Raw genomic sequence first — 47775 nt, 5'->3', positions numbered from 1 at the left:
TCAAATTTTTGCTTTGCCATAAACGTTCTCCTTGATGACTATGAAACAATGATCCAAAGTTATGCCAATATTGTCTTTGCCACATTCTCAGATACCTGAGAGTAGTGGTCAAATTCCATTGTAAACACGCCTCTTCCCTGGGTGGCTGATCGCAGATCGGTGGCGTAACCGAACATCTCTGCCAGTGGCACCATCGCAGTGACCATCTGCGTATTCCCAGGGCGTACTTCGGTGCCAATGATATTTCCACGGCGGGCGTTCAGCTGGCCCATGATCTCACCTAAAAATTCATCCGGGGCGATCACTTCGACTTTCATGATCGGCTCTTGCAGGATGGGCCCAGCTTTGTGGATGGCTTCTTTGAAGGCCATCGAGGCAGCCATCTTGAAGGCCATGTCGCTCGAATCGACTTCGTGGAAAGAGCCATCCGTCAGCATGATCTTGACATCCACCACCGGGTATCCAGCCAGCACACCAGCTTCGGCGGCTTCACGCACGCCTTTTTCGACAGCGGGCAGGTATTCCTTGGGGATAACGCCGCCCACGATCTTATTTTCGTAAGCGATGCCGGTCCCGGGTTCCCCCGGTTCAATGGCCAGCACCACGTGACCATATTGGCCACGCCCGCCAGTCTGCTTGATATAGCGGTACTCTGCCTTATCCACGGGCTTCGTGATGGTTTCACGATAAGCCACCTGGGGTTTACCGACCCTGGCTTGCACCCTGAACTCACGCAGCATACGGTCGATCAGGATTTCCAGATGAAGCTCACCCATGCCAGAGATGATCGTCTGGCCTGTCTCTTCGTCCACCCGCACCCTGAAGGTCGGGTCTTCGTCAGACAGCTTATGCAAGGCTTCCGACATCTTGTCCTGGTCTGCCGTAGTGCGAGGTTCGATCGCCACCGAGATGACTGGTTCTGGGAAGGTGATATTTTCCAGCACAATCTGGTTGGAGGCATCGCACAGGGTGTCACCGGTGAAGGAATCCTTCAAACCAAGCACCGCGCCAATGTCACCCGCCAGGATCTCAGTAATGTCTTCCCGCCGGTCAGCATACATGCGTAGCAAGCGCCCCACCCGTTCACGGCGGTCTTTGGTGGGATTGAACACCATGCTGCCCTGGGTAATCTTCCCCGAATAAACCCGGATATAAGCCAGACGCCCAACATAGGGATCTGAGACGATTTTAAAGACCAATGCGCTCATTGGGGCATCATCAACCGCCGGTCTTTCAACAGTATGACCGGTATGGGGATGGATGCCTTCAACTGGAGGGATATCGGCCGGGGAAGGCAGATAATCGATCACTCCATCCAACAAGAGCTGAACGCCTTTATTTCTTAAAGAGCTCCCGCAGAACACGGGGGTAATTTTTCCAGTGATCGTCGCCTTACGTAGAGCGGCTTTGAGCTCATCGACGGCGATCTCATCACCTTCCAGGTAGCGCATCGTCAGGATGTCGTCTGTCTCTGCGATCTGCTCGAGCAAGCGGGAGTGCATTTCCTTGACGGTGACCTTGAGATCCGCCGGGATCTCGTCTTCGATCGCCTCTGTGCCCAGGGTATCATCCCAGACGATGGCCTTAAAGGTGAGCAAGTCAACCACACCCTTGAAGGCCGCTTCACTGCCGATCGGCACCTGCATGGCAGCTACATTGGCTCCCAGGCGATGCTTCATACTTTCAATGGACCGCTCAAAGGAAGCACCCACACGATCCATCTTGTTGACGAAGCAGATGCGGGGTACATGGTAGCGATCTGCCTGGCGCCAAACCGTCTCACTCTGCGGTTCAACGCCTTGAACCGCATCAAAAACGACGATCCCGCCGTCTAAGACACGTAGTGAGCGCTGGACTTCAGCAGTGAAGTCAATATGCCCTGGCGTATCAATGATATTGATTTGGTAACCTTTCCACTCAGCAGAAACTGCCGCAGAAACTATGGTGATACCTCGTTCACGTTCCTGCTCCATCCAATCAGTGACTGTGGTACCATCGTCAACTGATCCGAGGCGGTGGGTTTTGCCTGTGTAGAAAAGGATGCGTTCGGTAGTGGTGGTCTTGCCAGCGTCAATATGGGCAATAATGCCAATATTGCGATACAGATCGAGAGGATACTGGCGAGGCATACAGGTTACCTTTGACCACTACAAAATAACTCGCGTAATTTGAAAGCCTATGCCCGGTAATGCGAAAAGGCACGGTTTGCTTCAGCCATTTTATGAGTTTCTTCGCGCTTGCGGATGGCTGAACCAGTATTATTGGAGGCGTCCAGGAGCTCGCCTGCCAGCTTCTCTGCAAAGGATTTCCCCGAGCGCGCATTGGCGCCCTGCAGGATCCAGCGTGAAGCGAGTGCGAAACGCCTGTAGGGAGGCACTTCCATCGGGATCTGATACGTGGCTCCACCCACACGACGGGGTTTTACCTCGAGGATGGGCGATACATTCTTGATGGCCAGCTCAAAGATTTCGAGAGAGCTGCGTTTCGTTCTATCTTCAATCATGTCAAACGCATCATATACAATGGTAGTTGCTACACTACGCTTGCCGCTCTTGATCACGCGGTTGATGAAGTTCTGGACGTGCTCGCTATTAAAGCGCACATCGCCCGGGATTTCGTGTTTTTCTGGTTTACTACGTCGAGACATGTGATTACTCCGAGGGGGCGAGGTTTATTCTTTAGGACGCTTCGAGCCGTATTTGGAACGACCTTGCTTACGATTGTTGACGCCGCCAGTATCCAGCGAGCCCCTGACGATATGATAGCGCACACCTGGCAGGTCTTTTACACGACCACCGCGCACTAACACCACGGAGTGCTCCTGCAGTGCATGCCCTTCACCGGGGATATAAGCAGTCACTTCAATACCGTTCGTCAGGCGTACACGCGCAATCTTGCGCAGGGCCGAGTTAGGCTTCTTGGGGGTCATGGTCTTGACCACAGTGCAAACGCCTCGCTTTTGGGGTGAGCCTTTGCTCTGGCGGATCCGGTTTTGGTTGTTCAGATTGAGAGTGTACAGCAGGGCCGGAGCCTTGCTCTTTTCTCTCTTAGTTTTGCGTCCACGACGGACTAGTTGATTGATTGTTGGCACCTTCGCCTCCGAGCATTTTTTCCTAAATTTGATAATTCCATTAAGGGAGGCCATCAATCCTTCGATGGCCTCGCCTTGCTTGCTTTGGTATACGATTCGGGTAGGGTTACTACCTTCGTATGTTAAAGACGACGAGAAGCGATTTTACCATGCGCTCAAATGAGCGTCAAGGATTTTATAGATGAGGATCAAGGTCTAAAAGACCTGTTTGCAACCTGGGTGGACGTGAGCGTTCTTCGTCCTTACCAAACTTGATCACTTCTCCGGCATCAGTGAGGGCTTCGACCGCCAGGCCAAGGCTTTGTAGCTCTTTCACCAAAACCCTGAATGATGCGGGGATGCTGGGCTCTTCAATTGTTTCACCCTTGACGATAGCCTCGTAAGTCTTCACACGGCCCTGGACATCGTCTGACTTCACCGTCAGCATTTCCTGGAGGGTGTAGGCGGCACCGTACGCTTCCAGTGCCCACACTTCCATCTCACCGAAACGTTGCCCACCGAACTGGGCTTTACCACCCAGAGGCTGCTGCGAAACCAGGCTGTACGGTCCGGTTGAACGGGCATGGACTTTATCTTCTACCAGGTGGTGAAGCTTAAGCATGGTCATGACACCCACGGTCACCGGGCGATCGTATGGGTCGCCGGTCTTCCCATCGCGGACAACCTGCTTACCGATGGTTGGTACAGGCACACTAGTGTTTAATGAAAACTTCTGGGCTTCGTTGGCGATGTCTTCGTCGTCGAGCTTCGCAACATCCTGCCCCTGCTGTTCCAGCCATTGGCGCAAGCAGGTGGTGACGGCATATCTGTCCATTCTGGCTTGTTGTTCACCATCTACTGCAATACCTTCAGGCGCAATGACCATATCCGGATCGTAACCATATACCCGCAACCACTCGCGTAAAACGGAGCGGCGGGCATAGTAAAAGTCCGACTTAAACAGGGATACGTCATATCCTAGATCAGCCAGCCAGTCTTCCATGTAGAGGTTGCGTACTTCGTTATCGTCCTCATACTGCATCGGGTCATGCTCGGTTTCATTGAGCATTTCCCAGGCTTTGAGCCCGACTTCCTTCCAGGCCTGGTCGATCAACCAGGCACGGGCTAGCTCTGCGTCAATTTCAACTTCGGTGGCGCCATCAAACACGGGAGTGATCGCGCGGAAGCCCAACCGGCTGGCTGCCCATCCCAGGTGCGTTTCCAGCACCTGGCCGAGATTCATACGGCCAGGCACGCCGGTGGGATTCAGGATGATGTCGACCGGAGTTCCGTCGTCCAGGAAGGGCATATCTTCTTCAGCCACCACGCGAGACACGACACCTTTATTCCCGTGCCGTCCAGCCATTTTATCGCCTGCGGTAATCTTGCGGCGCTGAGCTACTGAGACTCGCACCATCATGTCAACACCAGCTGCCAGATCGGTATTATCTTCACGGGTGAATACTTTCACGTCAACGACTTTGCCGCGCTCACCGTGTGGCATACGCAGGGAAGTGTCTTTCACATCGCGTGACTTCTCACCAAAAATAGCTCTCAGCAGGCGCTCTTCCGGGGTGAGTTCTTTCTCACCCTTAGGAGAGATCTTGCCTACCAGGATATCGTTCGGACCTACTTCAGCACCGATGCGGATGATCCCTGTCTCGTCAAGATCCTTAATGGCATCTTCACCGACGTTGGGGATATCGCGGGTGATTTCTTCCGGGCCAAGGCGAGTATCACGTGATTCGACTTCATATTTTTCTATGTGGACCGAGGTAAAGCGATCTTCCTGGACCAGGCGCTCCGAGATGACGATGGCATCTTCAAAGTTAGCCCCTTCCCATGAGAGGAAAGCCACCACCACATTCTGACCCAAGGCCAGCTCGCCATTTTCGGTGGATGACGAGTCAGCAATCACCTCGCCTTTGTGCACGCGCTGCCCTTTGACGACTGCCGGGCGCTGATCGATGCAGGTGGACTGGTTCGAGCGCTGGTATTTGCGCAGCTGATAGGTATGGTCAACCTTGGGGGTGTGGATGATGATTTTATTGCCGGTTACGGAAGTGATCTCACCATCCTCCTCGGCGATCACCACCTGGCCTGAGTCCATGGCAGCATGGTATTCCATGCCAGTGGAGACGGCAGGTATATCGGGGTTGAGCAGTGGGACTGCCTGAGCCTGCATGTTGGAGCCCATCAGGGCGCGGTTAGCATCATCATGCTCGAGGAAGGGGATGAGCGCTGCGCTGATGCCCACGATTTGGTGCGGGGCGACATCCATGTAATCGATATTGTCACTGCCTGCAAAAATGAAATCTGAGAAGTGGCGGGAGGAGATGCTGGTGCGGATAAACTCGTTGTATTCGTTTATCGGTGTATTCGCCTGGGCAATCACGAAACGATCTTCAACATCCGCCGACAGGTATTCGGTGTCTTCGGTGACGAACGGTACAACCAGGATTTCTTTCAGGTTAAGCTTGCGGATTTTGTCCGCCAGGTCGAGGGTGACGCGCTCACCGCTCTTGGCAACCAGCTTGCCATTATCAGGATCTTTGATGTCTTCCCGTAGTGAACGACCAACCAGCCGTTCATCGCTCGGAACCAAGGTTTTACGCACGCGCCGGTAAGGGGTTTCAATGAAACCATATTCATTGACTCGGGCAAAGGAGGCCAGGCGGCCGATCAGGCCAATATTCGGGCCTTCAGGGGTTTCAATGGGGCAGATTCGGCCATAGTGCGAGTGGTGCACGTCGCGGACGTCAAAACCAGCCCGCTCACGGCGTAAACCACCCGGACCTAGAGCAGAAAGCGTACGCTTGTGGCGCAGCTCTGCCAGCGGGTTGGTCTGATCCATGAACTGGGATAGCTGGCTTGAGCCGAAGAACTCGCGCAAGGCGGCCACCACCGGGCGGATGTTGATCAAGGTGATGGGGGTCAGCTGGTCTTGATCGCGGATCGACATACGCTCCTTGATCACCCGCTCCATACGCCGTAAACCGATGCGCAGCTTGTTCTGGATCAGCTCGCCAACGGTCTTGGCGCGGCGGTTACCCAGATGGTCAATATCATCAGGAGCCTGGGTGCCATTGTTGATCATGATCATGCGACGGACGAGGCGCACGATATCCCACTTGGTGATCATGCGGTGGGTGATCGGTACACGGTCGTGCAGGTCAAGCTTCTGGTTTAGCTTATACCGCCCAACACGCTCTAGGTCGTAGTGACGCTGGTCAAACAGCTGTTCCTGCAGAAAACCCCGGGCATTATCGAGTGTGGCAGGGTCACCCGGGCGCATGCGCTTAAAGAACTCCAACAGGGCAGCTTCAGCAATGGTCTGGTTGTTCGACAGATCCCATTGCGGCTCCTGGGCAAACGAAGCTGGGATGAACATGCGGTCGGGATTGTTATCCACATCCTGGAAAAGGGTTAACAGCTCTTCATCCGTACCTGTATTGAGGGGTGAATCAGGTAAACCATCGTTCACCGCTGACAGGGCACGTAGGAAGATGGTGATGGGCACGGTGCGTTTGCGGTTGAACCGCAGAGTAAGGTAGTCGCTTTTGCGGGTTTCAAACTCCATCCAGGCGCCTCGATCGGGGATCAGCTTGGCGATGGCCAGGTTGCGTCCTGTAGATCGGTCGACGGGTGCCTCAAAGTAGACGCCCGGTGAGCGGATCAGCTGGGAGACGACTACACGCTCGGTGCCGTTAACAATAAAGGTACCCTTCTCGGTCATTTCAGGGAAATCACCCAGGAAGATATCCTGCTTGATGGGTTGCGGGACTTCCGGTCCAGCCAATAGCACAGAGACATATAACGGGCTGGCGTAAGTCAGGTCACGTTCGACGCATTCTTCAAGCGAGTGCTTGGGCTCTCCGAACTTGTAAGTCAGCTCCCACTGGTCTGATTCAGGGGTTCGGGAGGGGAAATACAGCTTCATTCCCTTGTTATATGATTCGATGGGGGAAACTTCATGGAAGAGATCAGCCAAACCTTCGGTTTTTAAACGTTGGAAGGATTCAATCTGAACTTCAATCAAGTCCGGCAGCTTGAGGTCAATATTAATCCGAGCGTAGGACTTGCTTGGCAAGTTAGGTGCCATAATTCTCTCCTAGTGTAACAATTTTCAGCGGACTGTTACTATGTGATTAACAAATAAGGCGTGATGAATTTTTACCATCACGCAACGAATTTTAAGATCCCTAGTTCAAAGTCCATTCTAATTATTCAATATACGAAGCCAAACACGCAAACGAATATTATAACATTTGTTTCAATTTGGTCAAGATGGTTTGATTAGTAAATGATGAAACTTTCCGCCCATGGAATATGGTGATTTTATGTACAAGGTCATCTTCTACTGATAGAATTCAATCATGGATATGGATAAGGAATACCTGGCTGGGTTTGTAGCCGTAATGGGCCGACCCAATGTGGGAAAGTCGACACTCATCAATGCATTGATTGGGCAGAAGGTGGCCGCTGTTTCGCCACGCCCGCAGACAACTCGCCGGCGGCAGGAGGGCATCCTGACCACCGGGGAATACCAGGCGATCTTTATCGACACGCCCGGTATTCACAAGCCGCACAGCAAGCTGGGCGAAAGCATGAATCTGGAGGCACGTTCTGCCCTGGAACACTGTGATGTGGTGCTATTTATGGTTGATGCCAGCCAGATGCCGACCGATGAGGACCAGATGCTGGCTGGGATGTTAAATTCTATGGTCAGACCGGATAAAATCCTGTTGGTTCTCAACAAAATCGACTTGCTGCAGTCCAACCAGTCTCCCGAGATCCAGGCTGCTTATCAAGAGCTGATCCCGAAGAGCAACCTTGTAAAGGTGTCGGCCACACGCGGTGATAACAAGGAGCTGCTCCTTGAGAAGATCGTCAGCTACTTACCTGCAGGTGAGCCTTTTTACCCTGAAGAGCAAGTGACTGACCTGTTTGAGCGGGATATCACCGCTGACCTGATCCGTGAGGCGTGCCTGAACCATCTGAAGTATGAAGTCCCGCATGGCATTGTGGTCAGGATCGACGAATACACTGAGCGGAGCGCCCAGGCAGTGTATATCGAAGCGACCATTTTTGTTGAACGCGAGAGCCACAAAGGAATCGTGATTGGGCAAAGCGGCCACATGCTCAAGAAGATTGGCACATCTGCACGCAAGGAAATCGAAGCGATGAGCGGAAAAGAGACTTACCTGCAGTTGCGGGTTAAGCTCCGCAAAAACTGGCGTGATGATGAAAAAATGGTCAAACAGATGTTTAATTCCTAACAAGGGAGGAAAATCATGTCAATTTACCCACTCATTATCGCATTGGTCCTGGCAGTACTGAACTGGGTTGCGGTCGAGAAGCACTGGAAAACCCTTGAGTATTTCGCCAAACCGGGGACGATGTTGGCGCTCCTATGGTGGATCGGGCAGAGTGCAGGTTGGGGAGGCAGCATGCTATGGTTCACCCTGGGTGCTGTCTTCTGCTTAGGTGGGGATGTTTTCCTCATGCTCCCGGAAAAGTATTTCATTCTAGGACTGATTTCCTTCTTGATTGGTCATATATGCTACGTGGTTGGGTTTAATAACTCTGCACCCTATATCAACTTGCTCGGCATCGTGCTCATTGTAGCGTTGGCCATCTATCTTGGCTGGCTGTATCCCAAATTAGCAGCTGGGTTGGCCGAGAAGGAGAAGGCAGCTTTGAAAATACCCGTGCTGGTTTACTCACTGGTGATCAGCCTGATGGTTTATTCGGCTGTCCTCACCTGGACACGCCCGGGTTGGCCGATGTTTGCTGCACTGTCTGCATCGATCGGCGCAGTGCTATTTTTCGCCTCCGATTCGATCCTGGCCTGGGACAGGTTCATAAAACGCTTTGCACACGCTCGGCTGCTGACCATGATCACTTATCACCTTGGTCAGATCGGGATCATCTTGAGTGCCATCCTATACGCTGGCACAAAATAAATGCTCTATCGGTAAAGCTGGAGAACCCTTTCCTTTTAGTGCACTGGCGCAAAGTTCATGAATGTGGGCTATGCTTAGCCACGATCTCCAGAATTAATCCACGGATTTATAAAAAATTAGTAGAGACGCAGCACTGCTGCGTCTCTACATTTAACCATCGATGAATAAATGAGTATAGTGTTTGGTTATTGGTTTGCAGGAGGATTGAGATCGGAGCCACCGGCGGGTGGAAGGATTTCACTGCTGCTGACTGCTGGCCGCCTCGTCCCACTCACATAGGGTTTCCTGCCGAATTGGGTCAACAGCACCGCACCCAAGCCAACGATACCAGCCACGAACATGGGTATCCATCCTATGCATGGCAAGAAAGTCTGCAGGCCAGTTAAGATAGCCATCAAGACCAGGGTGCCTACGCCGGCAGAAATGGCAGGGTGCCATTCATGCTTGAACATCAGGCTAATACGCCGGCCGACTTCAAGGCCCATGGCGATCAATCCATAAGCCCATGCAGCCGCCAGGACGAACGCCCCAAGCAGTGCCACCGGAGAGAGGCAGATCGTGATCGCCAGCAGAACCAGGACGATTGGCACGATGATGATTGTCAGGCAGCCTAGTCCTCCGGAGATGAGCGGTTCAGAGATCTCGGTCTGGTAGGTGCGTGTGAGGGGGTTAGGCAGGAACATGGCTAGCAGCATCGCTACCAGTGACCAGAGGATCAGTCCAACGAAGTATCCGGCTACTTTAACGGCTGGATTGTAGGTGGCATTGATCACCGGGAAGCGTACCCCGCCAGGAAGGATGACGGAAGGCCCTGAAATGTTCGTATTTACTTGCCCATTGATCTGGGCACCTGGGGCGCGATTAACCGAACCACCCGCCGAGGTTAGGTTGCCTTGCAAGACGAATGTCGAAGCCAGGTTGATCGTACCCCCCAGTACGACCAGGTCACCGTTGATCGTGCCTGCTGCAGTGCAATTTCCACCGAAGATGATCACGCTGCCAGTCACGATGGAGTCCTTCTGCAAGTCGACATTACCACCCAGCACGAGCAGATCATTGTTAAGGATTTTCCCACTTTCCAGCGTGTAATTATTGCCGACTACCAAATCCTTCGGTGTGGCTGCGAATGCTGTAACAGGGAATACTCCCAACAGGAGCACGGCTAACAAGGTTGCGGATACTAACTTGAGATTGATGTGTTTCATTCTACCCTCCAGACAAGACTTAGTTTTCTATATGTGGATAACCACAAGACACTCATGAAGCTGATCATACCTACCAGGAAGATCATACCCAAAAAGACCATTCCTGGATTAAACCAGTGTATAGACTTAATTAGATTCTGTAAGACGAAGTAATTGGCAAATATTGAAACCACACGATCGAGCCATACGATGACGAACGGACCTGGATCCTGGATCAATGTCCAGACTTCAAAAATTAATAAAGCTACCAATATGCCGGCGATGAGAGCGGTCAATCCGATCGAGACCCAACCCCGGCGGGCCAGTTGTTGGGCCTGATATTCTTCAAGATGCGCTTGCCACCGGCGGGTGAAGCCAGGCATTGGCTCCACCTGTGGGGCATCCTTGATGATGAATTCCAATTCCATCCAGGATGCCTGTATCTGATTGCATGCCTCGCAAGTTGCGAGATGTTCTCGTAAGGATTGATCCTGTTCAGCTGAAAGAGTCTCCTCAGACAGCAGCCATTCCCTAAAAGGCTGATGATTCATGTGGATTCCTTTCTGGCACATAACTCGTGCCGTTTGGTTTCGACCAGGTCTGGGCCATGCTTAACCTGGCACGGTGCAGTCGGCTCTTTACGGCGCTGGTGGTCAGCGAGAGGCTGCTGGCGATCTCTTCGTAAGAAAAGTCATACCAGTAATACATGACCACTGCTGCCCGGTCATGCGGGTTGAGTGTGGTTAATAGAGCCTGCACCCTGCGTTGATCCTCCTTGAGGAAAAACATCCCTTCCGGGCCAGCTGAGCCATCGGCAGGGTCGAGATAAGGTGTTGAGTCCAGTGAGAGGATCAGCATGCGTCTTTTCCGCAGCAGGTCGATGCACGAGTGGGCTGCGATCGAAAGCAGCCAGGTTGAAAACGGGCGATTGGTATCATAATTTTTGATATTCCGATATACCCGCAAGAAAGTCTCCTGGGCCACATCCTCAGCCTCATCTGCATCAGCCAACATCCGATAACACAGGTTGAACACTGGTTTCTGGTAGGTCTCAACCAGGTGGGTGAATGCCTCTTGATTACCTTGGATCACCTGATCGAGTAACTCAGGTTCTAGCATATTCACTTCGTGCTCCTGTCTGGTTATCTAAACCTGTATACGCAGGATTAGATTTTCCGTTGCATATCTCTATTGATTTGTAAAACGATGATCTATAACCATATGCATGAGAAAGGGCACTGATAAAATCTGAGGAGACAGGCTATGGCTTGAGTGGGTGAAATCCTTCTCCAAATACCTCACAAGCCTGGTCTATCACGATAAACGTCTCCGGATCGGCTTCACTACCGGCATGCCAGGGAATGCGATTTAGCAGATTCTTTAACTGCGTTTTCATTCGAGCAACCTTACATTGGAAAGCAGCTCAATTACCCCGATCACAGCTGAGTTATCGAGATTGGCCATATCCAGCTGCAGCATGGCATTATAGAGCTGGGTAGCTACCGCAGTAGAAGGCAATGGGATTCCATACGCTTGGGCAGTCTCCATAATAATATTGAGGTCTTTTGCTTGCATATGTGCTTTAAACCCTGGGCTGCGGTTGCCGTTGAAGAGGCGAGGTGGCTTAACATCCAATGTCCAACATTGAGCGGCACCTCCCTTAATCGCCTCCACCACTTTTTGCGGGTCTGCACCTGCTTTTTTGGAGAAAATCAACAGCTCTGCCATGGCCACCATCTGGGCTGCCACCATAATCTGGTTGGCTGCCTTGGCAATCTGCCCCGCACCCGCTTCCCCTACGTGGGTGACAGTTTTTCCCATTGCGGCGAAAACAGGCCGCACGGTTTCAAGGGCTTCGGCAGGACCGCCGACCATGATGGCCAGCGTCCCCTGACGGGCACCGATATCGCCACCACTGACGGGTGCATCCAGGCATTGCACACCTTTTTGGGCCATGACTGCAGCAATTTGCCGGGCAGATGCAGGTTTAATAGTCGAATTATCTACGTAAATCAGGCCCGGATGAGCCCCATGGATGATCCCGTTTTCCCCCAGGGCAACTAGCTCTACATCGGGGGTATCGGGCAGGTTGGTAAAGACGATATCCACCTGAGAAGCAACTTCTCTGGGTGAGTTGGCTGCCTGTGCGCCTTCGTTGACCAGCTCTGCCACTGCAGCCTGGCTGCGGTTGTGTACTGTCAATGGGAAATTTGCATTCAGGATATTCCGGGCAATGGATTTTCCCATCAGCCCGAGGCCGATATAGCCAATCTTCAACGAATTCGACATTGGCACACCTCTAGTTGTAATTATGGTTTAGGTCACGATACCTTTTCGATTTGCGGGCCATCCCTGGTATCAACGATCTTCCAGCCCAGTTTTTCCACCTGCAGGCGGATGCTATCCGCCTGAGCCCATTCCCCTCTCTGGCGTGCCACCTGCCGTGCTTCGACCATGGATAGGACTTCAAGTGGAGGGATCGGAATTGAGGCCCCCCGCTTGTCATTTGCCGACTGAAGAGCTTTTTGCCAGATCTCACTGGGAAGGTTGGTTTCCGGATGGAACGCATGGAACTGCCCAATTTCATCCATGGGGAAAGTATCCTCATCTTCATATTGGTGAAAATGCCCATGGCGTTGGTTGGCGATGATCACCAGGTCTTCATCTGTCCCTCTTAACATCGAAGCGGGATTCTGGGAAGCGCTCATGCTATCGGGAGCATGTTTATGACCCGTATGGATCAGTGTGACCTTACCCAAACCTCTAACGTGGCACTCGCAGTTCGCAGGATCCATAATGAGGGCGGTTTTCTCATCCAGGCCGATGATGGTCATATCGTCTGGGAGCATCTCCATCAGCTGCATGAAGCGCATTTGCCCCATGAAACACCGGCTGGTATCCAGCTCTGCACCCCCCTCCTGATTATTCCAATGGGGAACAAAAACAAGCCGCAGACCATACAGGCTGAAAAGATCCAATCCATCGATCCAGTGGAGTTCTTCACCCACCTTGTAAATTTCATATACAGGTAGAGCACAGGCACTGATCGCCACTGTTGCTGCACTGGCTAAAGCCAGCACAGCACCCAGGCGGTGACGTGCAATCAGATATTGCCATGCCAGGCTGTCACGTAGCTGCCGGATCGCATATGAAGGACTACCCGGCCCCATGAAAATCAGGTCAGCGTCTAAGAGGGGTGAAACGACCTGGGGGTTGTCGGGACTGTAAGCCGTACCGCGTTTACGGGCAGGGATGATTTCAACACATGGAGCGTGGTTTTGCAGGCGATGGCTGAAAAATTCTCCCACCCGGCCGATTACCCGGGAAGAATTGAGTTCGAAACCGGCGGGCGTTTCAAGCAGCACTAATCGTGGAGATCGGGGCAGCTTCTGCATGATGCCTTCAAAGATCTTGCGCCCGGTAGGGGAGGTCTCACCTGAGCCGAATAGCACGATCAAACCAGGATGGGGAAGAGAAGGCTCACTGATCATCTTTACACAGGTTGTCCACAAAATCCTGTATATTTTAAACTAGCCACAAAGCCTATTTTGCCTGGTATCTCTGGCGGATGTTGGGCACCAGGTATTCATCGAAGGAGCGGACGGCATCATAATCCGGTTGCCAGGCCCAATTGCGGCGAGCAGCACTGTCGTCCAGGTCAGCTGGCCACGAATCGACAATCGCCTGGCGTTTTACATCAGGTTGAAAGGTAATCTGAGCGTTGGGAAAATATTTCAACACCCAGTCGCGGAATTCAGCAGCGGATAAGCTGAAGCTGGTCACATTGTACACTGAATGCTTGAGGGCCGATTTTGGAGCATTGGTCAGCATTAATATCGATTTGACTGCATCGGGCATGACCATGAAGGGGATGCGGACATCCTCACGTACGAAGCAAGCGTATGGTTTATCTTGTGCAGCATGGTGCAGCATTTCAGGACCGTAATCACTGGTTCCTCCGCTGGGTGCAGTGAAGGCACTAATTAAGCCAGGGAAACGTAAGCAGCGGAAATCCAACATGACTGGCAGGTCAGCTGCCAGCTGGCGGTAGTACTTACTGTAGTAAATTCCCAGCTGCTCGCAGTACAACTTATTACAGCCATACATAGTGCGCGGGTTGTTCCATTCCCATTCTCGCACACGGGTATAGGTCGTCTTGGTGTCAAGGTCGGGAAGGCCATATGCGGCGATCGAGCTGGGAAAGATGAATTTTACCGGCTCGTCTCTCCAATCGGATTGTTCAGCCGCCAGATTCAAGAGGCCCAGGGTGCCTTCAACATTCACTTTATGGGCTGCCTCGGGGGTAAATTCACTCCGGGTGGATAGCAGGGCAGCCAGGTGATAGATTGTGTCGACTTCATATTCACTGACCAGGCGTGATAACAGGGATTTATCCATGATATCGCCTTGCATGGGGATCACCAAGGAATGAAGTGCTTCAGGGATTGGAGCAATATCCAGGGCGATGATGGGCAAATCGGTTTGTTTGACCAGGCTATTTACCAGCGCTTGCCCGATTTCGCCTGAAACGCCAGTGATGAGGATGACCTTCTTGCGCATAACTTCTCCTTTGTTTCAAGGGATGGGATTCGGTTGCGGTAACAGGTTAGGTTGTGCTAGAATGAACCCTCCTATTGTATATTCCTGTCAGTTATTTATAATTGGAAGGTGAACACACCAATTGTACAACAGCTTTGAAATTGTGCTTTTATTTTTTTTTATCATGCATATGCTGAACAGGTTACACCGGATTTTTCAATATTCTCGTAGGCGAGGCCTGATGGGCACATGCCTGGCTGTAGTGTTATGTTTTGCCTGTAGCGCGGCACCTGCTACGCAGGTACTCCCAACAGATACACCGATCCCGCTCCCATCGGCCACATTCACCCCGACGATCATCTGGTTTCCACCGACTACCACCTATACGCCATTTCCGACGCCAGTCATCACTCCAACTGCGGACTTACGACCTAAGACTGGGCAGGTATTGCTCGAAGACGATTTTTCTGACCCCGCTGCCTGGAGCCTTTCACGAACGGATGCTGGCAGTGTGGCATTGGGTAAAAATGAGCTGACGATCGCCATCGCTGAGACGAATGCTTATCTCTACACCCTCCGGGACGAGCCGAAGTTCACGGATTTCTATCTGGAGATCACTGCGGAAACCAGCCTGTGCCAAAAGCTAGATGAATATGGGGTGCTGTTCAGGTTGCAATCCAGCGGAGATTACTACCGCTTTGCATTATCCTGTAATGGGCAGGTCCGCCTCGATCGCCTCATCAACGGGCAAGCTTCCTCACCCCAACCCTGGATGCTAAGCGGTGCAGTGCCCCCGGGTGCACCTGCTACCTCCCGTTTAGGAATCTCAGCAAAGGGTAGCGCGATGTCCTTTTTTGTCAACGGGGAATATCAGTTTTCTGTCCAAGATCCACTGCTAAGCTCCGGAAGCCTGGGCCTTTTTGCCAGGTCGACCAATAACATGGCAGTAACTGTAAATTTCTCTGACCTCCTGGTTTATGAGGTCTTTGAACCGTAATTTCCCGACTCCAGAGCCATATCTCTCATGCCGAAACATCCTTTCATCAATAAGCTTAATGATTTATCGCCCAAAGAGTGGCTGAAATTCCAGAAATCCTGGTTCATTCACAACCCACCTCCGCGCCAGAAGAATGTGTTACGCCACCCGGCAAAATTCCCCGAGACACTGGCTGCTGAATTCATCAACTTCTTCACCAAACAGGGTGAGGTGGTGTTCGACCCGATGGCTGGCACCGGTAGCACTCTAGTGGCAGCGTTACGCACCGGGCGGAGTGCATATGGCATCGAGCTCAACCCCGCCTACGCAGAGATTTCCCGGCAGGTTATCGCTGACGAGAGAGAGAACCTCGGCGAAGTAACAGAGCACTTAACCTGCAAAGTCATCACCGGCGATGCCAGGCAGGTGGTCTCGATTGCTGCGCAATCGAACATCCCATTGGTGGATTATGTGCTCACTTCACCTCCATATTGGGATATGCTGCACTCCCGTGGGTCCAGTACCCAAAAAATCCGGCGCTCAACGCCTGACCTCGACGTGATTTACTCGGATGACCCACAAGACCTTGGGAACATCAACGACTACGACGAATTTATAGCTAACCTCAGCATGATCTACCAGGGGATGAAACCACTCATCCGCCAGGGAGCCTATCTGACCATCATAGTTAAAAATGTCAAGAAAGGCGGGCGGATCTATCCTCTGGCTTGGGACCTGGCACACAGCCTGAGAGAGGATTACCTGCTGAAAGATGAAAAAATATGGTGCCAGGATAACCAGCGCCTGGCACCGTATGGGTTGGGAAATGCGTGGGTGAGCAATACTTTCCATCATTACTGCCTGCAATTCCGGAAGGAATGATCACCTGAGGGCGAATCCCTGTTATTTTCTTTGAAACAGTGTACAATTGTTCTGTAAAGCCCAGTGAGTGATCTCTAGGCTTTGGCCCGGATGGCGTTCATCCGGAACTTCTATCAAACCGCTCACTGTAACGAAAGGAGTCCCACATGTCATATCACACGATCATATTGGTAGGAAATCTTGGCAGAGACCCGGAGATGCGCTATACACCTTCGGGCCAGGCAGTCACTAACTTCTCGGTGGCTGTTAATGATAATTTCACCAGCAGCAATGGTGAAAAGGTGGAGCGAACCATCTGGGTGCGCGTATCCACGTGGGGTAAGCAAGCAGAAATCTGCAATCAATACCTCAAGAAAGGCCGCAAGGTACTGGTTGAAGGCCGGTTAGTGACCGACCCGAACACCGGCGGTCCACGAATCTGGGAACGCCAGGACGGCACGAAGACAGCCTCCTTCGAGGTGAGTGCGTCGACCGTACGATTCCTATCACAACGCGGCGATGATGAAGGTAGCCTGCCGCCAGGTGAGGGGAATGCACCTACGGAGGATGCTGATATCCCGTTCTAATTACAAGTATCTAAGGTGCGGAATGCCATTCCGCACCTTAATTCTTTTAATTGAATATGCATAGGATAAAACCAAATGACTAATCCACCACAGAACCGCCCTGCACCTCCGCCTCCGCCTGCACTGGAGGTACCTGCAGATCTAAAGACTGATTATGCTAACGTTGTGCGTATCGCACATTCACCTTCTGAGCTGGTATTCGATTTTGCCCATTTGCTACCGGGAGTCACACCTGCACGCGTATGCACCCGGGTGGTAATGTCTCCCCTGGGAGCCAAGCTGTTGCAAAGGGCATTAGCTGAAAATCTCTCGCGCTATGAGGCAGCCTTCGGTGAGATCAAGGTACCGGGCGAAGGCTCGCTGGCAGATTTTCTTTTCCGACCGCCTGTACCCCCGAAAGAGTGATGAACATGCCACAGAAATTGGAAGAAATTGCCGAGAAAATCCACCATTCATTTGAGGTATGTACGAGTGAACGCGACCGGGCATTAACCCAGGCGCGCACGCTTACTCGGCACTGTGCTAATGCCATTCGGGCCGTGCATAGGGATGAAAATGAGCTCGCCTGCCAGCATCTCGATGAAGCCCGCCAGCTGGTACTAGCCCTGCAGCAAAACCTTGCCGAACTTCCAGATCTCTTTTATGCCGGGTACACGCAGGATGCACTCAAGGAATACGCCGAAGCCAGCATGGTGTACGCCTTGATCAACAACAATGACTTTCCTGCACCTGAAGACCTACTCCTGGAACCGGCAACCTACTTGCAAGGACTGGCTGAAGCGGTGGGGGAGCTACGCCGGCGTGCCCTGGATATGCTGCTAAAGGATAACCCGGCTGAAGCAGAGCGATTGCTCGGTGAGATGGATGACATCTACGCAGTTCTGGTTACCATGGATTACCCCGATGCCATTACGGGAGGATTACGGCGCTTGACTGATGTGGCACGCAGCATCATCGAACGTACCCGGGGCGATCTCACACTCAGTCTGCGCCAGGAGCACCTGGAAGACAGCATCCGAAAACTAGAATCCCGCCTGGATGGTTACCAACCGGACGAATGAAGATTATCCGTGCCTCGGAAATTGGCACCTATGTATTTTGCAATCGCGCCTGGTGGTACCAGTCAAGCGGTTACGAGCCAGAAAATAAAACCGAGCTGGCCGGGGGTCTGCAAATCCATGCGAAACACTCGCGGGCGTTCATGTTCAGCAGCTGCCTGCAGGCATCTGCCTACCTGGTGTTATTAGTTGCGCTGATTTCAGTCGTCATCTGGCTTATCCAGGCAATACTATAATCTTCATGGGTGGGGAATGATCAAGCTATATCTGTCACTTGTGCTGGTAATGATTGCAATCGTGCTCTTCATCCTGGCCGCTCGGCAAAGGCGACAGACTGGGCTGCCTTCTGGTAAGGTGATCTACATAGATACCAGCAAATGGGGAAAAGTTGAAAAACCGCTCTACGATCCGAAATTGCGATTGACGGGCAAGCCGGATTACCTGGTGAGGCAGGGGGAGCATATTGTACCGGTCGAGGTGAAATCTAGAAGGGCACCCGCCAGCCCGCATGATTCCCACATCTACCAGATTGCGGCATACTGCCTGCTGGTTAACCATGCCTATGGCGTGCGACCAACACATGGGATCATCCATTATTCTGATAAGACCTTCGCCATTGATTTTTCTGGGGAATTGGAGCAAGCCGTCAAAAAAATGATCGTTGAGATGCAGGAACGCAGCAGCCACACAGAGGTGAAGCGTTCGCACCAGGATGCAAAACGCTGCAAGCATTGTGGTTATCGTTCCGTATGCGACCAAGCTCTCAGGATATAATTAGGGGATGATGACCGAAGATAACCAACCCATACGCCGGATTGCCATTGTCGGGGCTCCCAACCTCTCGGATACAGAGAAGGAATCCATCGCCATTGCCGGGTTCCTGAACGAACGGGGAGTGGAAACGCAACACGGGTTTCTCTACGATGAGGCAATTTATCGCAAGGTTAAGCAAGGCGAATTTGATGTACTGATTGCCCTGGGTGGAGATGGCACCATGTTGCGTGCCGGCCACCTAGGAGGTCCGTCGAACGTCCCTATCCTCGGCATCAATTTGGGTCGCTTCGGTTTTTTGACGGAGATCGCTAAAATCCAGTGGCCTGAATACCTGGAACGCTTGATCGCTGGTGATTACTGGTTGGAAAAACGTATGATGCTAAATGCCGAACAGTGGCGGGCAGATTCACTGTTGGGTAGATGGGATGTTTTGAATGAAGTCGTGGTTAGCCGGGGGCAAATCATCCGCCCAGTGCATGTCACCGCCCAGGTCGATGGCCGCTTTTTAACCACATACGTCGCCGATGCGTTGATCGCAGCCACACCCACCGGTTCCACTGCCTACGCTCTGGCGGCTGGTGGTCCAATCCTCCCGCCTGAGCTGCGGAATATCCTGCTGGTACCAGTCGCACCGCACCTATCACTCGATCGGGCGATTGTCCTAGCGGAAGGCTCCTCGGTGTCCATCACCGTGAACGTGGATCACCAGGCAGTGTTCAGCATCGACGGGCAGGTGCCGATCGGCTTGACCAGTGATGACCGCGTAGCGGTATACGCTTCACCCCATGTAGTAAAATTTGTGCGTTTTCAAGACCCGGGCTATTTTTACCGAAACCTGACTCCTCACATGAGCCAGAATCCTTCCACTGCCAACCATCGATAGAGGTTAATTATGACCGACGTATCACCAAAGATTTACTGTGCCAATCATCCCACCTTGGAGACCAGTTTACGTTGCAATCGCTGTGAAAAACCCATCTGCGCCAAGTGTGCCGTCCTGACGCCCACAGGCTATCGCTGTAGGGAATGCATCAAGGAGCAGCAGAAGATTTTCGACACGTCTGTTTGGTATGATTACCCGGTGGTGTTCGTGATCGTAGCTGTCCTATCCTATCTGGGCAGCCTGATTGGCGGATGGATTGCAGCAAGATTTGGTTTCTATATTATTATATTGACTCTTTTCCTTGCTCCCATAATTGGCGGTTTCATTGCTGAAGTCGTCCGAAGGGTCACTGCCAAAAGGCGCTCAAAAAAACTGTTCATTTTAGCTACCATCGCAGCTGTAGTCGGGTGTATCCCGGTTGGTCTGAAGTTGATATCATTTTTTTCGCTTTTTGATGTCATCTATCTGGGAATGTATATCGTGCTGATGACTACTACATTGTATTATCGATTATCGGGGATAAAAATCGGCTAGGTATGCTCAGCGAACTTCACATAGAGAACTTCGCCATCATCAACCGGCTGGACCTGGATTTTAATCCGGGATTGAACATCTTCACCGGTGAGACAGGCGCGGGCAAGTCAATCATCATCGATGCTGTCGAGGCCATCCTGGGAAGCCGGGCTGATGTGACCATGGTGAGGGCTGGTGCGGAAAAAGCTCTCGTAGAAGCGAGCTTCGAGATTTCAGCAAATGCCGGCCATGCCATTCATCAGATCCTGGAACGCGAAGGGCTGCTTGAGGGTGACGCTACCCTGACGCTTGGACGCGAAATCAGGAATAACGGGCGCAGTGTAGCCAGGGTGAATGGACGCAGTGTGAGCGTCCATCTGCTTGGGGAGCTGGGGGAATATCTGGTGGATGTTCATGGTCAATCGGAACACTTGTCGCTTCTGCACGTCCGCCAGCACCTGGGGCTGCTGGATAGTTACGCGCGTGTGGAGAAGGAGCTTGAAGATTACCAGGAAACGTACCATCATCTGGTTCAGCTGCGTAAACAGCTCACTGAGCTACGCCAATCTGAGGCAGATGCAGCCCGCCAGATCGATATCCTGAAATATCAGATCGATGAAATTGAGACTGCACATCTCAAAATAAGCGAAGAAGAAGAGCTACGGACTGAACGCACCCGCCTGGCGAATGCGGAAGGCATCGCTTCGACTGCTCGGGAAGCTTTGCAGATCCTCGATGAAGGCAGCCCTGAATCACCAGGAGTGTCAGACCTTATCGGGCAGGTTACCAGCTTGCTTGGTAATCTCAGCCGGCTTGACTCGAGCCAGGAGAAGATGGCTACACGTGCTCAGAATACACTTGAGGAGCTGTCTGACTTATCTGCTGAACTGCATGATTACCTCGAGACGGTCGAGTTTAATCCCCAACGCCTGGATCAAGTGGAGGAACGTTTAAACCTGATCCAGAATATGAAGCGCAAGTACGGTCCGGATATCGCTTCGGTGATTAATTTCGCGGTGAATGCTAAAAAGCAGCTTAATTCGATTGAGCATGTATCCGAGGCGATCATTGAGAAAGAAAAGGAAGAAAGCATATTGCTTGGCAAGCTGGGCCAGCTTGGTGAAAGCTTGAGCATCAAGCGGCATACTGCAGCGAGCGAGCTGGAGCATGCCGTAGAGGCTGAGCTGATGGACCTGAGCATGGCAGGTGCCAGGTTCAAGGTGGATTTTTCCGAACGCCAGGCCTCCGATGGAGTGCAGCTCAGCGATGGGAGGCGCGTTGCATTTGATTCTACCGGTTTGGAACACGTTGAATTTCTGGTGGCACCGAACCCGGGTGAAGGTCTGAAACCCCTGGTGAAGATCGCTTCTGGCGGTGAAACATCGCGCCTGATGCTGGCTATCAAGAATGTCCTCGCTCACGCTGACAAGGTGCCCTCCTTGATATTCGACGAGATCGACCAGGGCATCGGCGGGAGGGTAGGTTCAGTGGTCGGGAAAAAACTCTGGGAGCTTGCCCGCCAACACCAGGTCTTGTGTGTGACCCACCTGGCACAGCTGGCCGCGTTTGGCGATCAGCATCTGCGGGTGCTGAAACAGATCAAGGAAGGCCGGACGGAGACCCAGGTGGAGGTAGTGCTTGGCGAAGATCGCCTGGTTGAACTGGCGCAGATGATGGGTGAGGTCAGCCAGGGTACCCGCCAGTCGGCGATAGAGCTGCTGCAACTGGTGAGCCAGGCGACGAGCCAGACCACAGAATGAAGCGCGTAACCCAGCAGCAAGCTACCAACAGGCATACCAATTAGCTGGCAAGTTTTCCATGGTAAATACTGCTCAAACGGTAAAATCCCGGCATCAGCGGCGCGTGAAGAACCAACAAAGCCTGGGTGTCAAGCTCGGCGTGATTGGAGCATTGATCTTCAGCCTGCTGATTGTGTCGGTAATAGTGGCAAGCGCGATGATCGTTACCAACCTGAAGCGTGACTTACCGTCCGTGAATGTAGTCTCAAGCCTGCTGAAACCGCCCAATGGCAGGTTACTTCAACCTACTCGCATATTCGACCGAAGCCACCAGCAAGTTATTGCTAAATTAGAAGCTCCAGCTGCTGCTTTGAAACAATACATCTTTGTCGGCCCGAACGGCCAGCCGGGAGTTGATCAGGTGCCAGCCTATCTGGTCAATGGGCTTATCCTTGAATTCCAGCCGGGCTTTCAGTACAGCCCGGGTTTCAGTCTTACTGGGATCCTGGAAGGTACCCACGCTACGCTAGCACAGCTGCTGGCTTACAACCTGTTGCTGGAAGATGAAGAGCCTTCTGTGCGGCGAAACCTGAGGGAACGCATCCTGGCGGCTCAATTGACTGCTGATTATGGAAGGAATCAAGTTTTGGAGTGGTATCTGAACACAGTCCAGTTCAGCGAGCAAGTCTATGGAGCCGATGCTGCGGCGAGGGTGTACTTTGGAAAGCCTGCAGCCCAGCTGACCCTGGCTGAAGCGGCCATGCTAATTGCCATGGCTGAAAGACCGTTTCTGGATCCTTCTGCAGGCGCTCAATTCCTCAAGCAGCAGCAAGAACTGATTATCCAGAAGATGCTGGTCAAAGGCTGGATCACCGGCATTGAAGCGCAGCAGGCATTAGTAGAAAAGCTATATATATCCCAGCCAGGTGAAGTGCAATCCATCTCACCGGCATTCAGCAGCCTGATATTGGCCCAGCTTGGTGAAGTGATGCCCCTCGAACGCCTTTACCGGGGTGGATATGAGATCACCTCCAGCCTGGATGCAGACCTGCAAGTGCAAGTTGAATGCGCCAGCAGGATCCAAATTGAGCGTTTAGTGGGTAAATCGGATGTGATTTCTGCACCAGACGGCTCCCCCTGCCAGGCAGCCAGCCTTATGCCACAACTTGAGAGTACAGGAGATACAAAAACCGGAGATCTGAGCGTTGAGGTGGTCGTCCTGGATCCCGTGAATGGGCAGATACTGGCATTCGTTGGGGGCGATAAGGCTGCGACAGCACCGGCATATCCTGCCCGTCACCTGGCTGGCACTATCCTATCCCCATTGATTTATCTGACTAGCTTCTCGTATGGCATGAGCCCGGCGACGTTATTGTGGGACCTTCCAGAGCAGGGCAAAGAAGCCAGATACGTTGGACGGGCATCTCCGCAAGAACAGGATGTTATTTATCATGGACCGGTGAGCTTACGGGAGGCCTTCGCCAATGACTACTCAGGTGCAGGTGCACAGGTGGAGCAGCAAGTGGGCGTGGAAAACATCTGGACGACCGAAAGGTTGTTTGGCCTGAATACAGGCATGGATAGGCTGATCGCCCAAGCCGACCTGGATGAAATCGAGCCCCAATCGATCTCGATCCTGGATGGAATAAATATCTACGGTGTATTGGCTAACCAGGGGACGATGGCCACAAATGGAGCAATCAACAGCCAGGGGGTAGCGCTTCAAGGAAAACTAGAGCCTACCAGTGTATTACAAGTTGAAGATCCCTCTGGCCAGGAGGTTCTCGATTGGTCAACACCGAAGAAAATCGCTGTTGTCAGCCCACAGCTTGCGTACATGGTCAGCGATGTTCTCAGCGATGAAAAATCTCGGCTAGAAATGAATGAATATCTTGCCATCGGACGACCGGCAGCAGTTAAGACTTCCTTAACTGGCGACGGAATGAATGGCTGGGCGATGGGTTACACCCCATCCCTGGCGCTTGGTGTGTGGGTCGGTGATTCTGATGACCAGGGTAATAAATTAGCCAAAGATGTACCTGCTGGGATTTGGCACGCGATTATGGAATACGCTGTCCAAAACGTGCCTGTGGAAAATTTCAACATCCCAGCTGGCATCAACACAGTGAAAGTATGCCAACCATCAGGGTTGCTGCCCACGTCGCTATGCCCGGTGATTGTTCCAGAGATCTTCCTGGAAGGGACTGAGCCCACGGAGACAGATCGTCTTTTTCAGGAATTCGGGGTGGACCGCGAGACGGGTTTGCTAGCCACCCTATTCACACCTGCGTCATTGGTTGAGCCGCGGGTGTATATGGACATCCCGGAGGACGCTGAAGCGTGGGCCAGGCAGGCCGGTGTCGAAATTGCACCCAAGCAATACGACGGCTTCCCTGCCAGCCCATCCACTAACGAGGAAGTGAGCATATCTTCTCTGGAGATGTTCGATTACATCAGTGGGCAGGTGGTGTTGACCGGTACTGCAGCAGGGCCAGACTTTTCATATTACCGCATCCAGGTGGGGCAGGGGTTGAACCCGCACGAGTGGTTACAGATCGGCGAGGCTGTCGATACTCCGGTTTACTCAGGTACCCTGGGTACCTGGGACACTAACAACCTGGACGGCGTGTATACCATCCAGCTCATGGTAGTCAGGCAGGATATGCGCGTGGAGCAATCCATTATTCCAGTAACCATTGACAACACTGTACCTGAGCTCGTGATCACAGCACCTGATGATGGTGAACGACTCAGTATAGGGGCTGTTAATCGAATCATGCTGAGTGCTTCCGCATCTGATAATCACAGCCTGGAAAAAGTTAATTTTTATCTCGATGATATCCTGGTAGGTAGCGTCAAAGAATTCCCTTATGCCTTGCTGTGGGATGGCCGCATTGGAGAACATACCTTACGCCTTGAAGCCTATGATCGTGCAGGAAATCACAGCTCGGCAAGCCTGACTTTTGTTGTATTAAAATAAAAAAGGCCGGGCAATCGCCCGGCCTTTTTCGTGCTAACTCAGATTAAAAGTACACGTAAAACGTATTCATGATCTGATCGATGGTGGCGGTATCATCGGCCAGGATGGTTACTTCGACCATGATGATCTTGGAGGTCGGGTCAACGATATCTACCCCACTGAGCAGGTAGGTGTCGTATCCATCAGCCCCACCACATTTCGTGTAGAGATCGTACTTGCCACGGTATACACCGTCGTTGTAATCATATCGGCCGACCAAGGTGCAATTAGCTTTATAGTCTTCCCCGTAATAATCCAGGAACTCAACATAGCCGCCGATCTGGGCAAAGGTATCGGATGCGCCGAAGAACATCCCCTCGACACCATAATAATCGCGGTAGTCACTCAAATTCGGTGCTGCACTCACTGCATAACCAATATCGGTGCCATTGAAATTCCATTTAGAGCCATCCACATCTATCCAATAGTCAGGAACATCCACCGACAGATTATAAGTATCGTCCCAACACAGCATGTAGCCTGCAGTATCGGATGCTTCGCAATTTGTAGGATATGTCCCGCCTGTACCAGTTCCGGGTTCAGCTGTGGCAGTCTCGCCTGTATCGGATGATCCCAAGAGATATGATACTTCAAGGGGGCGGCCATTCAGCTGACCTTCGAGGACTTCCTGGGTATCCCAGCGAAGAACCTCCAATGCCATCGTGTCTGTCACGTTGCGTGTGCGAAGCACGTCGCAATAATCCTTCATGGTGCCGTCCTGAGCCATGGACAGGTTCTCCAGCTTGGTGATGATGTCGCCAGGTTTGACCCCACTCTTATCAGCCGGTGAGCCGGACTTTACTGAGGCAACCCAGATACCCGTCAGGGAGCCATCTTCGGTAATATATACCGCCTGGCCATTGATACCGATCGAGTCTACATCCTTGCCGGATTTTAACTGGTCTATCACAGGGAGGGCTGTGCCGCGGTCAATGGCAAAATATTGTTTCGTATCGCTGACCCCTGCATAGTTTATCCCAACCACCTTGGCACTGTCATCCACCAATGGTCCGCCTGAATTACCTGGATTGATGGTTGCGTCATGCTCAATAACTGAGTCAACTGAAGCCCAAGACGTATCGCCATTGGCTTTTTCCTTGGAGACGATGCCTTTCGTCATGGTAAATTCAGGGTCACCGAGGGGGAAACCGGCTGTGTAGACTTCAAGGCCTACAGTAGCAGTGCCATCGTGCCAGGGAAGATAAGAAAAGCCAGCTCCCTCAATATCAATCACGGCCAGGTCAGAGCATTCGGATACACCTAAAATCTTGGCATTATAAGATTTGGTGGTATCGCCACCCACATATACTTTGAGCAAGGCAGCGCCGGTCACCACGTGATTATTGGTGACAGCCAGGCCGGAGGGATCGATGATAAAGCCCGAACCGCTTCCTGCCATGTTGGCCATATAGCCAAATTCTGGATCCATGAAGGTGCCTTCCGCTACAATCTGAACGGTAGCCTTCTTCAGGTCAGGCAAGCTGGTGATCAAGCCGGTGGGCACGGCTGTATCGGTCGGAACGGGAGGTTCGGTCGGTTTCGCTGGGGCTGTGGTTGGTTCTGCCGGTGCTTGGGTCGGGGCAGGTGTTTTTGAGCCACAAGCTGTAGTAGTTAACAGAATAATTGCGATTATCAAAAATATGGCTTTCATCATATTCTTACGCATGCTTTCTCCTCCTTGGTTATTTAGTTGTTACTAAACCTTTGACGAATTTCGAAATAATTACAATCTAGTCTACCATAATTTTAAAAATATGTATCCATGATGTGACGGGTTGACAAAAATGCAAGGGGAGGCAGATTATCCCGATTATAAAATCGCACCTGGCGGGCATCATCCCCGGGTCGCAATTCCCCCTCGATACGCTGAGCCTGGTATAGGATCAGGATGCTTGCCCCACGTGGGTATTCACTGCTGTAAATAACATCGAGGAGCCTAACATCACCAACCGTAAGGCCGGTTTCTTCAAGGCATTCACGAACAACAGCCTCCATCGGATCTTCCCCGGCATCCACAAATCCGCTTGGCAGGGTCCAATGTCCTTTTTGCGGGTCATAGCGACGCTGAACAAGCAAAACCTGGTCATTTTCCTTTATTAAGACCACCACGGCCACCTTTGGGTCGGGAAAATATACCCAGCCACAAGCCGGGCAAATGGGCCTCAGTTTTCCGGAATGATGTTTCGTGATGAGTGGAGTGCCGCAACGCTGGCAGAACTGTATTGAATTATCAGCCATCCCGTGCCCGGAAACGCAGGATAATAGCCAGAATACCTGCAACGACTATGATAACTGCCAGGCTGATTTCTGCACTAAGCATGACATAGCTGAGAATTGAGCCACCTGCTGACGAAGCTGGAGCTTCAGTTGCTGCACTTGTTGTTGGATTGGCCACGCCAAGCAGCGGTGCTGCCGGTGAGCTCACCCCAGTATTATCTGCCGCGGCTGGTGGGATTGACTTTAATGCTGGTAGTGAGGTAGAAGTATAGAAAGGGGTTGGAGTGGCAGACGGTGATGGCGTGTCGGTAGGTATGGGTGTTTCTGTGGGTGTCGATGTGCCCGTGGGATAAGGAGTCGCAGTATGCTCAGGAGTGGTGGTGAGTGTTGGAGTTAGCGCATCCTGGGCCGGCATGCTTTCGAACAATTCAGAAAAGCTGGTGGTGGGGGTGGGGCAATAAAATAGTGCCGGTAGATCAGGCAAAGGTCCTGTGTCGTAATACTCTTCACAGCTGAGGGTGGGAATTTCACTTGGGAGCCCTGCGATGGACATGCCAGCTTCCGGGGTCGAGGTAGGTGGGAAGGCAAACAAGTAGATCGTAGTAGGCGTGGGAGCTCCAGGCAGCTCTGTTCCTTCGGGTGGCGCAAACGGTGTAGATGTGGCCAGGATTGGAGCACCCATGGCAACTACAGGCGGGGCCTCGGTGGGTGATTCTTCCGCAGGTGCACTGCGAGCAACTTCCTGTTGGACAGTTATCGCTTCACTGGGAAGGGCCTGGGCTGGGGCTAATGCCACCTGAGAAGTGGGGGTGGCCAGCCGGGAACCGATCATCACCAGAGCCAGTAGTACGCTAGCGACCGCTGAAACAACGCCAAATATTGGTGCCAGCTTCAACGCTTGTGCTGGCCTGGTCACCATATCAGGCTTCAAGTAGTAATTCCGTGGGGCGCGATGGCGGGGAAGCTGGCGTAATAACTGGCGCGTCTGGTCGAGAGCCTGGAGCTCCTTTCTGAGCTCAGGCTCCGCGGTCAGGCGTGCTTCAAGGTGAGCGCGATCCTTGCTGCTCAGCTGGTTATCCAGGTAAGCTGAAAGCAGCTCGATATCACGCGTAGTCATCTGGTTCTTCATCTTTCACCCTTATTCGAGACGAAATTCAGACGGTAAAAGTTCCGCGAAACTATTCAAACAATCCCGCAAGCGTAGCCTGGCGCGTGCCAGTCGACTTTTGATCGTCCCGATCGGTTTACCCATCGAAAGCGCAGCTTCTGAATAATCCAATCCCTGAATGTCCACCATGATTACTGCCCCGCGGAAATCATCCGGCAGCTTATCCAGGCAGTGTTGTATCGCCTTTTGCAACTCGAGGCGCTGTACCTGCTCTTCGGGATGATCTGCTGGGTCCTCCATCCAGCGGGGTGATTCGACCTCCTCGCCCGTGTCATCCAGGGGTTCGAGTGGCACTGTTGGGCGGCGCTTTCGTCGCCGTAGCTCGTCATAGCAGGTGTTCGTCACAATCCTTAGGAGCCAGGCTTTAAAGGAGCCACCGCGGAAGGAATTCAGATGCTTATATGCTGATATGAATGTATTTTGGGTGGCATCATCGGCTGTTTCTTCCTCCCCGATCATCCGATAAGCCTGATTATAGATTAAATCCTGGTAAGCTAAAACCAGGCGGTTAAAAGCGTCAAGGTCACCTCCCCTGGCTGCTTGAATCAAAGCTATCTCATTCACCGTTGTATTTTAACGCATATTATCCTTGAATTTCATTGCCGCTCTCAGTCAGGTGGTTTACAATTCACCGGGAGGTAGCTCATGACAGACACAGCTCGGAACGTGGTTGGATCGTGTGTGACCCTTGCCATCGTGATTGGATTAATCCTATCGGTGCTATTCATTATTGGTGTGGGCTTATTGATTGCAGGATGGGTTTAGGGGGATTAATCACAGCAGATCATGCCTGGCAGACAGAAGTACCGTCTATTGAAGTCAGTTGCACCTTGGTTCGATCAGCAGGCCAGCATGTATGCTGTTTGTAAGCGCTGTAGCGCCTAATAAGTATTTAGGCATTAAGCTTAATTTCAAATGAAGCGCCTGCCTGAATTCCATGAGGGGCCGAATATGTGCTGTTTTTCTAGCTGGTTTACTTCTCTTGTTTTTCTTTTTCTTCCAGCTCAACCAGCATGTGTTGGTAATAACTGGCATTGGCAGGTTCGAGAGCCAGGACAGTCATCAACGTTTCAATGGCAGCCTTGCGGTTACCTGCCTGCAAGTACATATCTTTCGAGATTTCCATCTGACTGATCGCATCTTCTTTGCGGCCCAGTAAGCGATAAAGTTCGGCGAGGCGTCGATATAGGGTAGGCTGAGTGGGGTTTTCCGTGATCTTGGCGTTGAGATAATCCAAGGCTTCGGTAGTCCGGTGAACACTGATAAGATGGTTCAAGTAATTATCTAATTCAGATATGGCTTGATCATTTTGGCCCAGGCGAATGTTTAGCTCAAATAACATGTCGCGCGCTTTTGCATCATCGGGTTCCAGTGTACGTATCTGCTCAAATACATGAATGGCATTGCGCCAATCGAAACTTTGCATATCAATGTCTGCCATGCGGTGAAGCAGTTTCACCTTAATATCGCGATCCACCCTGGATTGTTGTGCAAAACGGAAACCACTGGCATATGTCTTGCGGGCAGTGGTAAGGTCAGCCAGGCTGTAGTAGGCTTCCGCAAGTTTTATGTATTCCTGGACGGTTTCCTGAGATCTACCATTCGTGGCTAGCAGATCGATCAGGGTCGTGCGTGCATCCATATCTACCGGATTGATCTCGCATACGCGTTGAAGCAGGTTGATAGCCCGGGTGGTATCCCCTCTGGCATTATAATCTTTCGCCACAATTGAATATTTCAAAACTGCTTCTGGCACTCGATTTTCCTGGAGAAGAAGGTCACCAATACATATATGCAGTGGAAGGTAGTTAGGGGCAAACCTCAAGGCATAGTATGCTTCCTCCATGGCCGATAAGAGTTTATTTGCCTGGGCAAGCTGGTTGATTTTAGCCAACGACTCTACGAGTTGTCCGCTAGTCGCCTCCGTGAGCATTTCTGCCAGTGGGATCGGTGCAGAGCCCGAAGGCTGGGCGGGCAGCTGCTGGCGTGCGGCTTGCGTTTGTGCCTTCCAGTCAGGGCGGATCAGCATCTTGCTGATATTCTCGCATATCCGTTTCTGCAGTTTGACATCTGCCTGGCTGGAAAACGATTCGATTAACGGTTCATAGAGCTGCGATAACTCTTCCGACTGGTCAGCTGGGACACTTTCCGTATCGGCAATGCGTAACGCTTCCAGATATTCTATTGAAGCTTCTTTGATCTTATCCATCTTGTAAAGCGTAAGGGCTAATAACAGCCTGGCCCCCAGATCGAAAAGCTCGTTTTGAACCGCTTTTCGGATATTATTTACTGCGCTTTCGAGCTGATCACTTTTAGATTGGGTGAAGCCTAGTACGTAATAAGCAGCTGAGCTCTGGAGACCCGCTTCCATAGCTTTCTCAAGCTCCAGGGCTGCCTCCTTATCCTGGGCATGCGATTGTAAGTCAATTGCCTGGCTAAGGTGCAAGATGACCTTAGACTGGTCATACTCCATTAAATCGTCAGCCCCTTTACCTTTGACGATCGTAGCCAGTCCCTTCCTGGCTTGTGTTTCCTGAGCCTCCTCTTGCTCGAATAATAATTGGGCCAGGATGGTCATGGCCTTTTGCTTGGCTTCCTGGATTGGATCAAGCCGTGTGCGATTTTTATCCTCACTTCTTGAAGCACCAGCTTGCACGACTTGTGACATTCTCAAAGGACCTGTCCCGCCGCGCGGCCGGTTGGGACGGGGAAGGGGTTTCCCACTTTGTAATAAAGCAAGCGTTAGGCTGGCTTCCTTGCTGCCAGGGACGACTTCCAAAGCATGCTGCATGGTCTGAACAGCCCTGGGGATGTTTCCCTGGCTCTGCAGGATGCTGGCGATAGCGATATACTCCACCATGGCGTCGGAATTGCGCCCCGTACGCTCATAGACCATTGCCAGGCGCGTATGTGCTGCCATGATTTCGGGATTTAAAGCCACTACCCGTAACCAGCTTTGAACAGCTTTCTCAATATCCTTGTTCCGTGCATAAAGCTCAGCAACTTCCAGATAGGCTCGGATGGCTTTGTCCAGGTCCCCCAGGCGTTCCTCAATCTCAGCTACTTTTTGCACCGGGAGTGGATCGTTCGGTGATACTCTGGCTGCCCGCAAGTAAAATTCCTTCGATTCAGCGAATTTTTGATTCTCAAATAATGCCAGAGCCAGACTGGAAAGGGCATTGAAATTTTCAGGCAACTCGTCCACGGCGATACGATAGTAGGATGAAGCCTTTTCCCACTCCTGATCCCAGGCCGCGGAATGGCCCTTATTCATTGCATCCTGATAGACTTGTTGATCACCACTCATATCAAAATCCTATTCTTCTAGCACTGTTAAGTTACCCCAATCATGACCATAACGTGCTTCGGTTTTCAGGGGAATGACTAAATTATAGGCATTTTCCATCATCCTGCGTACAATCCTGGCAGCATTTTTTAATTCTTTTTGTGGGCACTCCAGCACAAGCTCATCATGGACCTGTAGCAGCATATGGGCTTGCGTATCACTCTCTTTAAGCGCAGTTGCCACTTTGATCATGGCAATTTTCATAATATCCGCGGCTGTTCCCTGGATCGGGGCGTTGATTGCTTCACGCTCTTCCCGCGCACGGGTGGCCAGATTACCTCCTGATTTTAAACCAGGGAAGTAACGCCGTCGACCAAGCAGGGTCTCTACATAACCTAGTTTTGCAGCCTGACGGCGCATGTTGTCCAGGTAGCTCTTTATCCCCGGGAACTGCTTGAAGTAAGCTTCAACAAAATCCTCAGCCTCTGCCAGGGTTAGGTCACTCGCTCGGGTCAGACCAAACGGGCTCATACCATATAACAGTCCAAAATTTATGGCCTTCGCATTGCGGCGCTCGGTTTTTGTTACCTGATTCAGGGTTTTTCCTAAAATTGCCGCGGCGGTGGCGGTGTGGATATCCTGGTCAGCTCTGAAGGCAGCTAGCATGGCTTCATCGTTCGACATATGGGCGGCAATCCGTAGCTCAACCTGCGAATAATCCACCGAAAGTAGCGTATTCCCTTGAGCGGCGATAAAAGCCTGGCGCACCTGCCGGCCGAGCTCAGTGCGGATGGGGATGTTTTGCAAATTCGGATCAGATGATGCAATGCGACCGGTAACGCTACCGGTCTGGTTGTAGGAAGTGTGAACACGGCCAGTTGCCGGATTTACTTCTTCAGGCAATGCATCCAGGTAGGTGGATTTCAGTTTGGATATCTCACGGTATTCAAGCAACAGGTCGACCACCGGATGCTTACCCTGTAACGATTCCAACACTTCGGCTGAAGTGGAGAAATTGCCAGCTTCTGTGCGCCGGGTTCGATCAGGTGGTATCAGCTTGAGGCGAGTAAACAGCGCATTCGACAACTGTTGGGTGGAGTTGATATTGAAACGCTCTCCCACGTATTCATACACCTTATTTTCCAGCTCGCTCATACGAGTCTGTAGCTCCCCAGACATCTTTCTCAGAAAATTGATATCCAGGGCAATCCCTGCCATCTCCATATCAGCGATTACTGGAACGAGAGGCAGCTCGATCTCTTCAAACAATTTCATCGCTGCATTGGCTTTTAGCTCAGCCTGTAATCCTGGCATCAGGCGTAGCACTGCGATGGCATCCATGGCTGCATACGGAGCGGCCTTTTCTATAGGAACCTGGTCCATGGTGATCTGCTTCCGGCCCGTGCCGATCAATTCGGTAATTTCGGTCATGCGAAAATCCAGCCGAACCCAGGCCAGGTTTTTCAGCCCCAGATTGTGCGAAGTGGGGTTCGTGATCCACTCGGCGATCATACTGTCGAAGGTAAGTGGCCCAGACCGGATACCGTTCCTGGCGAACATGACGAAATCGTAATTTAAGTTGTGCCCGACCTTGGGGATGTGTGGGTCGGTCATCGGTCCACGCAAGGCACGCATCACCACCTGCAGGGGAAGCTGGGTGCCCAATTCTGGGCGGTGACCCACTGGGATATACCAGCCTTCGTCGCCATCCACAGCCAGGGAGATCCCCACCAGGTCAGCCTGCATCTGGTTGGTCGAGGTCGTTTCAGTGTCGAATGAGATGACACTGGCACTTTCCAATCTTTTGACCAGCTCCTGGAGGGTGCGTTGATCGTTGACCACGTGCACCGTGATCTGGCCATCCTGAGTGATCGCCGGCTTGGTCTCGGGTGCAGCGGTTGTAAATAACGATAGCTGTTCCTGCTTCTGCCCACTGGTCTTACCAAACGCGGGGTATAGTGCCGTCAGGCGGCCCATCAGCGAGCGAAATTCCAGGTCTCGAAACAAGGCCTCAACCCGGGCCGGGTCAAATTTCTCTGTTCGTGCCATATCCAGGTCGAGCCTGACCTCTAGATCTGTTACGATCGTGGCAAGTTTCTGGCTCAGGTAAGCATTGTCTTTATTGGCTGTGAGTTTCTTGCGCGTGCTTTCCGAGATTTCTTCAAGATGCTGATAAATCCCATCCAGGGTTGAATAACTGGCCAATAACGAAGCTGCAGTTTTTTCACCGATGCCAGCCACGCCAGGGATATTATCCGATTTATCCCCTACCAGGGCTTTATAATCCACTACCTGTTCCGGCTGCACACCGAGCATATCAAAGACATCTTTGGCGAAATAATCCTTCGCTTCTGATAGAGTTTTGCCAGGCAGGTTCACCAGGATGCGGTCGTCCACCAGCTGGAGCAGGTCGCGGTCACCGGTGATGATCTTTACACCGTAACCTTCCGTAGATAATCGCCTTGAGAGGCTTCCCAGGATATCATCTGCTTCGTAACCTTCCCTTTCCAAACGGGGGATATTAAAAGCATCGACAATCTGGCGAATCCGTTCCATCTGAGGGCGCAGGTCGTCAGGCATTTTCGCTCGTGTAGCCTTATATTCAGGGAAGAGGTTATCCCGGAAAGTCTTTCCAGTATCGAAAGTCACTGCTAAATAGTCGGGGTGATCTTGCTCCAACAGACGCAGGAGGATGGATGTGAATCCAAAGACACCCGCCGTAGGTTCGCCTGCGTGGGTGGTGAAGGCTGTGGATGAGCCCCTGGTCAGGGCATAATAGGCCCGGTAAGCCAGGGCGTGTCCATCAAGTAAATAAATGATAGGAGGCATGGCAATTATTCTCTAGTGCTGCATGTTTCGCACCTGATTTCAACCAAAAAGGTCATTCGGACAGGTACGCTGATTGATAATCCGCTCCAGAAGTCAATCTGGCTTCCAAAACAAAGCTATTCAAGGTCAGATTTGACCATCTGTTCCTCAGTTTATCATGCACTTATCGTTGTCGCAAGGAATATTGACAAGGCTCTCCAACCATGATAATGTATATTTGGGTGGAAAAGCTGATGCGACTTTTCCGGGTGTATATCGTATTCCTGTTTCTTTTAGCTGGTGTGGCTCAGACAGGTACAGTTCAAGCCGCCGATAATCCAGCAACAGAAACGGGTCGTAAGGCCACCATTGTTATGACCTACACACGCTATGAATGGTGGCTACTCCAATGGACAGATAGCAAACTTGTCTGCCAGGTGTACATTGACCATGAAGGTTGGCCGACCGGGCAGGACGTCTTGACTGATTGTGGGGCGATCATATACAACCAATGGCTGAAAACCCAGCCATGTGTGGTTTCCAGTGACGGTCAGCAACCTCCCGCAGGTTGTACCGGGTTATACCTTTTTTACGTGGGGAACGCTCCAGCTGAAAAATCAATTGAAGTCGACCTGCCTCCTGCGGAAGTATACGTGAGCTTAAGTGGCTGTTCCCCGGTCCCCCCTGAGAATCTATGTCCCAACATCCCAAGCCTTCATTTCGAAGGTATGGAACCATTGCCAAATGAACAGATCACTGCCATTCATGTGATGCTAGCTGGCGAGGAAGCTACCTGCCAGGGCAGTGTCTGCGATGTCCTCATGCAGCCAACCGTCTTGGCTGGCTCAGTCGTCGAGTTTTGGGCCGATTCAAGCTTTGGAGATTCAACGCAGGTCTTTAGTGCCATGGTGCGCGTGATTGACAGTGGGGTGAGTGCCACACCCACCAGTGGTGGCTGGTATATCGACGTCATCTCCAACCAATGGCAAGGCAATGACCTGGCAACCTGCTCGCAAGTATGGCAGGCTTTCCCACCTGTAGGTGGTGTGCCTCAGTGGCTGTCCACGCCAGAAGATGTGGCTTTTCTTGAAACCGAAGAGCCCTATTCTTACCTGGCCGGTCGTTTAATTGCCGAGGGTGCTGTAGACGCATCCTCCTGCCCAACCGGTGGGTTATTAGAAAACGGCTATGCAGATAACTGTGGATTGGATGTGGCTTTACCAGAAGTCATCCTCTGGCAAAACCAGTTCGATGAGCAGATCATGCAGGTCGCTAACGAAGTAAAGGTACCTGCCCAGTTACTTAAAAACCTATTTGCCCAGGAGAGCCAATTCTGGCCAGGCGAGTTCAGGGAACCACAGGAGTTTGGATTAGGACAAATCACCGATAATGGTGCAGATACGCTCCTGCTGTGGAATCCTTCATTTTATAACCAGTTCTGTCCACTCGTGCTCACCCAGGATGTGTGCTCTGCTGGCTATTTAAAATTGAGCGTGGAAAACCAGGCCATCCTGCGTGGAGCACTTGCCATTAGCGCGGATGCGAATTGTGAGACCTGCGAATTTGGTATCGACCTGACCAAAACCGATACGAGCATCAACCTGGTGGCTAATACCATGCTGGCTGATTGTGAGGCGGTAGCTCAGATTGTTTATAATGCTACCGGCATGCTGGGTGGTGAGGTCTCCAGTTATGAAGAACTTTGGAAATTTACCATTGCTGATTATCACGTAGGCCCGGGGTGTCTGTCTTATGCCATGTATACAAACTGGGCCTCCCGTTCCCCCATGGATTGGGAGCATGTGTCAAGTCACCTGACGGTGCCCTGCCAGTCAGTGATACCCTATGTAACCCAGGTAATTACCTCCCCTTAAGCTTTTCGATACTGCGATCTCTACTGAGCTTTATTTTTTCCCCATCATCCTGACTAGTTTTAAGAATTCTTCCCATTCTTCGGTAAAGAAATGCACGGTCACGTTATTTAGCTCCAGGTGATAGGTTGTTTCGCCATCTGGCTCATCAGCCTTCCACACCTGGTAGTGCAGGTTATCCGTTTCGGCAAGTACTTCGGTCTTGAAATCCATGTCATGATCAGGCATAGGTCTCCCTTTTCATCTCAATCCATCGGTTAATTTTTGACTCTTTTATTTGTTCGATTTACGGTGCAGGCAATACATACCAGGGATTGATGAAGCCTCCCAGGTAGCGCACTTCGAAGTGGAGGTGAGCTCCAGTGGAGTTGCCGGTGCTTCCCAATGCACCAATATATGAACCGGTACCCACGCTCTGACCACAACGGGCACTCACCGAATTAAGATGGGCATAAAGTGACTGGTAACCATTCCCATGGTCGATCATGATCATGTTCCCGTAGCCACCGTTAGCCCAACCAGCAAAGACGACCACCCCCGCGTCGGAAGCAAATACACCATCTCCCATGGCACCGGCAATATCAATTCCAAGGTGACCCGACCAGTAATCATTCCCTGAGAGGACATGGTTGCCACTTGGCCAGGCAAACGCTCCTGAGCCATAAGCCCCATCATAATTACCTTCACAGGCACCTGGTCCAAGCACTGATTTAGATACGCCGGAGTTAGCCCTGGCAATCGTTGGTACCACCCACTGGCGGAATTCACGATGCCCGTTCGGGATCATGATCCATTGATCAGGCTGTACCTCCGGGTTGGTCAGGTCAAAATTATTGCCTTCCCAGTAGAGGATTTCTTCTACATCTGCTTCGAATTTAGCAGCTACCGAATCAAGCGTATCACCTTCCTGCCACTGATAATAAACACCATCCACAGGCGGTACGTTCAGCTGCATTCCAGGGTCCAACATATCCGGTGAGTCATTGAGCTGGTCATAGTTTGCCCACAGGATGGTTTCCGGTTTAAGATTGAAGCTTTTTGCGATCCCAAACACAGAATCTCCGGTAGTTACTGAATATTCGATTATATCGGTGCGTGATCGTGTGGGGAGATTGGTGTGAAGAGTGGTCCGGCGAACGATTGCTTCGCGTGTTATCTCTTTAAAATAGGCAGGTAGATTGGCCTCCACCGGGTTTGGGGTAAATTCAGGCTGTTCAGTTTGAAATGTAATCGTCGAAGTAGGCTCCGATGCGGCTGCCTTCGTGTTCGTTGCACGCCAGCCAACATATGCTGCCAATAGCACAAGGCTGAACGCTAACATCCAGAAGCCGACTAAAACCAGGCCATTTGGCTCGCGAGTAGATTTTCCAGCCCCACGCTGTTGTTCGTGCTCCTCCGAGCCAATCTCGTCATTCTTATTTTTATCCATAACCCATACCAATTCAAGGCGCGATTATTATAACTGCATTATAACAAGGCGCAGATTATACCAATAAAAATGATTAATCCTGGTCTTCGTTGAGGGTTTCGAGAAATGCTAAATTGTCGTCGGTCTTCGAGAGGCGCTGTAGGATAGCCTCCGTTGCTGTTGCAGGGTCCATCCCTGCACCGAATGGTGGTGAGGCGATCATCTGGTCGTACATGCGTCGCATCAACCACACCCTGGGGGTCAGGTCCGGGCCGAGTAGCAGCTCTTCACGACGGGTGGATGACCGCTCGATATCTATTGCAGGGAAGACCCGCCGTTCCTGCAGGCGTCGAGACAGCAGGAGTTCCATGTTGCCGGTACCCTTAAACTCTTCATAAACCACGTCATCCATACGGGAACCGGTATCTACCAGGCAGGTAGCGATAATGGTCAGCGAGCCACCTTCTTCGATATTACGGGCTGCGCCGAAGAAACGCTTGGGCGGGTATAGAGCAGACGGATCTATACCGCCTGAAAGTGTTCGCCCAGATGGGGTAACGACCAGATTATAAGCGCGTGCCAGACGGGTAATCGAGTCCATCAGGATGACCACATCCCGGCCGGTTTCCACGATACGTTTGGCCCGTTCCAAGGCCATCTCTGCCACGCGCACATGGGAAGTGACTGGCTCATCGAAGGTTGAGGAAATCACTTCAGCATCGACCGAGCGGTCCATATCGGTCACTTCCTCCGGGCGCTCACCAATCAGGGCAACCATCAGGTAAACATCCGGGTGGTTGGTGGATATCGCATTGGCTAGCTGTTTCAAGATGGTAGTCTTGCCGGCCTTGGGAGGAGATACGATTAAACCTCGCTGACCACGACCGATCGGGGTCACCATATTGATCAGGCGTGTTGCCAGGGTGTGCCGGTCAGTCTCCAGATTGAATCGCTTATCAGGGAAAATGGGGGTTAAGCTTTCAAACGCCGGGCGGTTACGGATCTCCTCAGGGTCAATCCCATTGACCGTCTCGACCTTAAGCAGCCCATAGTGTTTTTCTGATTCGCGGGGAGGCCTAACATGTCCAATAATCAGGTCTCCATCGCGTAGGCTATACCGCCTGATCTGTGATTGGGAGACATACACGTCAAATGCACCCGGCTGGTAATGACCTGAGCGCAGGAAACCCATCCCATCGCTCATAATTTCAAGAATGCCACCTCGCAGTTCGAGGCCATCACGTTCAGCCTCCGCCTGTTGAATTTTTAAAATGAGGTCATCTTTTTTCAGGCGATTCGCATTCTGGATATTTAAATCTCTGGCCATCTGGCGTAGTCGGTCAAGGGCTGTTGATTGTAATTCAATAACTTTCATCGTTTTTCTTCTCTGATATAGGAATTTAATTGAGCATTCTCAATATTATCTTTATTTTCCCGCCAAAATTAGCATTAACAACAATAAAATAGGCGGGAAGCCGTGAAATCATCTAGGACTGATTACTGGTAAAGGGGGGAATTTACTGGCCTGATTATAGCATGTATACCCTTTTTATGCAAATTATCCGCAATGCATTTTGCTAATAAATTTGTGAGTTTTGTATCAAAGAATAGAATTTATTAAGTATTCTGGCATCCGCAGGGTTTGTTTGAATGAGACCATCAGCTCATAGATTTCAGGGTCGGAAAAGTTCTAGAAGGCGAATATGAATAAAACCCACCCCTTATCACGACAATCTATCAATTGATTATATTGAAAATGTACCTGTCAACCCCTTATTTGAATGCTCAGCGATCATGCCGTATTTATACTATATCATATGGCTGGATATATGAATGTGCCAAAAATTATTCCAACCAATAATTCTATGCCTGTGTTAATCAAGCCGATGCATCATCATGCATCTTTAATTGAATATCGGTGGTCAATTTTGCAGGATTTACTCAGCATGGCCTGTGCCGGGCAGTATTTGGTCGTAGACAGCTCAATCGAGCGCTCGACGGCAGCCGGCTCGACATTCCGGCCGGTGATTAAATAATCGATCATGATATTGGTGAATACTTTCGGAAAATCGGAGGCTCGATCAGCATATACCCGAACTTCGAAGTTGGTCACATCCTGGCGTTTCTTCTGGAGGATTGAAATAACATCCATAGCAGTACACCCAGCCAGGCCAATGGCAATCAATTCCATTGGCTTGAAGCCCCCCGAGTTTGGCCCTTCAGCGACGTCGCCTTCCAAAGGAATCGTAAGGCCGGTGTCCATCGTGCCGGTGAAGGATAGATCATGCTTCCAGATCACTTTAGCGTCCATGGTCACTGCTCCAATAGTGGGGTAACGTACCTTTCCAACATCTCCAGGTTGATTGGCCCTGTCCAGGCCAGGACTACATTGCCAGCATGATCGATGACATATGAGCTGGGGAGGCTGTCATTCTTGAAGAGCATCAGCGCTCTCGTGTTAGGGTCCAGCAGGATCGGAAATTTAAGCTGGAATTCGTTGGTAAATTTCGTTACATCGTTTTTTGGATCGCCAGCATTGATCCCGAACAACATAAAGCCTTGCTGGTTATGGGCTTTGAAGTATTTCGACAGGGTGGGCATTTCTGCTTTGCACGGTGGACACCAGGTGGCCCAATTATTGATCATGACGATCTGCTGACGATAATCTGCTAAATTCACCTTGTTTCCGGACAGGTCGTTGAAAACCAACTCAGGCGCAGGGAAATTCACTGCGGACGGCACCACCGAGTACTCATCGTCAGGGTTTTGAGACAGGATATACCAGGTAGTCACAATGCCCAGGATGATCAATCCCACACCGATCAACGAAAGCGGGATGATCATCCCCAGATTTGTCTTCTTCTGGCTTTGCAACAAGGACATGTTTTTAAATATGGTGCTTAATTCATCGCTCGTTTGATTTCTTGCAGCAGGTCATCTTCAGGGACTGCACCAACTACCACCCCGGCACCATCGTTGATATTCGTCTGGGGTACACCGCTGACATTATACTGCATGGCAAGCTCATAAAACTCATTGGCTTCAACCATCTCAGCCTGGATGAAAGGATTTTCCATGGCCATTTGATGAGCAAGCACCACGGCTTGCGGGCAATAAGGTCAGGTAGGTGTTACGAATACTTTCAGTTGAATGGGCTTCTTCAGCTCTTTCAGCTCGTTGCGTACAGATGCTTTCAGACCTGAATCGCGTTTGGAGACGATTTGGATTGAGTGGATCAACGAGCTAAATTCGTAGCCTGCAGGGATCCCGTAAAAGCGGATGCCATAATCTACCAGCTCATCTTGATCACGTGCAGTCAGCACCAGGGCAGGGGCATGGTGAATATTGTACTGTTGCGCGATTTGTGAATGTTCGTCCAAATCATATTCACGCAAGGTAAGTTTATCTGATAATGAAACCAGTTCTTCCAATAATTGACCAGCTTCATTACAAGTCTCGCATTCATTTTTTCGAGTATAGTAAATTAATTCGACAGGCTTATCCAATTCAGTGGAAAATATCTGTTGAATCTGCGCACTGATCTCATCATTTAGTATTCTTGACTGCATAATTCTCCTTAACTTTGGTTCTGAGGAATTTTTATTACAATCGTTAGATGCAGACGCCCGTGGTTAGTTACACATAATATTAATGTGCTACTTATCTGAGATGTTATAATATTCAAGAAGCGTGTTTTAAAATCAGCATTAATAGACAGGATAGATGAAAAACTTACGGTCGGGGTGGCGGATTTCTTCAAAAACTATCACCAGGATGTTGATTTCCATCCTGGTCCTCGGGTTGTTGAGTGGGTCCTTGCTTATCCCCAAACTGGCGTCATCTGCCAAGGTAATAGATCCGAAACCCTACGACCCATATCTACCTATTGTTTTAAATAATGTAAAAATAGGACCCGCCGATACAATTACACCCAGTCCATCGGCAACGCTCACCGGAACGCAGCCGACTGCCACAAAAACCAATACTGCAGGGCCCTCACCAACCAATACCCTGACTCCCTCACCTACCTTTACCGGCACATTAACCCCAGTACCAGCCTTGGCTGTGACAGTTTCTCCCACTTCAGCGAGAATTGGAGAAAATTTTGTTTTCACGATTAAGGTTGGAAATACAGGAACAGGTCCTACCCAGAATAACATCGTTGTGAATTCATATCCTACTTACCTGGATGTCCTGACCGTCACAACGACCCAGGGTTCGGTAAACAAACAGACTCATTCATTCATTGTCTCAATCGGAGACATAAGACCAGGTGGGCTCGTCACTATCGTGGCAACCGTCAGGGTTAACTCGACTCTCACCCGCACCGAAACTATCACCAATATCGTAGCTCTAACTTACAATGAGGTCTTCTCGAAAACCGCCAGTGTCAGCTATCAGGTGATTTACCAGACTCTACCCGGAACAGGTGAACTACCATTGAACTGGCGTGAAAGTAAACTACAAAATTCTGGGATGATCCCAGGTTTCATCCTGATTATCCTCGGCGCGATCCTATTACTCACAGTAGTAATTTGGACCAAGCTACGCGAGTCGAAATATAAGCTTGGATTGATTATTGGAAGCGCTTCTTTAATTGTTTTGGGTTTTATCCTCGGAGCGATCAGCTTCGGTATCTTCACTACAGAAGAGCAGGTTGTAGTCTACCAATCTACTCCGACGAATGGCAACCTCGCTGTGCAGGAACCTTCTGCGACAACCCTGGTTCATAAACCCGCCTCAGCATTTTCAACTCCGGATACGTATGATCAGCTGGAAACCTTACCCGATTATCCCATTCCAACCCCGGTCATCACAGTGACCCCTCAGCCGGGTGAGGTCGGTCCGGATACAAGTTCTGTGACCCGTATCGTTATCCCAGCACTGATGCTGGATACAGTGGTTAAGTACGTGCCGTTTGACGGGGTGACCTGGTTGATCTCAGGCTTGAAGCAGGAAGTCGCCTGGATGGGCAATACCTCCTGGCCTGGATTGGGGAGCAATACAGGCTTTGCCGGCCATGTGACTGTCGCAGGGATGGGGGACGGTCCTTTCCGCCATCTGGACGAGCTGCCAGGGGGTGAGCTGGTTCTGCTTTACACAGAGAATAATATCTATACCTACCAGGTACGGGAGAGCAAAGTGACCGATGATGGGGATCTGTCGGTTGTTTTGCCCACGGATAATGCGCAAATCTCACTGATCACATGCGTGGAATGGGATGACGAAAGCCGTACCTATCTGAAACGCCTGGTAGTCTACGCTGACCTGGTCCGCTCCGAACCTGTTACGATCGGCATGGCACCTTGAATCACCACTAACTTGATTAAACGCCGGGATGAATCTATCTCGGCGTTTTGTTATTTAATCGAGTTCAGAGAAGACCCATTCACCGCTGACCATAACTGCCGAAGGATGCATCAGTAGAAACTCTTCGGGCGAGCAGGTATAGGGATTGTCATTGATGATGATAAGATCGGCCAAGTATCCGGGCAATAACTTGCCGAGACGGTCTTCCATACCGGCAGCGTATGCCGGACCCGTGGTGTAAGCCTGTAATGCTTCGGTGATGCTTAGGCGCTGGTCAGGGTACCAGCCTTCGGGCGATGGAGTTCCATCTGCCCGGCGGCGCGTGACTGCTGCATACAAGCCCAGGAATGGGTTAGGCGTTTCAACCGGTGCATCTGAGCCGAAGATCAGCTTCGCCTGGTTAGCAGCCAGGCTTCGCCAGGCATAGGCATATGCCGATCGTTTTCCCCAACATAGATCAGCCATGTGCATATCGGAGGTGGCATGAATTGGTTGCATGGATGCGATGACTTCCAACCCGTTGAATCTTGAGAGCTCATCCGGATGAACTACCTGCACGTGCTCAATTCGGTGGCGTAACCGACTTTGCCCGTAAGCATTTCGGGAAGCCTCAAGGTCACGGAGCTTGGCAAGTCCATTGAGCACCTCCCGATTGGCACGATCTCCGATGGCGTGGATAGCTAAATGGATCCCATTTTCCACTGCTATACGGCCGTGTTCAAAAACAGCTGCAGCATCCAGCATCAGCATTCCCCCGGAACCAGGTTCGTCCTCATAGGGCGCCAGCATGGCTGCTGTATGTGGGCCTAAGGCTCCATCTGAGAACATTTTCAAAGGACCGAGCTGAAGGAAATCGTCACCAGATCCGGAGTGTAATCCTGCAGCAACCGTGCCAGGTAAGTCCTCCAGGTGGATTGCTTTATGGACCCGAAAATTCAGCTCATGGCGCTGGTGTAGCACCTGCAAAGCTGAGTAACAGCGCATACCGTCGAAGTCATGTACACTGGTAAGGCCCATCTTCCACAATAGGGGGATGGCTGCGCGAAGCGCTTCTGTCACCTGTTCCAGATTGGGTTCCGGCAAGGCTTGTTCGAGTACTCCCATTGCTGATTCGAACAGGATCCCATCGGGTTGCCGGTCTGGTAACCGGCTAATTCTTCCGCCTACAGGATCGGATGTGTCGGGTGTGATTCCTGCCAAATGCAGGGCGGTAGAATTGGCCCAGGCACAATGCAGCGATTTATGGGTCAGGTAGACCGGATTGTTGGGGGCAATCTCATCCAGCATGGAGGCGGTTCCATAACCTTCATCCCAATTATTCTGATTCCAGCCATGGCCTAAAACCCACTCACCAGGCGGGGTGGTGATCACACGCAAGGCCACGCGTTGCAGGCATTCATCCAGGCTGTCCGTCTCACAGTCAATTTTTCGTAAGCCCAAGGCGAAATCTTCCAGGTGGATATGCGCGTCAATCAGCCCCGGCATGACGGTGCGCCCGTCAGCATTAATTATGTTCGCGGTGGAGAATGAGGCCAAAATCTGGTCGTCGTTGCCGACAGCCAGGATCCTGCCATGATCGATTGCAATGGCAGTCGCCACAGGTTGATAAAGCTCATGAGTATAGAGATGCGCGTTGTAGATAACGAGCATTGAAACAGCTCAACTGCTCTTGCCCAGGATGCGGATGACCAGGGCATCCAATTCTTCTTCAGAATAATAATGGATCACCATGGTTCCACCCTTTTTTCGCGGATGAAGGCTGACACGCGTTCCAAGGCGTTCTCGCAGGCGCTCCTCGAGGAAAGTTACGTCTGGCTTTGGGACAGGCTTTGTCGGCGTAGAAGGACGTTGACCCAGGTACTTTCGGATCAGGTCTTCTGTTTTGCGCACATTCAGCTCGTGTTTGATGATTGCCTGCAGCACTGCCGATTGGGCTGCTTCACTCGGCAAGCTGAGCAGGACGCGGGCATGCCCTTCGCTGATCACACCATCAGCGAGTGCCTGGCGTACATCATCCGGAAGTTTGAGCAGGCGTAACGTATTGGTGATTGCCACCCGGCTTTTTCCCAGCTGTTGGGCGATCTGTTCATGAGACAGGCTGAAATCGTCAGCTAGCTGGCGGTAGGCTTCAGCGGCCTCCAGGGGAGTGAGATCAGCGCGTTGGACGTTCTCGATCAATGCCAGCTCGAGCCGTTCTTGCTCTGAGGCTTCCCGGATAATTGCCGGCACACTGTCTAGGCCAGCCATGCCTGCAGCGAGTAGACGGCGCTCACCAGCGATCAAGGTGTATCGACCAGGTTCTCCGGAGGGGGTCACGATCAATGGTTGGAGAATGCCGTTTTCCTTGATGGATGCTGAAAGCTCAGTCAGCTCTTCCTGATCCATCTGAGAGCGAGGCTGGCGTGGGTTGCGGCTAATGCTGCGTATCGGCAACATTTCAAAGCCGCGGCTGGGAAGGGGAGTTTCGCTTTCAGGTGCAAAATCCCCTGCGGGGATAAGGGCATCAAGCCCTCTGCCTAAGCCGGTCTTCTTTGTCATTCTGTTCTCACTAAAGTCTCAAAGGGTTCGGGTTGCAGCACACCATCACCCACCAGGATCTCACGCGCCAGGTTGGAATAAGCGATGGCACCTGTCGATCCAGGGGCATAAATCGAGATCGGTTGCCCATAAGACGGCGCTTCAGCAAGTCGCACCGACCTGGGTATGAGTGTATTAAAGACCTGGTTGGGGAAATGCTGATTAATCTCTTGGACTACATCGGCACTGAGCTTGGTACGAACATCGAACATCGTCAGGACCACTCCTCGCACGCGCAAATCCGGGAATAATGCCGCCCGGATACGTGCCAGGGTTTGGTTAAGCTGCCCGATCCCTTCCAATGCCAGGTATTCGCATTGAACCGGGATGATGACTCCATCCTTAGCCGCGACCACACCATTCAAGGTAAGTAATCCCAATGAAGGTGGGCAATCGATCAGGATATAGTCATAACGGTCGATGATTGTCTGGAGAGCCTCTCTCAGCTTTGTCTCCCTGGCGATCACAGAGACGAGCTCAACTTCTGCACCAGCCAAGGCAGGTGAGGAGGGTAGTAGGGACAAATTAAGGCGCTGGTTGTATAAAGTATTCTTAATTGCTGGAGTTTCGCCAATGATGACGTCATATATGCTGTTTTTAATGGTGCGTTTGTCAATTCCCAGGCAGGAGGTTGCGTTAGCTTGGGGGTCAAGGTCTACCAGCAGGGTACGCTGGCCAAAGCTCGCCAAGAAAGCACCCAGGTTTACCGCGGTGGTGGTTTTACCTACTCCGCCTTTTTGGTTGGCAATGGTGTAAATTCGCCCCATCACAAAACCTCAATCAAGTATTCCTGGATTTCCTCAGCAGTAGGGATGCCATCCAACCCCTGTCGTGTAACCGATGTTGCTGCAATTTGGTTTGCGAAGCGGGCTGATTCCCAGGGATCCCTGGTTAGGTATAGGCGGGTAAAGAACGCTGCTGCAAAAATATCTCCAGCACCTGTAGAGTCGAGTTCCAGCTCACTCGGTGGCCTGAAACGCCGAACATCACCATTCCAATACACGCGTGCCCCGGCTGCGCCTTCAGTCACAACCAGGATACGGGAGGCAGATGCCATTTCTTCAATACGAGCTTCATCCCCCTGGACATCTTCAATGCTCAGAATTGCTGCACCAGAATTCTGCAGGATAAAGGCTCCTTCAGGCCACTCAGTAGGATGAACATGACCCTGGGTGTCCCATGCGCGTAGCCAGCCCTGGGGAGTCACACCGACCAGCGAGCTGGGGAAATGCCGCACCAACCCGGGCTCAACTTCCTGGGCGACCGGCCCGAGGTGGACAATCGGCGCCTGGCGCCAGGGTTCGGGAATAAGGTGGTAATCTAATCGGGCAGCAACGGTATGGAGAACTTGAATCCTTCCTTTTTGTGAGTAAATGTTTTCAAAAGTTGTTGAGCTATCGGCAGGATAACTGATGATGGGGATGTGCTTCAAATTGCCAAGGGGAATTTCTGCCCCCCAAGAGGTGACAATCCCAACGCGCAATCCTAGAGCGTGGGCAGTCAGGCTTGCATAGGCTGCTGTGCCTCCGATCCTTGGGCCTTGTGGCGTGAGGTCACGGGTCAGGTGACCGATGAGCAAATAATTTATCGGTTCCAGCGGGGAAAGGCTGAACATGGCTGAATTATACCTGAAATAAAAAGGATGCCGTTCGAGGGGTCGGACAGCATCCAGGGTGTTGAAAATTATGCTTTGGGTATGATGGTCACCTTGCGATGTGGTTCTTCCCCAAAACTTTCGGTGGTCACCTGGGCATCTTCCCGCAACTCCATGTGGATAATGCGTCGTTCATTGGCAGGCATGGGTTCCAATACTTGTTTGCGCCCGGTCTTTACCGCCTGCTCCGCCATACGGTGTGCTAATTGGCGCAGCTGGCGCTCCCGGCGTGTTCGGTAACCTTCCACATCGATGATCAGCGTGATGTTTTCACCAAGCTCTTTGCTCACGATCAGCCTGGAGATGT

General features: G+C 51.5%; 42 protein-coding genes (1 of these 42 cut by a window edge). 15 read left to right on the top strand and 27 right to left on the bottom strand.

Annotated elements, in window-relative coordinates; genetic code table 11:
- Window positions 1-59 precede the first annotated feature (59 nt).
- From fusA to C3F13_05850, 4 genes are all read right to left on the bottom strand, one after another.
- Window positions 60-2129 carry an elongation factor G gene (gene fusA / locus C3F13_05865; GenBank protein PWB54977.1) on the bottom strand — a complete coding sequence of 690 codons (2070 nt, stop codon included), beginning with the start codon at window positions 2127-2129 and terminating at the stop codon, window positions 60-62.
- A gap of 47 nt (window positions 2130-2176) precedes the next feature.
- Window positions 2177-2647, bottom strand: coding sequence for a 30S ribosomal protein S7 (locus C3F13_05860; GenBank protein ID PWB54976.1), 471 nt, complete (start codon window positions 2645-2647; stop codon window positions 2177-2179).
- Window positions 2648-2671: 24 nt separating this feature from the next.
- Complete coding sequence (locus C3F13_05855; protein PWB54979.1) at window positions 2672-3091, bottom strand: 30S ribosomal protein S12; 420 nt, start codon at window positions 3089-3091, stop codon at window positions 2672-2674.
- Window positions 3092-3266: 175 nt separating this feature from the next.
- Window positions 3267-7172, bottom strand: coding sequence for a DNA-directed RNA polymerase subunit beta (locus C3F13_05850; protein ID PWB54975.1), 3906 nt, complete (start codon window positions 7170-7172; stop codon window positions 3267-3269).
- A gap of 274 nt (window positions 7173-7446) precedes the next feature.
- Here C3F13_05850 and C3F13_05845 point away from each other — a divergent pair, with 274 nt between their 5' ends.
- Together C3F13_05845 and C3F13_05840 are read left to right on the top strand one after the other, a co-directional pair.
- Window positions 7447-8349 carry a GTPase Era gene (locus C3F13_05845; protein ID PWB54974.1) on the top strand — a complete coding sequence of 301 codons (903 nt, stop codon included), beginning with the start codon at window positions 7447-7449 and terminating at the stop codon, window positions 8347-8349.
- Window positions 8350-8364: 15 nt separating this feature from the next.
- Window positions 8365-9036 (top strand): hypothetical protein, encoded by a 672-nt coding sequence (locus C3F13_05840; protein ID PWB54973.1) that lies wholly within the window; start codon window positions 8365-8367, stop codon window positions 9034-9036.
- A gap of 185 nt (window positions 9037-9221) precedes the next feature.
- Here the strand turns inward: C3F13_05840 and C3F13_05835 are convergent, their stop codons facing one another.
- The 6 genes from C3F13_05835 to C3F13_05810 form a co-directional block, all read right to left on the bottom strand.
- Complete coding sequence (locus tag C3F13_05835) at window positions 9222-10241, bottom strand: hypothetical protein (protein PWB54972.1); 1020 nt, start codon at window positions 10239-10241, stop codon at window positions 9222-9224.
- Window positions 10238-10771 carry a hypothetical protein gene (locus C3F13_05830; GenBank protein PWB54971.1) on the bottom strand — a complete coding sequence of 178 codons (534 nt, stop codon included), beginning with the start codon at window positions 10769-10771 and terminating at the stop codon, window positions 10238-10240. The genes C3F13_05835 and C3F13_05830 overlap by 4 nt, the downstream gene beginning before the upstream one ends.
- Window positions 10752-11339: an RNA polymerase subunit sigma-24 gene (locus C3F13_05825; GenBank protein PWB54970.1), complete on the bottom strand. Its 588-nt coding sequence runs from the start codon at window positions 11337-11339 to the stop codon at window positions 10752-10754. Before C3F13_05825 ends, C3F13_05830 begins: the two co-directional genes overlap by 20 nt.
- Before the next feature lie 273 nt (window positions 11340-11612).
- Window positions 11613-12509: a 2-hydroxy-3-oxopropionate reductase gene (locus C3F13_05820; GenBank protein PWB54969.1), complete on the bottom strand. Its 897-nt coding sequence runs from the start codon at window positions 12507-12509 to the stop codon at window positions 11613-11615.
- Window positions 12510-12541: 32 nt separating this feature from the next.
- Window positions 12542-13711 (bottom strand): hypothetical protein, encoded by a 1170-nt coding sequence (locus C3F13_05815; protein PWB54968.1) that lies wholly within the window; start codon window positions 13709-13711, stop codon window positions 12542-12544.
- Window positions 13712-13763: 52 nt separating this feature from the next.
- Window positions 13764-14780: an epimerase gene (locus C3F13_05810; GenBank protein PWB54967.1), complete on the bottom strand. Its 1017-nt coding sequence runs from the start codon at window positions 14778-14780 to the stop codon at window positions 13764-13766.
- A gap of 121 nt (window positions 14781-14901) precedes the next feature.
- Here C3F13_05810 and C3F13_05805 point away from each other — a divergent pair, with 121 nt between their 5' ends.
- From C3F13_05805 to C3F13_05755, 11 genes are all read left to right on the top strand, one after another.
- Window positions 14902-15756, top strand: coding sequence for a hypothetical protein (locus tag C3F13_05805; GenBank protein PWB54966.1), 855 nt, complete (start codon window positions 14902-14904; stop codon window positions 15754-15756).
- Between the two features lie 27 nt (window positions 15757-15783).
- Window positions 15784-16617 carry a site-specific DNA-methyltransferase gene (locus tag C3F13_05800; protein ID PWB54965.1) on the top strand — a complete coding sequence of 278 codons (834 nt, stop codon included), beginning with the start codon at window positions 15784-15786 and terminating at the stop codon, window positions 16615-16617.
- A gap of 146 nt (window positions 16618-16763) precedes the next feature.
- The gene (locus C3F13_05795) at window positions 16764-17183 is read left to right on the top strand and encodes a single-stranded DNA-binding protein (protein PWB54964.1); all 420 of its coding nucleotides are present in this window, start codon (window positions 16764-16766) and stop codon (window positions 17181-17183) included.
- Window positions 17184-17258: 75 nt separating this feature from the next.
- Window positions 17259-17588: a DUF3467 domain-containing protein gene (locus C3F13_05790; protein ID PWB54963.1), complete on the top strand. Its 330-nt coding sequence runs from the start codon at window positions 17259-17261 to the stop codon at window positions 17586-17588.
- A 5-nt stretch (window positions 17589-17593) separates the two neighbouring features.
- Window positions 17594-18244: a haloacid dehalogenase gene (locus tag C3F13_05785; protein PWB54962.1), complete on the top strand. Its 651-nt coding sequence runs from the start codon at window positions 17594-17596 to the stop codon at window positions 18242-18244.
- Complete coding sequence (locus C3F13_05780) at window positions 18241-18477, top strand: hypothetical protein (protein PWB54961.1); 237 nt, start codon at window positions 18241-18243, stop codon at window positions 18475-18477. Before C3F13_05785 ends, C3F13_05780 begins: the two co-directional genes overlap by 4 nt.
- A gap of 16 nt (window positions 18478-18493) precedes the next feature.
- Window positions 18494-19015 carry a CRISPR-associated protein Cas4 gene (cas4, locus tag C3F13_05775; protein PWB54960.1) on the top strand — a complete coding sequence of 174 codons (522 nt, stop codon included), beginning with the start codon at window positions 18494-18496 and terminating at the stop codon, window positions 19013-19015.
- A 7-nt stretch (window positions 19016-19022) separates the two neighbouring features.
- Window positions 19023-19898: an NAD(+) kinase gene (locus C3F13_05770; GenBank protein PWB54959.1), complete on the top strand. Its 876-nt coding sequence runs from the start codon at window positions 19023-19025 to the stop codon at window positions 19896-19898.
- Between the two features lie 9 nt (window positions 19899-19907).
- Window positions 19908-20432: a hypothetical protein gene (locus tag C3F13_05765; GenBank protein ID PWB54958.1), complete on the top strand. Its 525-nt coding sequence runs from the start codon at window positions 19908-19910 to the stop codon at window positions 20430-20432.
- Between the two features lie 2 nt (window positions 20433-20434).
- Entirely contained in the window at window positions 20435-22171 is a 1737-nt protein-coding gene (recN, locus tag C3F13_05760) for a DNA repair protein RecN (protein ID PWB54957.1), read from the top strand.
- A 58-nt stretch (window positions 22172-22229) separates the two neighbouring features.
- On the top strand, window positions 22230-25130 hold the full coding sequence (locus tag C3F13_05755) for a hypothetical protein (GenBank protein ID PWB54956.1): 2901 nt from the start codon (window positions 22230-22232) through the stop codon (window positions 25128-25130).
- A 43-nt stretch (window positions 25131-25173) separates the two neighbouring features.
- Here the strand turns inward: C3F13_05755 and C3F13_05750 are convergent, their stop codons facing one another.
- The 6 genes from C3F13_05750 to C3F13_05725 form a co-directional block, all read right to left on the bottom strand.
- Entirely contained in the window at window positions 25174-26823 is a 1650-nt protein-coding gene (locus C3F13_05750; protein PWB54978.1) for a peptidase S1, read from the bottom strand.
- Window positions 26824-26915: 92 nt separating this feature from the next.
- Window positions 26916-27407, bottom strand: coding sequence for a DNA mismatch repair protein MutT (locus tag C3F13_05745; GenBank protein ID PWB54955.1), 492 nt, complete (start codon window positions 27405-27407; stop codon window positions 26916-26918).
- Entirely contained in the window at window positions 27400-28515 is a 1116-nt protein-coding gene (locus C3F13_05740) for a hypothetical protein (GenBank protein ID PWB54954.1), read from the bottom strand. Before C3F13_05740 ends, C3F13_05745 begins: the two co-directional genes overlap by 8 nt.
- A 9-nt stretch (window positions 28516-28524) precedes the next feature.
- Entirely contained in the window at window positions 28525-29118 is a 594-nt protein-coding gene (locus C3F13_05735) for an RNA polymerase subunit sigma-24 (GenBank protein ID PWB54953.1), read from the bottom strand.
- A gap of 409 nt (window positions 29119-29527) precedes the next feature.
- Window positions 29528-31861, bottom strand: coding sequence for a hypothetical protein (locus tag C3F13_05730; protein PWB54952.1), 2334 nt, complete (start codon window positions 31859-31861; stop codon window positions 29528-29530).
- Window positions 31862-31870: 9 nt separating this feature from the next.
- Complete coding sequence (locus C3F13_05725; GenBank protein ID PWB54951.1) at window positions 31871-34669, bottom strand: DNA polymerase I; 2799 nt, start codon at window positions 34667-34669, stop codon at window positions 31871-31873.
- 209 nt (window positions 34670-34878) lie between these two features.
- On the opposite strand from C3F13_05725, the gene C3F13_05720 reads away from it, so the two are divergent.
- A complete protein-coding gene (locus tag C3F13_05720) occupies window positions 34879-36522 on the top strand; it encodes a hypothetical protein (protein PWB54950.1) in 1644 nt (547 codons plus the stop codon).
- A gap of 30 nt (window positions 36523-36552) precedes the next feature.
- Here the strand turns inward: C3F13_05720 and C3F13_05715 are convergent, their stop codons facing one another.
- The 6 genes from C3F13_05715 to C3F13_05690 all read right to left on the bottom strand — a co-directional run bounded on the left by C3F13_05715 (window position 36553) and on the right by C3F13_05690 (window position 41496).
- Window positions 36553-36747: a hypothetical protein gene (locus tag C3F13_05715; GenBank protein ID PWB54949.1), complete on the bottom strand. Its 195-nt coding sequence runs from the start codon at window positions 36745-36747 to the stop codon at window positions 36553-36555.
- 58 nt (window positions 36748-36805) lie between these two features.
- On the bottom strand, window positions 36806-37948 hold the full coding sequence (locus C3F13_05710; GenBank protein PWB54948.1) for a hypothetical protein: 1143 nt from the start codon (window positions 37946-37948) through the stop codon (window positions 36806-36808).
- Window positions 37949-38021: 73 nt separating this feature from the next.
- Window positions 38022-39302 carry a transcription termination factor Rho gene (locus tag C3F13_05705; protein PWB54947.1) on the bottom strand — a complete coding sequence of 427 codons (1281 nt, stop codon included), beginning with the start codon at window positions 39300-39302 and terminating at the stop codon, window positions 38022-38024.
- Between the two features lie 519 nt (window positions 39303-39821).
- The gene (locus tag C3F13_05700; protein PWB54946.1) at window positions 39822-40238 is read right to left on the bottom strand and encodes an osmotically inducible protein OsmC; all 417 of its coding nucleotides are present in this window, start codon (window positions 40236-40238) and stop codon (window positions 39822-39824) included.
- 2 nt (window positions 40239-40240) lie between these two features.
- A complete protein-coding gene (locus C3F13_05695) occupies window positions 40241-40810 on the bottom strand; it encodes a hypothetical protein (protein ID PWB54945.1) in 570 nt (189 codons plus the stop codon).
- A 17-nt stretch (window positions 40811-40827) separates the two neighbouring features.
- Window positions 40828-41496, bottom strand: coding sequence for a glutaredoxin (locus C3F13_05690; protein ID PWB54944.1), 669 nt, complete (start codon window positions 41494-41496; stop codon window positions 40828-40830).
- Between the two features lie 154 nt (window positions 41497-41650).
- On the opposite strand from C3F13_05690, the gene C3F13_05685 reads away from it, so the two are divergent.
- A complete protein-coding gene (locus C3F13_05685; GenBank protein PWB54943.1) occupies window positions 41651-43237 on the top strand; it encodes a hypothetical protein in 1587 nt (528 codons plus the stop codon).
- A gap of 54 nt (window positions 43238-43291) precedes the next feature.
- Here the strand turns inward: C3F13_05685 and C3F13_05680 are convergent, their stop codons facing one another.
- From C3F13_05680 to C3F13_05660, 5 genes are all read right to left on the bottom strand, one after another.
- Window positions 43292-44887, bottom strand: coding sequence for an amidohydrolase (locus C3F13_05680; protein ID PWB54942.1), 1596 nt, complete (start codon window positions 44885-44887; stop codon window positions 43292-43294).
- A gap of 9 nt (window positions 44888-44896) precedes the next feature.
- Window positions 44897-45775 (bottom strand): stage 0 sporulation protein J, encoded by an 879-nt coding sequence (locus tag C3F13_05675; GenBank protein ID PWB54941.1) that lies wholly within the window; start codon window positions 45773-45775, stop codon window positions 44897-44899.
- Window positions 45772-46581: a sporulation initiation inhibitor Soj gene (locus tag C3F13_05670; GenBank protein PWB54940.1), complete on the bottom strand. Its 810-nt coding sequence runs from the start codon at window positions 46579-46581 to the stop codon at window positions 45772-45774. The genes C3F13_05675 and C3F13_05670 overlap by 4 nt, the downstream gene beginning before the upstream one ends.
- Complete coding sequence (locus tag C3F13_05665; protein PWB54939.1) at window positions 46581-47429, bottom strand: ribokinase; 849 nt, start codon at window positions 47427-47429, stop codon at window positions 46581-46583. The genes C3F13_05670 and C3F13_05665 overlap by 1 nt, the downstream gene beginning before the upstream one ends.
- Before the next feature lie 68 nt (window positions 47430-47497).
- Window positions 47498-47775, bottom strand: partial view of a hypothetical protein gene (locus tag C3F13_05660; GenBank protein PWB54938.1) — the 3' portion only. The gene runs 499 nt beyond the window's last position; only the last 278 of its 777 coding nucleotides appear in the window; its start codon lies beyond the right edge, outside the window; it ends in the stop codon at window positions 47498-47500.

Source organism: Anaerolineales bacterium (genome assembly GCA_003105035.1).
Taxonomy (GTDB): domain Bacteria; phylum Chloroflexota; class Anaerolineae; order Anaerolineales; family UBA4823; genus FEB-25.
This window is presented reverse-complemented; position numbering and strand designations above follow the sequence as displayed.

Bases quoted from the DNA above. Each gene is read 5' to 3' on its own strand.
- fusA (PWB54977.1), bottom strand. From the start codon at position 2,129: ATGCCTCGCCAGTATCCTCTCGATCTGTATCGCAATATTGGCATTATT.
- C3F13_05860 (PWB54976.1), bottom strand. From the start codon at position 2,647: ATGTCTCGACGTAGTAAACCAGAAAAACACGAAATCCCGGGCGATGTG.
- C3F13_05850 (PWB54975.1), bottom strand. From the start codon at position 7,172: ATGGCACCTAACTTGCCAAGCAAGTCCTACGCTCGGATTAATATTGAC.
- C3F13_05845 (PWB54974.1), top strand. From the start codon at position 7,447: ATGGATATGGATAAGGAATACCTGGCTGGGTTTGTAGCCGTAATGGGC.
- C3F13_05840 (PWB54973.1), top strand. From the start codon at position 8,365: ATGTCAATTTACCCACTCATTATCGCATTGGTCCTGGCAGTACTGAAC.
- C3F13_05835 (PWB54972.1), bottom strand. From the start codon at position 10,241: ATGAAACACATCAATCTCAAGTTAGTATCCGCAACCTTGTTAGCCGTG.
- C3F13_05830 (PWB54971.1), bottom strand. From the start codon at position 10,771: ATGAATCATCAGCCTTTTAGGGAATGGCTGCTGTCTGAGGAGACTCTT.
- C3F13_05825 (PWB54970.1), bottom strand. From the start codon at position 11,339: ATGCTAGAACCTGAGTTACTCGATCAGGTGATCCAAGGTAATCAAGAG.
- C3F13_05820 (PWB54969.1), bottom strand. From the start codon at position 12,509: ATGTCGAATTCGTTGAAGATTGGCTATATCGGCCTCGGGCTGATGGGA.
- C3F13_05815 (PWB54968.1), bottom strand. From the start codon at position 13,711: ATGATCAGTGAGCCTTCTCTTCCCCATCCTGGTTTGATCGTGCTATTC.
- C3F13_05810 (PWB54967.1), bottom strand. From the start codon at position 14,780: ATGCGCAAGAAGGTCATCCTCATCACTGGCGTTTCAGGCGAAATCGGG.
- C3F13_05800 (PWB54965.1), top strand. From the start codon at position 15,784: ATGCCGAAACATCCTTTCATCAATAAGCTTAATGATTTATCGCCCAAA.
- C3F13_05795 (PWB54964.1), top strand. From the start codon at position 16,764: ATGTCATATCACACGATCATATTGGTAGGAAATCTTGGCAGAGACCCG.
- C3F13_05790 (PWB54963.1), top strand. From the start codon at position 17,259: ATGACTAATCCACCACAGAACCGCCCTGCACCTCCGCCTCCGCCTGCA.
- C3F13_05785 (PWB54962.1), top strand. From the start codon at position 17,594: ATGCCACAGAAATTGGAAGAAATTGCCGAGAAAATCCACCATTCATTT.
- C3F13_05780 (PWB54961.1), top strand. From the start codon at position 18,241: ATGAAGATTATCCGTGCCTCGGAAATTGGCACCTATGTATTTTGCAAT.
- cas4 (PWB54960.1), top strand. From the start codon at position 18,494: ATGATCAAGCTATATCTGTCACTTGTGCTGGTAATGATTGCAATCGTG.
- C3F13_05770 (PWB54959.1), top strand. From the start codon at position 19,023: ATGATGACCGAAGATAACCAACCCATACGCCGGATTGCCATTGTCGGG.
- C3F13_05765 (PWB54958.1), top strand. From the start codon at position 19,908: ATGACCGACGTATCACCAAAGATTTACTGTGCCAATCATCCCACCTTG.
- recN (PWB54957.1), top strand. From the start codon at position 20,435: ATGCTCAGCGAACTTCACATAGAGAACTTCGCCATCATCAACCGGCTG.
- C3F13_05755 (PWB54956.1), top strand. From the start codon at position 22,230: ATGGTAAATACTGCTCAAACGGTAAAATCCCGGCATCAGCGGCGCGTG.
- C3F13_05750 (PWB54978.1), bottom strand. From the start codon at position 26,823: ATGATGAAAGCCATATTTTTGATAATCGCAATTATTCTGTTAACTACT.
- C3F13_05745 (PWB54955.1), bottom strand. From the start codon at position 27,407: ATGGCTGATAATTCAATACAGTTCTGCCAGCGTTGCGGCACTCCACTC.
- C3F13_05740 (PWB54954.1), bottom strand. From the start codon at position 28,515: ATGAAGAACCAGATGACTACGCGTGATATCGAGCTGCTTTCAGCTTAC.
- C3F13_05730 (PWB54952.1), bottom strand. From the start codon at position 31,861: ATGAGTGGTGATCAACAAGTCTATCAGGATGCAATGAATAAGGGCCAT.
- C3F13_05725 (PWB54951.1), bottom strand. From the start codon at position 34,669: ATGCCTCCTATCATTTATTTACTTGATGGACACGCCCTGGCTTACCGG.
- C3F13_05720 (PWB54950.1), top strand. From the start codon at position 34,879: ATGTATATTTGGGTGGAAAAGCTGATGCGACTTTTCCGGGTGTATATC.
- C3F13_05715 (PWB54949.1), bottom strand. From the start codon at position 36,747: ATGCCTGATCATGACATGGATTTCAAGACCGAAGTACTTGCCGAAACG.
- C3F13_05710 (PWB54948.1), bottom strand. From the start codon at position 37,948: ATGGATAAAAATAAGAATGACGAGATTGGCTCGGAGGAGCACGAACAA.
- C3F13_05705 (PWB54947.1), bottom strand. From the start codon at position 39,302: ATGAAAGTTATTGAATTACAATCAACAGCCCTTGACCGACTACGCCAG.
- C3F13_05700 (PWB54946.1), bottom strand. From the start codon at position 40,238: ATGGACGCTAAAGTGATCTGGAAGCATGATCTATCCTTCACCGGCACG.
- C3F13_05695 (PWB54945.1), bottom strand. From the start codon at position 40,810: ATGTCCTTGTTGCAAAGCCAGAAGAAGACAAATCTGGGGATGATCATC.
- C3F13_05685 (PWB54943.1), top strand. From the start codon at position 41,651: ATGAAAAACTTACGGTCGGGGTGGCGGATTTCTTCAAAAACTATCACC.
- C3F13_05680 (PWB54942.1), bottom strand. From the start codon at position 44,887: ATGCTCGTTATCTACAACGCGCATCTCTATACTCATGAGCTTTATCAA.
- C3F13_05675 (PWB54941.1), bottom strand. From the start codon at position 45,775: ATGACAAAGAAGACCGGCTTAGGCAGAGGGCTTGATGCCCTTATCCCC.
- C3F13_05670 (PWB54940.1), bottom strand. From the start codon at position 46,581: ATGGGGCGAATTTACACCATTGCCAACCAAAAAGGCGGAGTAGGTAAA.
- C3F13_05665 (PWB54939.1), bottom strand. From the start codon at position 47,429: ATGTTCAGCCTTTCCCCGCTGGAACCGATAAATTATTTGCTCATCGGT.